Genomic DNA, 57,671 nt, shown 5'->3' on the forward strand with positions numbered 1-57,671 from the left:
GCGTTATGGTGTACGGAATCCCCGAATTCCGGCTCCCCAAAGACATTGTCGCTAAAGAAGTGGAAAATCTTAAAAAGATGGGCGTCAAATTTGAAACCAACTTTTTAGTCGGACGGACGGCAACGCTGGAACAGCTGCTTCAAGAAGACGGATTCGATGCAGCCTTTATCGGTACCGGCGCTGGGCTTCCTAAGTTTATGAACATTGAGGGAGAAAACCTCATCGGCGTATTCAGCGCAAACGAATACCTAACTCGCGCCAATTTGATGAAAGCCTATCAGGAAGATAAAGCGGATACGCCGCTGTATCCTGCAAAGGTTGTTGCGGTTATCGGCGGCGGGAACGTCGCGATGGATGCCGCCCGTATGGGATACCGGCTCGGCGCCGACAAAGTGTACTGTATTTATCGCCGCACCCGTGCCGAAATGCCCGCCCGTGCCGAAGAAATCGCCCATGCGGAAGAAGAAGGCGTTGAGTTCTGCTTTTTGCAAAACCCGACACGCTTTATCGGCGACAAAGACGGCAAGGTGTGCGCAGTCGAAGTACTAAACTACGAACTCGGCGAACCCGACGCTTCCGGCCGCCGCAGCCCCGTCGCCATTCCGGGCACCGAACACCAAATCCCGGTGGATACGGTTATCGTTGCGCTCGGCAATAGCTCTAACCCGCTGATGGCAAAGACGACGGAAGGATTGCAGGTAACCAAGACCGGCAACATCATCGTCGATGAAAACCAGAAAACCAGTATCCCGAAAGTGTGGTCGGGCGGAGACATCGTACTCGGTGCGGCAACTGTCATCCTCGCTATGGGCGAAGGGCGCAAAGCGGCGGCGAGCATTAACGAATATCTAGCGCAGTAAAAAAGGAGAAAACCGTATGAAAAAGTATGTGCCGGAACCGTTTAGAATCAAAATGGTAGAGCCCATCAAGATGACAACCCGCGAAGAGCGTATCAAAAAGCTTGAAGCGGCCAAGTACAATATGTTCAACCTGCGCGGGGAAGATGTGTACATCGACTTATTAACCGACAGCGGAACAAACGCAATGAGCGATAGACAGTGGGCGGGCGTCATGGTCGGGGATGAGGCGTATGCCGGCGGCAAAAGCTACTTTAAATTGCTCGAAGCGGGACAGGATATTTTCGGATACGAATTTATCCAGCCGGTACATCAAGGCCGTGCAGCGGAAAAAGTTATGTTCCCCTTATTGCTTAAAAAAGGGCAGTTCGCTATTTCCAATATGTTCTTTGATACGACACGAGCTCACGTAACATTATCCGGCGGAAAACCGGTAGACTGCGTGTGTGCGGAAGCAAAAAAACCGTCCGTCTATGCTCCGTTTAAGGGCAATATGGACGTTGAAAAACTTGAAAAGTATATCAACGAATGCGGAAAAGAAAATGTCGGCATGATTGTTATGACTATTACCAATAATTCAGCCGGCGGTCAGCCCGTGTCGATGCAAAACATCCGTGAGGTTTCTGCGGTCGCAAAAAAATACGGCATCTTGTTTAATATCGATGCCGCTCGTTTTGCGGAAAACGCCTATTTTATCAAAGAACGCGAAGCGGGATATGACAATAAATCCATTAAAGATATTGTCCGCGAGATGTTCAGCTATGCCGACACCTTTACGATGAGCGCAAAAAAGGATGCAATCGTCAACATGGGCGGTCTTATCGGTATTAAAAACAACAAAGATATTTACCAGCTGATTAAAGGCAACTGTATTTCGTTTGAAGGTTTTATTACCTACGGCGGTCTTTCCGGCCGCGATTTGGAAGCCTTGGCTATCGGTCTCTACGAAGGTATCGATGAAGAATATCTGAAATACCGCAATGCTTCTATGGAATATTTGGCATCTCAGCTGCTTGATGCCGGTGTTGCCATTCAGAATCCTGCAGGCGGGCATGGTGTCTATGTCGATGCAAACGCAATGTTCCCGCATATTCCCTACTATGAATTCCCCGGCCATACGCTCTGCGTAGAGCTGTACAAAGAAGCAGGTATCCGTACCTGCGATATCGGTTCATTCATGCTCGGCAATGATCCTGAAACGGGCAAGCAGATTAAGTCCGAGTTTGAGTTTGCGCGGCTTGCGATCCCGCGGCGTGTGTATACGCAGGCTCATTTGGATGTTATTGCCGAAGCGTTAATCACCATAAAGGATAGGGCTTCGCAGGTGAAAGGGTACCGTATTATTTGGGAACCGCCGATTTTGCGCCACTTCCAAGCTCATTTGGAACCTATTAAATAGCCAAGCGGGTATTCGGAGCGCAAAACGTACTAATCCACTAATCCACCTATTAAAAAGAAATGGCTATGATACATAAAGAAACACGACGCGATCAATTCGGATCACAGGTTGGGTTTATTCTTGCCTGTATCGGTTCCGCCGTTGGAATGGGAAATATCTGGCTGTTTCCGTTCCGTGTCGGACAGTTTGGAGGAGCGGCGTTTTTAATTCCTTATATTGTTTTTGTTATTGTTATCGGCTACACCGGCATTGTAGAAGAAATGTGCTTAGGGCGGGCGATGAGAACAGGCCCGCACGGCGCGTTTCTGAAAGCGACTCAAATGCACGGCAGTAATTCCGGCGCCGCTATCGGCTGGATTCCCGTTATCGGGTCGCTCGGTATTGCAATCGGATACACGGTTGTTGTCGGGTGGATTATCCGCTTTACGGTGGGGCCTTTTTCGGGTTCCATGCTTGCAGCAGAGAACAGCAGCGCATATTTCGGTGCCATTGCCGGACGGCTTTCAAGTATACCGTGGCACAGTATCGCAATTATCGGCTGCTTTATAATTATGGCAGCAGGTATTTCATCAGGTATCGAAAAAGTCAACAAGGTGATGATGCCTGCATTTTTCGGCTTGTTTATTATTCTTGCCATTCGTGTTGCGACATTACCGAAAGCAGCTGACGGATATACCTTTTTATTTAAAGCAGACTGGAGTAAATTAGCTGATGTAAAAACGTGGGTTTATGCACTTGGTCAAGCATTCTTTTCGTTATCCCTCGCCGGAAGCGGTACTGTGGTATACGGCAGCTATTTGAAGGATAATGAAGATGCTCCGACCAGTGCAAAATTCACGGCGATATTCGATACGCTCGCAGCGCTGCTTGCGGCATTAGTTATTATCCCCGCGGTCTTTGTGTATAACCTTGAACCGACAGCAGGGCCTCCGTTGATGTTTATCACCATGCCGATGATCTTTAAAGAAATGCCTGCCGGCACCCTGTTTTCGATTATATTCTTTGTTGCGGTATTGTTCGCCGGCATTACTTCTTTAATCAACCTATATGAGACACCGGTAGAAATGCTACAGCAAAAGTTTAAGCTCAGCCGGAAGTCCGCTCTTGCAATTGTGCTCGGTCTCGGATTTGCCGTAGGGCTGATTGTAGAAGACGGAAACATACTCGGAACATGGATGGATGTTATCAGTATCTACATTATCCCGCTTGGCGCCTTACTTGCCGGTGTTATGTTCTTCTGGGTATGCGGTAAAGATTTTGTGGTAAATGAAGTTTCAAAAGGCCGTTTAAAGCCGGTCGGCAGCGTCTATGCCGCACAGGGAAAGTATATCTATTGTGGCCTTACCCTTATCGTGTACATCCTTGGTATTTTCTACGGCGGTATCGGCTAACGCGATCGAAGCTGTTGCCAAGCATCAGCAGATCGACATATCAAAAATCCTAGACAAGAAGCGATAAATATTATACGGTATGTACCTGCCGATTAACAATTTTACCATTTTATTAATCGCTTTATTTATAATTAATATAGTAAAGAGGAGTGTAATATGACGTTAAAACAGAAAATCATCATACTCGGTTGTAGTATTGCCCTAATCGCAGGCGTACCTCTTTTTGCAAAACCAAAAACGGTTTCCGTTGCGGTCTTTGTGCCCGGTATTGTCAAAGGAAATCCGACGTATGAATTGCTCGTAGAGGGTGTGCAGGATGCGAAGGTGCAGCTGGACAAAAAGGGGAAACCGGTTACCGTCAAGGTTGTAGAAGGCGGTGTGAATCAGGGTGAATGGCAAAACGGATTGACGGCGCTTGCCTTAAGCAAAAAGTATGATCTCATTATCAGTTCCAATCCTTCGTTGCCGGCAATCGCGGAAAAGGTGCTGCAAGCCGCGCCCAAACAAAAATTCCTGCTGCTGGACGGCTACCTTGCCGGAAACGCACAAATAAAAACAGTCGGATTTAATCAGTACGAACAGGGTTACCTCAACGGTTACTACGCCGCGCTCGTAAGCAGCAGTTCGATGAAGAATGCAAACGCTGCGTATAAGATCGGCCTTCTCGCCGGACAGGAATTCCCGGTTATGAATGACAAAATACGGAAAGGCTACTTGGACGGAGCAAAAGCCGTCAATAAAAACTTTGAGCTCGATTTCCGTGTCCTCGGTAATTGGTATGACGCCGCAAAAGCCTCCGAACTGGCCGCTTCGATGATTAAAAACAATGTGGATGTCATCTTAACAATCTGCGGCGGCGGAAATGCAGGCGTTGTGGCAGCCGCCCGTGAACACGGTGCGTATGTGATGTGGTTTGACCGGCCGGGCTATTCCTACGGGAAGGACATTGTCGTCGGTTCAACGGAAGTCAGCCAAAAGACAGCCTGTACCGATTCCGTGATTGCCTTTGTGGAAGGACGCTTGGAGTTCGGCACATCGGCAGAACTCGGCATAAAAGACGGTGCGGTAAACTTTGCTTTTGAAGGAGTACCTTCCGCCGTACCGGCAGACATTACTCAAAAAGTAAAACAACTGATAGACGGCGTTAAAACCGGAGCATTGACCTTATCCGCTCACTAGGATTCCTTTGTGTTTTCGACGGAAAACTTACGCTTTACGTTTCCGGAAAACGGTATTACGGCTGTAGACGGGGTAAGCATTGAGTTTGAGGCAGGTAAGATACATGCGCTGTTAGGCGAAAACGGCGCCGGAAAATCAACGCTTGCCCGCCTCTGTACCGGTCATTTACAGCCGGACGGCGGCCGCATCCTTTACAACGGCGAAGCGCTGGACTTACGTTCCGCTGCGGACGGTATTGCACAGGGGCTCGTGCTGACGCCGCAGCATCCGCAGCTTTCGGCGGAGCTTACGGTATGGGAAAATCTTGCAATCGGATTACACACCGAAAAAGATATCGCCGCCAACGTTCTTTCGCCCCAAAAAACTCAAAACGCAATTGCGGCGGCGCTCGCCCGCTACGATATCGTACTGCCGCTCACCCAAAAAGCGGAAACGCTCGATACGGCGCAGCTGCACTGGGCGGCAATCGGAGAAGCGCTGCTTAAAAATCCTTCCGTATTCTTTTTAGACGAACCATCCGCCTCCTTTAGTCCGCAGGAAATTACCCAGCTGTACGGCATACTCCGCAGCTGCGCGGACAGGGGCGCATGTATTATCGTAGTAACACACCGCATTCAAGAAGTGTTGAGCTTTATGGACACGGTGCATATTCTGCGGAACGGTAAAACGGTCTGGAACGGTTCTATCGATTCTACCGTAAATGCAAACCTCCTGCTGCAAGAAATTTTCGGTTCCGAACAGGCGGAATGGACCGCCGCCGAAGTACAATCGGATACTCCGCCGATTCAAGCCGACTCCGGTACAGCCGCCGGTTTATCAAACACTAATATTTCATCGTATACAAATTCACCGCAACCCGACACGGTATCTCCGGAACATCCATCTGCGGCATCCCTATCCAAAGCAGCGCTAAAGGGCACGCTACAATCGAGTACGGTCTCTCCGACATCGCAGTTTCAGGCTTCTTCGTCAAAACCGGCGGCGGGACTGACTGTTTCGCATGTTGCTGCCGTCAGCAGCAGAGGCGTCCGCTTTTCGGATTTTTCAATCGATGCTCCGCACGGAAAGATAACCGGCGTCGTCGGCATAAAAAAACAGGGGCTGGAGCTTTTGGAATATCTATTGGTCAACACGCTCAAGCCGGACAGCGGTACTATCCGGTTTGACGGGCAGCCCCTAAGCCGCATACCGCGCGAAACTTACGCCTACATCCCCAGCAAGCGGATGAGGAACGGCATTGCCGGCAGACACAGCATTGCGGAAAACCTCTATGTCCGCGCACGTGCCTCGCTGTACCGCTTCGGTATTTATTCCCCCGCAGCGGTTGAAGAATGGAAACGCTGCTGTTCATTCGATATTCCCCGTTCGTGGAAAGATTCGGTGTTGAGCTTATCGGGCGGTATGATTCAAAAACTGATTTTCAGCCGCGAACTCGACAATCCGCCGCCGCAGTTGGTTATCTGTGCCGAACCCTATTGGGGGCTGGACAGGAAGGTGCAGCTCGCACTGCTGCAGCGGCTCCGCAATCTCGCTGAAAAAGGGGCGGCGGTTATCGTACTCACCTCTGACGTAGACGCCGCGCTTGAAACCTGCGACCGTATTCATGTATTATACCGCGGTGTCCTGACCCGCTTTATGGAACGTTCCGCATATAACCGCGCGGAAATCATTGCGGCGATGATGCAGGCGAGTAAAGATGAATAAAGATACGCAACAACACCGTCTCAAAAAAGCAGCCCCGCTTTTAAACAGTATTATTTCGGTAACCGCAAGCGCAGCAGCAGCGGCAATCTGTTTGGCGGCGCAGAGCGAAGAACCGCTCGAAACACTCATCGCGTTTTTTATTTCCCCTTTTACCAATACTTTTTATTTCGGCAATATGCTCGACCAAGCCTCCCTCATTTTGCTCTGTGCGATGGGTTTTATCCTTCCGGCAAAGGCAGGCTTTTTCAACCTCGGAGGAGAAGGGCAAGCGTATCTCGCTTCGTTTATCGCGGTAGAATTCGCATTGCTGATACCTCAATTCCCGCAGCCCTTCGGCCTTATCACCGGATGCATACTTGCGGCTCTTTGCTCCGGCCTTTTAGGTTTTATTTCCGCTTTTTTGAAGCAATTTCTTGGCATTACCGAACTGATCAGCACCTATTTATTATCGTGCGCACTACTCCCGCTCATCGACTACGGCGTGAATGACATATTCAGGGATTCCTCAAGCAATCTGATGGCAACCCCGTATACCAGCGAAGCGTGGTTCTTCACTTCTTTTTGGAATCCTTCGACATTGAACAGCAGCATCTTTTTTACGGTGATAATAACGGCGCTGCTTTTCTGGATGTTCAAGCGTACCCGCTACGGCTACGAACTCGGATTAACCGGCAATAACCGCGCCTTCGCACAATCCCAAGGAATTAAGGTCGGCTTGATTTCAGTCTTGGCGCTGACATTCGGCGCAGCAGCCCACGGACTTGCGGGCGCATTCAGCGTATACGGCTCGCGGCACTATGTCTATGCGGGCATTACATCGGGACTGGGCTGGAGCGGCATCTCCGCAGCGCTTATCGGGCGCAATCATCCGTTGGGGGCGGTATTCGGCGCGCTGTTTTTTGCATGGATGGAAGCAGGCGGCAAGGCTGCGATGCTCCAGACAAGCACGTCCTTTGACCTTTCGTCAATTGTACAGGGGATTGCGTTTATATTGATAACGGTTGATTTTTTCCGGCAAAAACGAAAAGGAAGTCCTGTATGATAACCGCATCGATTACACTGATTGCACAAGCCGCGCCGCTGCTGATTGCCGCCTGCGCTGCCCTCGTTTCGGAATACGCGGGGCTGTTGAACGTCGGAATAGAAGGACTGATGCTTTTAAGCGCCTTTACGGGAATCGGCGGAATTCTATTAACCGAAAACCTCGGCGGTCTTATTCCGGGGCTTGCCGTCTCGCTTACGTTGGGTGCAGGGTTGAGTATGTTTATTACCTATCTTGCTCTCTATCGTAAAGCCAATATCTACATACTCGGACTTGCAGTAAACTTAACCGCTGCAGGCTTTGTTTCTATACTGAGCACACGGTTTTTCGGTAACCGGAGTATTGTTGCGCTGCCGCCGGAGCTGCTGCTTCAGCCGCAGCTCCTCAAAACGGTGAGCGCAGCGCTCGCCGTTTTGACCGGCCTCGGACTTGCGCTCTTTTGCCGCTACACCAAAACAGGCTTACGGATAAAGATACTCGGAAAAGACTCTGCATTTTTGGATTCGATTGGGGTGCATACCGCACGGTTAAAGATAGCGGCAATGGGTATGTCCGGGGCGGCGGCGGCGTTGGCAGGCTGCTTATTATCCCTCCAGCTGGGAGCCTTTGTTCCAAACCAAAGCGCCGGCAAGGGGTGGATCGCCCTCGTGCTTGCGTATGCAGGCGGACGCTCCGTTATCGGAACAATCTGTGCCGCGCTGCTGTTCGTCTATCTTGAAAACACCATCGCGGCGGCGCAGATCGGTATGGAACATCCGGCGCTCTTGATCGGTCTGCCTTTCGTGCTCGGACTCTTCCTGATTATCGCCGAAAAGCTGATTATCCGCCTATGGAAGCGGTATAGAGGGAAATGACAAGGCAGCCGGGCGAATTCTAAGAAAGATTGGCTATTTCAAATGTTCGGGCAATAATTCTAAAATTGATATAATTTTATGGAGGTAAACAATGATGATTTATGATTATTCGGTGCAGGATGCACAAGGAAACGATGTTTCACTCAGCAAATATAAGGGCAAAGTTCTGCTGATTGTAAATACGGCAACAGCCTGCGGATTTACGCCGCAGTACAAAGAGCTGGAAGAAATCTACGAAAAATACCACGATAGCGGTTTTGAGATAATCGATGTGCCGTGCAATCAATTCGGTGAGCAGGCTCCCGGCACGGATGCGGAAATTCACACATTTTGTACACTGCATTACAACACGAAGTTTCCACAAATGAAAAAATCGGATGTAAACGGAGAACACGCGCTGCCGCTTTTTACCTATTTAAAATCACAAAAAAAATTTGAGGGGTTCGGCGCAGGAAAAATGGCGGAGACGTTGAGAGATTTTATTCAAAAGATCGACAGCGATTATAAAAATACCCCCGACATCAAATGGAATTTTACTAAATTCGTTATTGCCCGGGACGGCACTGTCGTTGCCCGCTTTGAACCGCCCGCCCCTATGTCCGATGTTGCAGCATGTGTTGCGGGGTGTGTGGAGAATTTAGAGGGGAAGTAGGGAAATTCAAAAAAAGGAGTGACTGGCATCTACCTCGATTTCGATACGCCGGACAGAAAGCGCAATATTAAAATGAAAAAAAATAACCGTTGTGCCCGTTTGTATAAATCTGTGAAGCAGCGGTGTAGGTGCGTCGGTTCCTTAATATACCGTAACGATATAATAATTGCCGTGAATGTCAATAGCTTGCTATTAAAGTTCTTCATAGTAATTTCGCCATAGATAAGCTGAGCTTTTTAAATTGTTGCAGAACTATACGGATATATTTATGATTTTACCAGTTTGTACAAACGTTTGGTAACGGCAATTAAATTGATGGATATACGTTGATGCCCCCTGAATTCCCGATTATACGACTTTTTGGAGGTATCATCGATAATCCGCTAGAAGGTGCGATGCAGCCGCTCTCTTTTATACGGTAACTATCGGTGAGGGGAAGATAACCTACCTCATGCTGTCCCGTTATACCCTGTGCGCACCGTCTCCTGCCTCGCAGGCAAAAAAGGAAGCTGTCAGCCCTGTCTTTTCGGTATAGGCGTTGCCGACACGGGCGGTAAATTCCGCAATGGCATCTTTTTGCACTAAGGCAATAGCACAACCGCCGAATCCCGCACCGGTCATCCGCGCGCCTAAGCAACATGGTTCGGCATTAGCGGCATCGGCAAGCGTATCAAGTTCAAGACCGGTTACTTCATAGTCGCGCCGCAGCGAGTCGTGGGACGCCTTGAGCAGTTCACCGAGTTTCGGCAAGTTACCGGCCTTTAGCGCCGCGACCGCTGCAAGGACCCGCTCATTTTCCGTAATGCAATGCCGCACCCGTTTAAAGATACGCTCATCGGCTATAGCTTCGGCAACCATACCTAAATCGGCGGAAGTCAAGTCGCAGAGATTATAAATAGGCTTAATCTTCTGTAAAAAGAGCAAGTCCTTCCATACATTCGGCGCAGCGTTCATTGTACTTTGAGTCTACCAGCGCACGCTGCTTATTGGTATTCATTACGACAATGCGGTAATCACCGAGTACGAGTGGTACATATTCATACTCAAGCGTCGCCGTGTCGAGCAGCATCGCGCATTCTTTTTTACCCATTGCAATACTGAACTGATCCATAATTCCGCACTGCATATTCATAAAGACATGCTCGGACTCCTGCCCCATCTTGGCAAGTTCTACCGGATCAACCTTAAAGCCGAACAATTCGTCGACCGCTCGTCCGAAGCCTACTTCAAGCGCAGCCGATGAAGAAATACCGCCGCCTGCAGGCAGTTTACTGAAAAACAGTACCTCAAAACCGCTTGTCAGTTTGTATCCGCCTTTTTGCAGCATCGCGAGCATACCATTCAGATAGTTCGCATATTGATTTTCTCTCCGGTAGCAGAAAGTTTCCGTAGAAGAAAATTCAAGTGCACCCGGAAACCGTATATCATCATAGATAATCTTTGTGTCAGGGCGCTTGCGCAAAAGCACATAGAGATACCGGTTAATCGCCGCAGGGAACACCTTCCCGCCATTATAGTCGATATGCTCCCCGATAATATTGATACGGGCAGGGGAGGCAATCATCATGATTTCTTCCGTACCTGCTCCATACCGCTCGATAAAGGCCTTGGTCAATTCTGCCTTCATCTTATCTTCCGGCAAATCGGTTAAAAACTGTATAAATTCATGCTGTGTCATAGTGCCCCTCCCTTTAGGATTATCACAGCAGACTATTTTTTAACAACCCCGCAGAATAATGAGGTTGCTTAACCAGAATTGAACCTGCGGTTCAAATGGTTGCTCAACCTCATTATTCTGCGATTCTGATTTATCTGTCTGCTGTGATAATCCTTCTGCTAAATAAAATAAACTGTGTGAAATTTTTGACAAAATTTCACACAAAAGGTAAGCAACCGTTTGAAATATTTTTGGTACGGTTGCCTTATTCTGTTGTCCAACGGTTACTCTTATTTTCGGCATTAGTGGGCTGGTGTTTTATAACCAGTACTTACAGTACCGATGAAAGATCGGCGACGACGGTGTCGATCCGTCTGTTGCTGATATGGGTAACGGTAAAGGTTATCCGGTTGCAAGTGAGCCTCTCATTAGTATGCGGCAGATAGCCCCATTTTTCAAGTAGAAAACCGCCGAGCGTGTCATAATAATCGGAGTGAAAATCGGTGTGCAGCAATTCGTTGCAATCTTCCAGTCGCAGAGCGCCGGGAAGGATAAGCTGCGACGTATTGATAAAGCGGACCGAACGCATCGGGTCGTTCCGCGCCTTGCCATACTCATCCTGCACCGTACTGAACACTGCGGCAATGATATCATCCATCGTAATGAGTCCCGCCACACCGCCGTGTTCATCGATGACGATTGCAATATTTTGCATATTGGTATTCATCGCTCTGATAATCGAAAGGATGGAAGCGCTTTCGGGTACAAAAATTGCAGGGCGCTGCAAAGCCGCAATTCCGGGCTTCCTCCGCTCCTGCACGGCAAACAGCAGTGTCTTATAATGGATAATACCGGTAACGGTCTTTGTTTTGGAATCGTAGACAGGCAGGCGAGAAAAACGGCTGCGACGGAACTGTTCGATAATCTGCGAGAAAGTCGCGGCGGAATTAACGTAAGTAATCGCCGTACGCGGCGTCATAATATTGCGGAGTTTTACGTCCTGCAGCAAAACGGCTTTGCGCAGCAATGCTTCTTCTCCGGCAGCAAGGGCGCCGTCTTCTTGCCCGATATGCACGAGCAGTTGGAGATCTTTTTCTTTAAGCGTATCCGGCGTTGTTTTTGAGCGGGCATTACACAGCCTGAGTACCGCTTTTGTCAGCAGCGAGAATACCGCCACAATGGGACGGAGTACGGTGTAGCAGACATACAACGGCAGCGAGGCTTTTTTACCGATTGATTCCGCCCGTTCGGCTGCCAGCGCTTTAGGGAAAATTTCGGCAAGGATGATGATCAGCACGGTAATAACCGCAGTTGCTGCAGGGACGGCCTGCGCACCGAACACATTGAGGGTAAAAGCAGTGATGAGTCCCGAATTGAGCGTATTGACAAAATTGGTACCGATAAGCGCGGTTGTAACAATTTTGTCCTTCATCTCCACCAGCCGAGCCAACCGTTGAGCATTCCTGCGGGAACTTTTTTTAAGACTGCGATATTCCGGACGCGTAATAGCCGTTACCGCGGTTTCGGTGCCGGAAAAAAAGGCTGCACAGGCGAGCAGGATAATTATTTCAACACTGATAATAATGAGATTCATTCTTCCACCTGCATCCGCACTTCAACTTGCTCAATGCGGTTTGCTTCAACCTTTGTTACGGTAAAAAGATACGGTTCAATACTGATCGAATAACCGGCTGCCGGAATTTCTCCGGCCTTCTCCATAATGTAGCCGCCGATGGTGTCGCTGTACTGCGATTCAAGGTTGAGGTTCAGCTTTTCGTTTAAGTCGGCAAGCCGGGTAATACCTGCGATGGTGAAGGCTTCCTGTTCTTCAGCTCCATTACGAGCGGTTCCTGTATTATCGCTGCCTATACCATCAGCTCCTGTCCGTACCGGTGCGCTTGGTGATGCACTTGTCGGCATGGAGTTTGATGCGATCTCCGCAGGTGTTATACCGAATTCATTTGCTGCCGATGTTGCGTCGGCTTCGGTTGCTGCTATAGCCGCTGCCTGCCCTGATTTACTTACCGTCGATAGAGCTGGTGATGTGTTATTGGGTACGGCCTGTGTCGTTTCTGCCGTATCAACGTGTATGTTTGCATCCGCCATAGCGGTGTGAGTGTCCACGTCTGCCTGTACATCATACTCATCAAAAATATTGCCGAATATTTCTTCGCTGACATCCTCAACGGTTATCAGCCCTGCAGTGCCGCCGTACTCGTCAAGTACAATCGCCATTGTCTGCTGCTCGGTATGGAATTTTTTTTCCACTTGAGCGAGCTTCGTTGTTTCAAACACAAAGAGCGGTTTACGCAGATAGGTGCTTACCTGAAAGGTGTCGCTTTCGTCCAAGTATTCAGGAGAAAAAAGGAAGTCTTTAATATAGAAGAAACCTTGTATATCATCGATATTCGTGCTGTATACAGGGAAGCGTGAAAATCGAGATTTTTTTGATAGCTCAATGATTTCTGCTGCGGCTGCTCCAATATGAATTGCTGCAATGTCACGCCGCGGCGTCATTACGCTGCGGACGGAAAAATCGCCGTAGCGGAGAATATTCGTCAGCACGGTGCGTTCATCGCTGCCGATAAAGCCGCCCTCCTCCCGTGCCTGAAAAAACTCGCGTAAATCTGCCTCGGTAACGGCTGCTGTGTTTTGTGCTTCACGGATACCGCAAAGCCGCAGCAGAACACCGGTAACTGCGGAAAAAAGCGTAACAATCGGCGAAAGAATTGCCATCAATAATAGGATGAAGTGGGCAAAGGCAAGACTCAAAGCATCGGGGTACACCAACGCAATTGACTTAGGTAAAATTTCGCCGAAGATCAATAGCAGTACCGTACCGGCAGTGACCGCAATACCCAGTCCGGAATCTCCGAATATCCGCAGCGCAGCAGCAGTCAGCACTACGGAAATAGCGATGTTGACAATACTGTTTCCTATTAAAATCGTCGATAAAAATTTTTGTTTGTTTTGCAGAATTTTTTCCGCCCGTGCCGCTGCACGGTTATTCCGTTCGCGCAAAAAACGCAGCTTGAGCTTATTCAAAGACAAGAACGCCGTCTCCGCCGATGAAAAAAACATCGACAGCAAAAACAGCGCCAATAAACTGACGAGAAGTAATAGCGTATGCGGGGGTTCTCCAGTATCCATATTCGATAGACTATATTAGAAGGAATTTTTAAAAATGTCAATTTTCTTATTAAGAGTGCTTCCTGCTTGACAAAATATGATACGGCATATACCTTTTTATTAGGAATATCATTCTTAAAGGAGGAAGATATGAGAAAAGAATTCCGCATTACGGCGTTGATAGTAGGTATCCTTTCTATTATTGCGGGTATCTATATGTTCGTCAGCCCGATTACCAGCTTGGCGTCGCTTTCATTTTTTTTAGCAGTGGTCATGTTTATAAACGGTGTGTATGAAATTATCCATTATTTTGCAGACAGAGAAGATCATATCTTGATTGTTTTGCTGAACGGTATCCTCACCATTCTGCTTTCAATTCTCGTATTCTCCAGTCCTTTGTTCACAGCTGCAACCTTTATTCCGTATCTATTTGCTTTTTGGATATTGTTCAGCGGCATTACGCGGCTTGCCACCAGTTTTAAAATTCGCTACATAACCAGAAGAGGCGGCTTTTACTTACTGTTAGTCGGCATATTGGGCATTATCTGTGGCATCGTCATGCTAATGCATCCGCTCTTTACCAGCCTGTTCGTCGCGTACATGATCGGCTTCGACTTTATTTATCACGGTATTATCAGTATCGTTTTATTCTTTAGAGGACGGTAAACGATTAGAAGATACTCATCAACTGATGCATGATACTGTGCATTAGTTGATGATAAGTTTTTTTATCATGCGATAGCCCGATTCTGTGGAGATTTTCAAAAAAGCCTAATATCTTTGCCATCACCTGTTTGCGAGCTTGTCATTTATTGGGTATTTCTTGTATATTCCGTATATATTTCATATATGGTATAATTCCACCGCGAGTGAGGTAAACTATGAGTCGTCATTTAAAAAGAACAGTCTCCATTTTTTTCTGCATCGTAGTAATACTCCCTTATCTCATCATTTTTACCGCTTGCCGCGATACACGGGAAGCAATCCTTTACCTCTATAATTGGACATACTACACCCCCGATTCCGTTATCCAAGCTTTTGAAAAAAAATACAATGTCAAAGTTGTCTACGATGATTTCGCTTCAAACGAAGATATGTTTGCCAAACTCATGGCCGGTTCAAAAGGTTACGATCTGGTAGTTCCATCGGCAGACTATGTTTCAATCATGATCAAACTTAACATGCTTGAACCTATCGATGTATCAAAAATCCCGAATATTCGCTATCTGCGTCCGGAGATCCTCACTCGAATCGACTACGATCCAAAAATGGAATTTTCAGTGCCGTATTATATGGGAGCCGCTGGTATTGCAGTAAACACCAAAGAAGTGCCCGATTATGAGCGCAGCTGGAATATCTTTGAGCGGAGTGATTTAAAAAACAGAATGACAATGATGGATGATATGCGGGAAGTGCTCGGTGCTGCACTAGGTTTTTTAGGTTACCAGCCGAACAGTACGGATCCCAGTGAACTGGAGCAGGCATATCGGTTGATCCAAAATGATTGGAAACCGAATCTCGTAAAGTTTGATGCGGACGGTTTTGCAAAGTCTTTCGCATCGGGAGACTTTTTGGCAGTGCAAGGATACGCGGAATCGATTTTTGCGGAGTTGCAAGAAGATCAAACACAGGATGTCGATTTTTTTATTCCGCAAGGCGTTCATTCAGCCCTGTATATCGACAGCTTCTGTATTCCCGAAGGGGCTCCTCATCCGGAACTTGCACATGCCTTTATCAACTTTGTGCTTGAACCTACCGTTTATGCCGAGTTCTTAGATACATTCGGCTTTCCAGCTTCTATCCATACGGAGGCAGGGTACTACCAAAAGAAACGACCTCACTACGCACTCGACGATCTTAAAGATTGCATTCTCAAACAAGACCTCGGTGCAAACTTAGAACTGTATAACAGCTTTTGGCAGCGGATCCGTTTTACGCCATAGGATAAGCCGCCGTTCTCCAAAAAATTTTATTGCCGTTTTTCCATTTTGTGCGTAAATTTATTATATGAATATAGACAAATACACAGTGAAAGCACGTGAGGCGTTGCAGGATGCAGCCTCACTTGCCGAACAGGACAATCACAGTCAGATTGAGCCGGTTCACCTCTTATACAAACTCTTGGATCAAGAGGAGGGGATTGTACCGCCGCTCATTGAGAAGATCGGTGCATCAACGGATCAAATCCTCGATGCGCTCGATTCTATTTTGGATAAAAAACCGCGGGTAACCGGAGACTCTGCGCAGGTATATATGTCGCCGGTTTTAACAAAGCTCTGCGCTCAGGCGGAAAAGATCGCCGCTTCGCTCAAGGACGAGTATGTTTCCACGGAGCATCTTCTTCTTGCGCTTACTAAAAGCGATGACGAGGTAGGTGAACTGCTCCGCTCGCACGGTATTACCTACGATGCGGCGTTGAGAGCCTTAAAGGATGTGCGGGGAAATCAGCGGGTTACCAGCGAAGACCCCGAAGCGACGTTTAACAGTCTGGAAAAATACTGCCGCGATTTAACCGAACTTGCCCGGGAAGAAAAAATCGACCCCGTTATCGGACGTGATGAAGAAATCCGGCGGGTGATGCAGGTACTTTCGCGCCGCACTAAAAACAACCCCGTATTGATCGGTGAGCCGGGTGTCGGTAAAACCGCTATTGTCGAGGGGCTTGCCCGCCGGATTGTGTCTGGAGACGTGCCGGACAGCCTGCGCGGGAAAAAGCTCTTGTCGCTTGACCTCGGTGCCTTGGTTGCCGGAGCGAAGTTCCGCGGCGAATTTGAGGAGCGCCTCAAAGCGGTTATCTCCGAGGTGCAAAAAGCCGAGGGCAGCATCATCCTCTTTATTGATGAGCTGCATACCCTTGTCGGCGCCGGTGCGAGCGAAGGGGCGATGGATGCTTCCAACTTGTTAAAGCCTGCCTTGGCGCGCGGTGAGCTGCGGGCGATCGGCGCTACCACCTTGGATGAGTACCGCAAGTATATCGAAAAGGACAGCGCCTTGGAGCGCCGCTTCCAGCAGGTATACTGCCCCGAACCGAATGTAGAGGACACCATTGCCATTCTGCGCGGCTTGCAGGAAAAGTACGAAATACACCACGGTGTGCGCATTAAGGATGAAGCGCTCATCGCAGCGGCGGTGCTTTCCAACCGCTATATCACCAACCGCTTTTTGCCGGATAAGGCAATCGACTTAGTGGACGAGGCCGCCAGTAGGCTCAAAATGGAAATTGAAAGCCAGCCGGTTGAGCTTGATCAGGTGGAACGCAAAATCCTCCAGATGAACATCGAGAAGGTGTCTCTTTCAAAAGAAACGGACGCTGCTTCAAAAGAGCGGTTGGAAAAGCTGGAGCAGGAGCTATCCGACTTAACCGAAAAACGGAATGTGATGCAGGCGCAGTGGCAAAACGAAAAGACCCGCATCAACGAGTCGCGGAAATATAAGGAAGAGCTTGAGCAGCTGCGCCGCGAAGAAACGCAGTTTACGCGCGACGGCAATTTGAATAAGGCTGCCGAGCTAAAATACGGACGCATACCGGAACTGGAAAAAAAGATTGCTGCCGTTACCGCAGAGCTTGCAAAAAAAGCAGGCAGCAGCGGACAGCTTCTCCGCGAGGAGGTTTCCGAAGAGGATATTGCTAAGATTGTTTCGATGTGGACAGGGATTCCTGTTGCAAAGATGCTGGCGAGCGAGCAGCAGAAGTACCTCGATCTGGAATCAGTATTGCAGAAGCGGGTTGTCGGACAAGATCAGGCAGTACAGGCGGTTGCCGATGCCATCAGACGGAACAGGGCAGGACTTTCCGACCCCAACCGACCGCTCGGCAGCTTCCTCTGTATCGGGCCTACCGGTGTGGGTAAAACCGAACTGGCGCGCACCCTTGCAGACTTCCTCTTTAACGATGACCGGGCGCTTACCCGTATCGACATGAGCGAATACATGGAAAAACATTCGGTGAGCCGCTTAATCGGAGCGCCGCCCGGCTATGTGGGCTATGACGAAGGCGGACAGCTGACTGAAGCAGTCCGCCGCCGTCCGTACAGCGTGGTGCTCTTTGATGAAATCGAAAAAGCGCATCCCGATGTGTTCAACGTTTTCTTGCAGATACTGGATGACGGGCGGCTGACGGATGGGCAAGGCAGGGTAATAGACTTCCGCAACACGATTATCATTATGACGAGTAACCTCGGCTCGGAGCTGATTCTATCGGCAGATACTCCGGAAGCAATGGCTGCGCAGATTAAAGACCTGCTCAAACAGTATTTCCGCCCTGAGTTTTTAAACCGTATCGACGAGCTTTTAACCTTTAGACGGCTCGGCAAGGAGCAAATCCGCAAGATCGTCGACATCCAGCTGCAGGCTGTTTCCGCACGGCTTGAAGCACGCCGCCTGCATTTGACTGTAACGGATGCTGCAAAGGACTTCCTCGCCGATATCGGCTACGATCCCTTGTACGGTGCGCGTCCTTTAAAGCGGGCTATCCAAACCGAACTTGAAAACAAGCTGGCAAAAGAGTTGCTTTCAGGTGCTTTCGTCGGCAAGACCGACATTACGGTGGATGCCGGAAAGGGCGGCTTGACGTTCAAGGTGTAAAATCGTTAATAGGTAAAACCTAACAGCTCCCTTAGATTTAGATACGATGTTTAAAATTAAGCCATTATTGTAAAGACTTAATTTTAAACTCGCGGGGATGTCCCGAAAGTAACCGATTTTCGAGACATCCCCATTGCCCTGTCTTTTCTTCTCCACATATTGCCTTTTTCCGATAGAGATTTAGAAAGGTTCTCTCCGCTTACTTCAACTTCCCTTACCGATTCACTCATTCTACTTTCTGCATATCACTTTAATGTTGCACGGTGTTTCATCAAGCATCCGTTTGCATTCAAACATATCTTCAACCTGATGTGCTTTTAATTCGGCAAAGAATGATGCCAATAGTCGGTAATCGGTGCTGTTGAGTACAAAAAGCGGTTTCTCGTCGGGATCGGTCTTTTCATCAAGGTAGACTTCCAACTCCGTTAATGAAGCGTTGAGCGTAATAGCAAGCTGAATATGCACGGCATCTATACCGGTAGACAGTACCAGTTGCTATTGGCTCTGTAAGTTTATCGTAAGATATACAAGATATGTAGCGATTGAACTATAATAAAAATCCTTAAAAGTAGAATCAATACAATATAAATTCTCAAAAAACCATTTTATTTCTCGTAGATATTGCACTCCTAATGTAGCAGCATAGTCCAATGAGCCTAAAAACTTACTTTTTATTGTTCCATTAATATTTTTATCGTTTGTGTAAATGATATCCCAGATATCTCCTATTGCTTTAAGAGGATTTTCTAACAAATTACATTTTTCAGCATACATATATAGGTGCCGTGTTAAAAAATCCAATTGATATTCTAATATCAATAGTTCAGTCTGACTATTTTTCTTTTCTTCTTTTAAGCTCAAAATAAAATCTTTTGCATCTATAAATGCCTCAAGCAAGTTTGCAGGATATGTGTCATCAAGAATATTTGAAAGAGAATACATATCAACATAGTGGCGAGCGGTATTTCTTTCTGCAGCATAAAGTGTATGGCAAAAAAAGTTGTTTTTATTTGTTTCTCTATAATTTTCATAATACTGTATAGTATATGTTTTCTTCCTTCTTTCCTTTTTTTCATAACGATATTTTTTATCCGTATCGCTAAAAAACCTGCAGGTAAATTTTCTTAAAAACATGCATGATCTATCTCTCACTGATACACAAGGTACTGGTATTTGTATATAATTATCAACTTCAAATCCGCAGTCAATTTCCTTAAGTGTTTTTTGATTGTTTTTTAGTGTCATAATTTCTGCTTCAGCAGCATCATCAGAAGTGAACATCATGTTTTTTTTAGGTTGGCAATAAAGATTTTTGCGTTCTTTAAGTTCACCTGCAAAATCCATTACGTTTAGTAATTTATCAATTTGTTTTTCTTCAATTTGTGAAAAATTAGATAATAATACTTTTAAAAGCTCGGTTTTTAATTCAATATTTTCAAAATTAAAAATGTTAATGGGTTGATTGGTAACAGTATTATTTATCTTATAATCTTTTAATAGAAGATTAAACAATTCCACCCATTTTTGGGGATCTGTCCATGTCGTATTCATCCTCCTATTCTTTTTTCTTTCATCAGAATTCTCTCCATATTCTCTATTCCACGACTCATCTATAAACGGCTCGTAAAATTTCTCCATTAATTCTCCGTGTTGGAAAAAATAGTGTGTTAATGCTTCTTCTGTTACGTAAGGAGATACTGGTAATTGCTTGCCTAAGTCCCAAAGAAAAAAATAAAACATCATACAAAAAATTGAATATCTTTCGCCTTCAATTTCCTTTTGTATTTTTTCTGAATTTACCCTATCTTCCTCAGATTGGTTTTTAAAATGTTCGTAACGTGCATCTGTAATTTTTTGATTTCCATAATTATTTGCCATTTCAGTAAATGAGAAATGAGCTGCTTTTTGCTTTTTTAAGTTTTGAAAAAATAAAAATTCATCCTGTAATGCATTATGTCTTACTGTAATAACGATATTTTTAAAACTATCTCTACTTAGATATTTTATTGCCCTATATAGACAATAAACAATTGCAGGTTTTGCTTCAAAATAACCTAATTCTGTTTTTGGCGTTTCGCCTAAAAACACCCAAAATAAGTCATTAAAAATATCAGTTACAAATAATTCTATTTCCTTTTTCTTCTTATTTTTTGCATAATCAGTAAATATTAGTTGCATTAGATTATGTATTGCACGCCTTGAAGAACGAGGTTTATCAGTAAAATACATTCTTGGATAAGATTGCTTATTTATTTCCGGCTTAATAATAAAATCAAGAAGACACCAATCGTAAACTTCTTGAATTGTTAGTTCTGAAAAAAGTGGAAGTGTCTCTATGATAATACCAACAAATTTATCACTTTGGGGAAGATAAAATTCTGCATAAAGTTTATTTTTATCATTGAATTCGTATTTTGGACCTTGTGTATAATCAGGATCGAAAGGAATCGGAGCTTCTCCTGTAGTTATAAAACATGTTGAAGGAAAATCCCATGTTTCATCTTTGTTAGTATTCAAGCTATCTAAATAGACTTTTTTAAGAATAGCAGTGTTTATTTGTTTCCAGTAAGCATTTCCATTCAAAATACAATCTTTTGATGCAAACAGGCAATAAGAAATAAAAGAGAAAACCTTTTCATCAAGAATATTAAAAGCTGTTTGTTTAATAAACTTGAGTAAGGCTACATCTTCTTTTATTTTGGTAATATCTATATTATTTTTCTTAGCCTCTTTCACAATAAAAGAGGCTAACTCTTCTTGCTCTGCTATCTTTTCTTGACCCATATTATGAATACTAAAAGCTTCATACATGCTCCAATTAAGCATATATTCTAATATTGTTACCTCTCTTTCACTTTTTTTTATCTTTTCAAAATATATATTAGCAGGTATTTTCATATATTCTGTATAATCACTTCCATTAGGCCGACCATAATTATATATGTTTCTCATAACAGTTGCTGACATTTCTTTTAATAAATCATTCATTTTACTTCTCCTCATATTTAATATTTTTACGCAATATATCGTGCTTGATATTTTGCAGTATCTACTTCAATGTATGACAAAGCTTGTTCCACCGTCATACCCTCATCCGCAAGCGAAGGACTCTTTTTACCGGTTTTGTTGTCGATAAACCGGCACTCGCTGTCCAGAATGTAGTAGGCATTCGTCATTGCTTCATTATCCTCTGCAACGATATTCTCACCGAAAGAGCCGGCGGTTTTGTGCCGCAGTACAAAGGAATTAAAATCGGCTTTAGTAATCAGCAGATCTTCATAATCATTTTTAAGCTGTGTATTCGGCTTCAACACTTGGAAGAGCTTTATTCTGTCAGGCTGTACGGCTTCGTAAAAGTGGGTAAAATCCTCATGCACATTCAACTTACTGACCACCGTATTTATCTTTAACCGAATACCGTGTGATTTGATTGCAGCGCACAGCTGTTCGTATTCGCTTCTTGTAATAACATGCCCCTTACAGCATCTGCCGATTGCTGCATTCGTTCTTTTGTCTAAAGAATCGACACTGATACCGATGCACGATAATAGCGGATAGATAGCTTCAAATTGCTGCGCATTATGGATGAGATTAAAACCGTTTGTTACGATTGAGCAGTCGAACCCTGCGTGATAAGCATCACGGACAAGCGGGATGAGTAATGGAGATACGGTCGGCTCTCCGCCGACAAAGTTAATCCTTTGAAAGGAGCCTGTAAGCTTTTTAAGCACAACCATATAATCTTTCCGCGTTAACGAAAGACTATTGTGCATAAAACAATACCGGCACTTAAAATTGCACGCTGCAGTAAAGTGCCAATTAACAGTGAGACAATGAGTCGTTTGCATTTTTGACCTCCAAAAACATTGCATAACACTACTAACATTGTCTTTGAAATCAAAAATGTATTTTTACTATAGTGATACCGGATGTTTTTGTCAAGAATACAATTTTAAGGCTTACATTTCTTTATGATATAGTTTAAAAATGTATGTATGTACATTGATGCCCATCTCCATCCTGCAGATTATTTTGATATGTGCGCCTCTGTAGGCGGTGCCGGAAATGTAGACGAACCGTTTGCGTATCCGGCATCGCTTTGCTGTTCGGCGCATGATCATACCGAATATGAACGGCACCGTCGCCTCTTTGAACGCAATGTATGCGGCGATGCCAATTCTCCTACTACGGGAACAGTCCTATACCAAAGCGAAACTCATTTACAGCCGTCTGCACAACAGCATGTACTCTTTTCCTTCGGCATCCATCCCCAAAATCCCGTAACCGATGAAGCGGAGTTTTTATACCGCCTTTTGGAAACACGGCAAATCCACGCAATTGGAGAATGCGGATTCGATCTTTTTAATGATGAGTATAAACAACTCTTGCCGATGCAGCAAACAGTATGGGATATGCAGTTACGGTGGGCGCAGGAGTTTCAGTTGCCGGTGGTGATTCATTGCCGGAAAGCGCTGCCGCTCATATTTGATTCGGTACCTCGGCTAAAAAAAAACTGCCGGCGGTTATCTTTCACGGCTGGGGCGGCAGTCCTCAAGAGGCGTCGGCATTTCTTAAAAAAGGTGTCAACGCCTATTTTTCGCTCGGTAAGGCAGTGCTCCGCGGGCAGAAATCCGTATGTGCAATGGCTGCCTCATTCGATAGTACCCGCCTCTTAACGGAAACCGACGCCCCGTATATGAGGCTCAAGGCAGAACCCTACTCCCATCCCTACGATATTATTGCCGTTACAAAGCAGTGTGCAAACCTGCGGTACAACAGAACCGATTCGGTAAAACAAACCGGCTCCGATGCGGTAAAACGGGCATGCGTTATCAAACAGTATGAATCGTGCGCGACGGCGCTCGAAGAACTCAGCATCGATGAAGCTGCTGTAAAAGAATTCAGCGATATAATTGTACGGAATTTTAATTGTGCATTGGGATTATCTGATTGAACGAATAGAGGGAAGAAAAAGGCGCCGATCAGAATCGAACTGATGAATGAAGGTTTTGCAGACCTCTCCCTTACCACTTGGGCACGGCGCCGATGATGGTGCTACTATAGCAGAAACCGATATCTTATGCAAGAGGTTCGTCAGGGCAAACACATCAGTCTGTGTTTAAATAACCCCGCAGAAAAAATAAGGTTGCTCAACTAGAGTTGAATTACTTCGCGGTTCGAATGGTTTCACAGCTTCATTTTTTCTGCGATTTTTTATCTTCTCTGCCTGATGCATTTGCCCTGTTGCCGAAAAAATGTGCGAAATTTCCTTAGGGACATATTGTTTCGTATCGTGAAATTCGATTTTTGATATACAGAACCAGCTCTTTTTATTTTCATTGACAGGTGAAAATTCTGCTCCTATCATAAAATTATAAGGTTTTATAAAAACTTTTTAATCTTTAATAGGAGGCGTTTATGTTAAAAGTACAAACTGCGAGCAGCAATACTCCAGATGCAGCTCTGGCAGGCAAGGAATGCGCACAAAAAATAAAGCATGCGCTACACGATCCGAAGCTTGTGTTTGTATACAGCGGTGTGTCGTATAACCAGCAGGCTTTGTTAAAAGCGATTGGTGAAGAACTTCCGGGTGTACCGTTAATCGGAAATACATCATTTTCCGGTGTCGTTACGCAGGACGGTTTTGTAACCGGCGAAAAAGGCTATGTCGGAATGATGGCGCTGTCCGGTACCGATTTGACGGTCGGAACGGCAGGGATGGCAAAAAGCGGAACTGCCCGCGAAACGGGGCGAAACCTTGCAAAACAGGCTCTCGCTGCCGCCGGTAAACAGGAAGCGCCTGCATATATGTACATGGTCGCTCCTCCGGGCGAAGAAGAATACTATCTAAAAGGTGTTTCCGATGTCGTAGGCAGAGTACCTCTTTTTGGCGGCAGTGCGGCCGATAACACGCTTGCAGGTGAATGGAAACTTTTTACAGACAAAACGATAACCGGTGAAGGTGCGGCTGTTGCCTTTTTCTATACAAAAGCCGGTTTCGCAAACAAATATACCGGCGGCTACAAAGAGACCGGTAAATACGGTGTCATCACCAAAGTAGCAAAAGAACGGACACTTGTGGAAATCAACGGAAAGCCGGCCATTGAGCAGTACCGCGAGTGGACGGGAGCAAGCGCAAAAGACACGGAGGGAGGTAATCTGCTGGTGCGTTCAATCACAAACCCCCTTGGTGTAAAAGATCCCTTAGGTGATTTGATTGCGGTACGCCATCCGATGAACGGCAATGATGACGGTTCAATCGCGGTAGGAAACAATTTGGCAATCGGAACAGCGATCGCGCTCCTCGAAAGCGATACCGATGGTTTAATAAAAGCCGTAAGTACAGCTCTTGCCGACTTAAAGGCAAAGATGAAAGTACCGGTAGCCGGTTTCCACTTGGTTCACTGCGGCGGCAGACGGATCGGTATCGGCGACCGAATAAACGAATTGACAGCGGCAATTAAAAAAGAAGTGGGGGCAATTCCGTTTATCGTTGAATTTACATTCGGCGAATACGGCTACGAAGACGACGGACGCAATACGTGTGGCGGTCTTATGCTGTCCTTTACGGCGTTCGGCGAAAAGTAAGCTAACAAGAGGTATACTATTATGAAGATGATTATCAACGGAAAAAAGACGGACAGCACGAGCGGCCAAACTTTTGACGTAATCGCGCCTGCAACCGGTAAAGTAATTGACAGCGTGCCGCGTGCCAACGAAAAAGATTTGGATTTGGCAATTACGGCCGCAGTGCGTGGGCAAAAAGAATGGGCAAAAGTGCCTGTGTTTAAACGCGCCGAAGTGCTGTATAAATTCCTGAGTTTGGTACAAAATGCGCATGAAGATTTGGCTCGACTTTTATCGAGCGAGAACGGAAAGCCCATAACCGAAGCGCGCGCCGAAATCGGAAATGTTACGATCGGCTTTAGCGGATTTATTGAACGGGCAAAGCATTTTTACGGTACGATTATTCCGCAGGGAACGGAAGCTGGGCAGCAGACAACAATGCAGATGGTGCTCAGAGAACCGATTGGTGTTGTCGTATGTATCATCCCCTTCAATTTCCCGTGTGATCTATTCGATCAAAAAGTCGCTCCCGCATTGATGATGGGCAACTCTGCGCTTGTACTACCTTCATCAGATAACCCGTTGACACTGATGCGCCTGACCGAGCTGCTTGTTCAAGCAGGTGTACCTGACGGCGCCATCCAATGCGTTACGGCTCCCGGATCCGTCAAAAGCTATGCCATTTCCGACAAGCGGGTCGGCTTGGTTACGCTGACGGGAAGCACGGAAGTCGGTATCGATTCTGCAATAAAGGCTGCAGCAAATCTTACGCATACGGCCTTGGAGCTTGGTGGGAACGATGCATTTATTGTGCTGGATGATGGCGATGTCGATTTAGCAGTCGAAGAACTCGTATGGGGACGCATGTACAATACCGGGCAGGTATGCTGTGCAAGCAAGCGTTTTATCATTCACAACTCGCTGAAAGAAGAGTTTGCGAAAAAGGCCGTTGCCAGAATAAAGCAGCTGAAATTCGGTGACCCTGCCGAAGAAGATACGAAAATTGCCTGTCTTATCAGCGAAAAAGCAGCAATACAGGTTGAAAAACAAGTGCAAAAAACAGTCGAACAGGGCGGAAAAATTATACTGGGCGGAAAGCGCAATGGTGCTTTTTACGAACCAACCGTCATTGTAGATGTCCCCAAAACTGCTGAGGTTGCAAAAGATATGGAAATATTCGGGACTGTTGTACCGATTATCGGATTCGACACCGACGACGAAGCAATTAAAATTGCCAACAATTCCATATTCGGCTTGTCGAGCTGCGTATTTTCGCGCAGCCAAAAACGCGCATTTAAAGTTGCGAATGCGATGGAAGCAGGCGAAGCGGTTATCAACGGCGCAAGTTTTTATCGCTCGTTTGAAATGCCCTTTGGCGGTTGGAAACACAGCGGTATCGGCACGGAAGGCGTTATGTCTACGTTCAATGAAATGACGAAGGTAAAAACAGTTGTATTAAAAAATATTATTGAAGCATAAAAAGCTTTAAAAGGCGCTTTCGAGAAAAAATACTCGGGAGCGCTTTTTTTATGCCCGCAAGCAAAATGAAGCGTTTCTACAGCACATAGCCCATATTTTGAGAAATCTCTGCAGCAGTCTGCTTTAAATATTCCGCTATTTCCGGAATGCGTGCATCGGTGAGTATGCTCGTGTTACCGCTCGCGCTTATTGCCGCAATTATATCACCCCGATAATCATAGACCGGTGCTCCAATACAGCGGTGTCCGGTTTCGAATTCTTCGTTATCGATTGCCCACCCTTGTTGCCTAACCGTATCGATTTCTTTTTGTAACGCTTCAATCGTCGTGATCGTATTGTGGGTAAAGCGGGTAAATTCGGTTTGCCCCATAATAGAGCGGAGCTGTGTATTTGAAAAATTCGCTAAAAGGCACTTGCCGAGCGAAGAACAGTATGCAGGCATCCGTAGCCCTATTTGTGAATACAATTTGATATTTGAAAATATATCCATTTTTTCGATATAAACTACTTTATCACCTTCCAAAACTCCCAAATGAGATGTAAGCCCAAACTTTGCCGTAATCTGCGCAATATACGGGCGCACTTCAGTTTGTAATTGTAAACTGTCGATATAATAGCTTGCCGCTTCGATAAGTTTTAATCCGATTTTATAGGTACCGTCTTCGTTCTTTTTTAAATACCCTCGTTTAAGTAGTGTCGAAATAATGCGATATGCCGTACTTTTATGCAGGCCGGTTTTTTCGGCAATTTCCGTCAAGACGGCAGAATTTTTACTTGTCGCTACCGCTTCGATGATATCAAATGCCCGTTCAATAGACTGAACACCGCGCTCATCTGCCATGGCATACCTCCGTTAAATTTTTCAACAACTGTAACACTCTCCTATAACTTTTGAAGCTGATGCACCGTACTCTTAAAATCCTTCGCGTATTCAGCAGTAAAGGAGAAAGGCTCGCTCGTCCGCGGATGCCTTCCTTCAAGCTGATAGGCATGAAGTGCAAGCCGCCGGATAAGTGGCTGTTCCGTATACACATCACCGCGCCATCGCTGTTTGAGTTCGGAAAGGAGTACCGGCTTACCGCTGCCGTATAGCGAATCGCAGACAATCGGGTAACCGGCGGCTGCAAGGTGCGCCCTAATCTGATGAGTTCTGCCGGTAACGGGGCGAGCCTCAAGCAGAGAGAATTGCCGGAACGTTTCCAGTACCGTAAAATGCGTTATCGCTTCCTTGCCGCGCCGTTTATCGACAACGGTACGGTGCAGCGCATCTCCGTCGACGCGCAGCGGCAGGTCAACAGTAAATTGTTCTTCCGGTACCCGCCCGTGAATCAGCAGCCGGTATGTTTTTTTTATCTCCCTCTCTTGAAATGCGGTATTCAAGGTACGGTGCGCCTCCGCATTGAGGGCATAGAGCAAAATACCGGAGGTGTCTTTATCAATCCGGTGTACCGCATAGAGTTTTTGACACAACGGCGCAATCTGCGGCAGCTCTTTTTGAATGAGCAGGTCGAGCCGCGGAGCTTCAATATCCCAACGGTCGGCAGCAACTAAAAGACCGGCGGCTTTATTCACCGCAATCATATCCTCATCGGCATAAATCAGCGTAAAGGGAGTTTTTTTCATCAAGCATTCCTCAATTTTAAAAATCGGATTAATTCCGCGTAGCTTTCGCAATCGGGTAAAATGGAAGGCGTGCCGTATTCGGGAGAGATTAATACGTGGGCATCAAGCGCCTGCAAAAAAAACGCAGGGTATTCGGCTTCGGGGATATGAGGGAAGAGGTACCAACCTTTTTGTGTCCACACGCTGGGAATGAGGCGTTCCGCTTCGGCTTTCCGGTTGAGCGCCGCCTGACGTTTCTTTACTATTGTATGGCTTACCCTTGCGCAGCGTCCTGCTGCCTCAGAATGATGTCCGTCTTCGATTTTAATTTCTTTGAGTTGAAGTTCTTCCATCTTATGTTTCAAATCGAAAAAAGCTCGCGCAAGGCTGTACGCAAGCGGCGGGAACAGCACATCGGAAGGCGGCAAGCGTTCTTCAAACCGGCTGCCGGCAGCGATAATGCCGCACGGTACCGGATAGGCGGGCGTTACCAACATGATACTATCGGCTATCGGCTCTTGAGAAGCGGAAGCGGGATCGATATCTAAAAACGGCCGCCATACCGGCAGCGGCTGTCTCGTACCGTTTTGACCGGCCGGCATCGCAGAAGCGGCTATCCGTTCCGCCTTACCCTGCGTTTCATACCAGCGGATAACGGGATAATCCGGTAGCAGGGCTTCCAACGCACGCCGTAGTTGAACATCGGCCTTGGTCGGCAAAAAGCCGGTGAGTCCCTTATCCAGAAATTGCTTACAAACCAGATTTGCCTGTCCCGTTCTTCTGCCTAAAATTGCTTTTCCGCCGTCAAGCCACAGGTCAAGCAGCCGGACATTCTTTTCCGTGTATAAATAGTAACCGCGGGCGCGCCGAACATTTCCGTACCGCTTGCGGATTTCAGTATAGATATCGATCATTGGAAAGCTATCATCGCATAACGGCAAAAAAACTACAAGGTATATGCCTACAAAATAGGGATATGTCAGGGGTACCATTCATTATCTCAGGATAAACGCATTAGGCCGCTTTTTTTAATACTCCCGCAGAAAAATTGAAACCATTCGACCAGAGTTGAACCTCTTCGCGGTTCAAATGGTCTCACAGTCTCAATTTTTCCGCGGTTTTTATCTACTCTACCTGATGCGTTTACCCTGTCATTATCTAATCGTTTCCAAATAAGCAAGCGTTTCTTCGGCTGTTTTTTTCCAACTGTATTGCTCTACCCATTTTATTCCGGCATCGATTAATTTCTGACGCCGTTCTTTATTTGCGCCGGTAGTATCGTTGATAAGATCGCCGATGAGTGTAGCTATCTCTTCCGGTTTATCGGGTTCAAAATAGCACGTACAGTCGCCTGCGATTTCGGGCAATGCACCTGCACGGACACAGGCTGTCGGAATACCGCAAGCCATTGCTTCAATTACCGGCAAACCAACCCCTTCGACGGGAGAAGGAAATACACATAGGTCGGCAGCAGAATAAAGCAGCGGGAGATTTTCATGTGGGAAATATCCGGTGAGCAGAATATCCGATGCAAAGGGTGACCGAAGGACAGCCTGATGCACCTGTTCTGCCTGTTCGCCATCCGCACCGGCAATTACCAGCCGATGTGGAGCCTTCGTTTTTTGCTTAAAGATAGAAAAAGCATTAATCAGCTCAATATGTCGTTTTTCCGGATGAATAATCCGCGATGCGTAAATGATATACGGGCGCCGAATCGCAAAGGGCTTAATCATCAGTGCCTCTTGTGCCTGCAGGTTATGCGGATGAAACAGATCGGTATCAATTCCATTGTGAATAACCTGTATTTTATCTTCTGAAACACCGTTTTTAAGCAGATTATTCTTGATATAGTTACTCGGGCTGATGATTCCTTTGGCAGACTTAAGCGTTAATTTGGAAACAAATGACGATATGTTTTTTAAGTATCCTTGAGCATTATCCGTAAGGATATTTTGCATAACGAGGACTGCGGGAACTTCAAAACGCATGGGCAATAGTTTTGTTCCCGATGGAAATAAAACAATGTCATATTGCTGCTTACGGGCAAAGGTATTAAAAGAAAGGCGATGCCATGTTTGTTCCGCGAAGGCGGAATCCCCTACGGAAACACAGGTGTACCTGACACCTTCAACGCCCGATGTATAGGTATATTTATCCAACTCGTGTCCGAAAAGCTGAATGCTGTGTTCGGTTTTTGGCAAGTTATGTACTAATGAAAGAATGTAAGCTCCGATTCCCGACCTGCCGTGATCGCATCCGAACGTATCAATCCCTATTTTCAAAATAAGCCTCTTTGCTTGTACGATTTAAGTATTTTGATGATTGTAGCATTTACCGTAACAATATGCTATCCTTGCAACATGACTGAGTTTTCAGATTTGCCATTGTACCAACCTTTTGTTAAAACGCTTGTTGCCGGTGGGATTACAGAACCAACCCCTGTTCAAGAAAAAGTGATGCCGCTTGCCTTGGAAGGAAAAAGCGTTTTTTTTGAATCCGAAACCGGTACGGGTAAAACTTTTGCTTTTTTATTACCGCTCTTAACAAGACTGATGCAGGATGAGCAAAAGTCAACTGCTCCGCGTATTCTTATTTTAAGCCCTACGGTAGAGCTTGCCTCTCAAATTAAAGAAGCGGCGGCTCAACTGCAAGGAACTGATACGAAATGTTTTAAGACACTGCTCTGTGTCGGCGGCAGTTCGTTAAAACGGCAAATAGACGGCTTAAAAGAAAAGCCTGCCGTAATTATCGGAACACCGGCGCGCATTTCCGATTTAATCGGGCTAAAGAAACTCAAGCTGCAAGAAATAAAGGCTGTAGTAATTGATGAAGCCGATCGCCAGCTTGCACGGGAAAGTAGAGACGCGCTGCAAGTCGTTCTTAGTGCGCTGCCGCAGGATGTGCAGGCGCTTGCTTGTTCGGCAACATTTAATGGAAAAAATATTGAGCTGCTTAACAGCTTTTTGCGGCGTTCAAAAACTGCTACAGCGCCGGAATATGTTTCGATTGCTCATACGGGAGTGCTTCAAAAGTCCATCGAACATTGGGCGCTTTTTAGCGATCGCCGGAGCAAAGCCGATACCTTGCGCGCACTGATCCATGCCTTGGGCAGTACAACATTGGACGACAGAAAAAAAATCCTTATTTTTACTGCGCCTGCACAGGAAGTTGAAACCCTCGCGCAAAAGCTGCAATATAAAAAGATCGCTGCCGTGCCGTTATATGGTAAACTCGAAGGTTCCGAACGAAAACAAATTATCGCACGGTTTAGGTCGGGTAAAACGAGGATATTAATTACCAGCGATCTGTCCGCCCGCGGACTCGATATTGCCGATATTGACTACATCGTGCAGATGCAGCTTTCCAAAGATACCGATGTTTTTGTGCACCGTGCGGGGCGTACTGGAAGGGCAGGGAAGAAAGGCATCAATATCGTTATTGGGGATGAATACGAACTGCGCATTTTGCGAGGTATCGAAAAAAAGTTAGGCATAACGGTATATCCCAAAATCCTCACTAACGGAAAGATCGAGTCTGCTGCAGAAAATGCATAGATATGGAATTGGCTATTCCAGTATATTGCCTTCCGTAAGCCTTTTGAAAATAGCCTGTTGCACAGTTGTACGTCCGTGCACAACTGTACAACGACGAGATTTGTGCATAGCCAAAATCTCGCTACTGGTTATCACACCGGACATCCATGGACGTATTGATACGTTGAGGATTTTCAGTAGCGGCACGGATGCCGCTCGTATTAACCAGCAGCGATGTTTCGCTTGTGCGAAACTCGCCATTAAAAGTGTACACGGATGTACACTTTTAATGATAGATGTACCGTTTATTTGTAAAAGGAAGGTTGACAGCGCGGAATTAACAAATATACTAAACTATTATAAACTGCATGGGAATATCTAATGCAACCGGCGTTAGAGACATTTGCAAGTTTTTTCTTTATTTATTATTGGAGAGCAATTATGGCTATTGTTATTCGAGGATTGGGTAAAGCCCTCCCCTTAAAAGAGATGAAAAATACGGATTTTCCACCGGAGCTCGGCACATCGGATGAATGGATCCGAAGCCACACCGGTATCGGTTCACGCCGGATCGCAGGCTCGGAGGACACAAGTGCATCGCTGGCGTACCAGGCTTGCCGGGATGCGCTTAAAAACAGTAAGATTTCCGAGCCTGTAGCGGCGGACAAAATCGACCTTATTATTTGCGGTACTGCAACACCCGATTTCCCGGGTTCCCCGTCAAATGCCTGCCTTATTCAAAATAAATTGCGAGCAGTGCATTCGGTTTGCTTTGACCTAACGGCGGGGTGTTCCGGCTTTATCTACGCGCTGGACACGGCAGCAAGTATGATGGAAAGGCACCATTGGCGGTTTGCACTTGTGTGCGGGGCGGAGGTTCTCAGCCGGATTATGGACTGGACAGACCGTTCTACGTGTGTCTTATTCGGTGACGGTGCAGGCGCAGCATTGCTTGAAAACACGTTTGAACCTTCCGGTCTGGGTATCGGCGCTACCATACTCGGTGCCGACGGTACCGGAGCTGATAAGCTCTATATTGCACCCGACCGCCGTGTACACATGAACGGCAGGGCTGTATACGATTTTGCTGTCAGCCATATTACCGAAACGGTAAAAACGCTCCTTGCAAAGGAGCACTTGAAAGCTGACGACCTTGATTTAATCGTATGCCATCAAGCAAACGAGCGGATATTGGAGGCTGCTGCAAAGCGGCTTAAAATCGACTTTGGAAAATTCGTCTGCAATCTTGAAAATTACGGGAACACTTCGGCAGCTTCCATCCCTATCACCCTTAACGAGCTTACGGAACAGGGAAAATTGCATGAAGGTACGACCATACTGATTACCGGCTTCGGCGCAGGCTTGACATGGGGCGGTGCCATCATCCGATTCTAATGTAAGAGTATCTCTAAAAAACTGAGGTTTTTAGAAGATATCCCCTTATAGATCTAATATTTATTTATGGAAGAAAAGTAATGAAGTACGTTTTTTTGTTTTCGGGACAAGGTTCCCAATTCAAGGGCATGGCAGAAGATATCTGTAAGAAATACCCGTCAGCCCGTACCGTCATCGATGAGATGAGCAAGGCTTCGGGAGAAGATATCGCTGCTTTCTTATGGAATATGGAACCGGTGGAACTTGCACGGAGTGACCGAAGTCAACTTGCCATCACTGCAATGCAGGTCGCAATTACCGCAGTTTTACGTGAACACGGTATTACGCCGGTTGCCGCCGCAGGGTTCAGCCTAGGTGAATTTTCAGCGTTGTATGCTGCAAATGTCTTAGACCTTGTAACGATGACAAAACTGGTAACTTTGCGCGGAAAAATCATGCAGAAATACTGTGAAAAACTCGATGAGCAGAGTAAAGCGTCCGGCAGCGGATGCGGTATGGCGGCGGTACTCAAACTTGATCCTGAGCGGATTGTCGAAATTTTGAAACCGTATTCCGATCCTGCGACGGGGATTGTTTTTGCAGCAAATTTGAATAGTCCGATGCAAACCGTTGTATCGGGAACAGCCGAAGGGCTTGATGCCGCGGAAAAACTCTGCAAGGAAGCGGGAGCAAAACGCTTTATCCGGCTTGCGGTTGCAGGGACGTTCCATTCGCCGCTGATGCGCGGTGCAGCCGAAGAATTTTCCGCAGTGCTGCAGGATGTTCCGTTCAATGATCCCGTTATTCCGATTTTTTCAAATGTTACGGGAAAGCGGCTTTTAACCGGCGAAGAAGCGAAAAAAAACGCCGTACTGCACCTAACGCATCCTGTGCGCTGGCTTGAGGAAGAGCGGGAACTCGCTGCGCTGGCAAATGCGGCTACACTGTTGGAAATAGGTCCGGGCATGACGCTCTGCAATCTGTGGCGGGACAGCGGCTGCGCAGGAAACTGCCACCCCACCGGTACCGCTGAACAATTATCGGCTGTGATAGACGGCAGCCGTTCATAAGAGGTTTATATGTTATTACAAGGGAAAAAAGCATTAGTAACCGGTTCTTCACGCGGAATCGGAAAAGAGATAGTCCGCAGGTTTCTGGAAGAAGGTGCTGAGGTATGGGGGCTCTGTACAAAGCCCTCACAAGGAAAGGCGGAAATGGAAGCCTTCGCCGCACAGCACAATAGCGTATTCCACGAGATATACGCCGACTGCGGAAATGCCGAAGAACTGACCGCTACGGTAAAAGAGGCACTCAAGCAATCCGGTGGATTTCAGATTTTGGTCAACAACGCGGGAATTACTCGGGACGGGCTGTCGTTCCGTATGCCGCAGGATGATTGGGACGCTGTACTGCGCGTCAATTTGACCGGCGCTTTTTTAACATCGCAAATTGTCTCTTCCGATATGTTGCGGAAGCGGGAAGGTTCTATTATCAATATGGCCAGTATCGTCGGCCTGCACGGACAAGGCGGGCAGGTTAACTATGCGGCAAGTAAAGCGGGCTTAATCGGTATGACCAAAAGCCTTGCAAAAGAGATCGGCAGCAGAGGGGTACGGGTCAATGCGATTGCACCCGGCTATATCGAAACGGATATGACCTCGTCATTACCGGAAGATATGCGGAAAAATTGGATAGAAACAGCTATTCCTCTAAAACGCGGAGGAACGCCGCTTGATGTTGCAAATGCGGCTGTCTTTTTAGCATCCGATTTATCCGTGTATATTACCGCACAGGTACTCGGCGTAGACGGCGGTATGGGCGCCTAATTGAAGGAGAAAAAAATGAGAAGAGTTGTAATTACCGGTCTTGGTGCCGTTTCCGCTTTGGGAAATACGGTTGCGGAAACATGGGAAGGAATAAAAGCAGGTCGCTGCGGAATCGAGAAGATTACCGTCAACTATGACCCCGGAGATGATAGGGTAAGAATTGCGGCTGAATGTAAAGAGTTTGATCCTACCGCATTTATGGATAAAAAGGATGCCCGTAAAATGGCGCGCTTTTCGCAGTTTGCAGTGGCGGCAGCGGTACAGGCAGTAGCGGATGCAGGACTCTCAAACGAAACGATAGAGGGCGACCGTACCGGCGTGATGATTGGAAACGGCATCGGCGGTTTTGAAATCCATGAAAGCTCGTTCAAAAAATACTTTGAAGCGGGGCACTCGCGGATACCGCCTCTCGCTATTCCGCTACTCATTCCGAACGAGGCAGCAGGCAACGTCAGTATGCATTTCGGACTGCACGGCGTTTCGTGGACAATTACGACCGCCTGCGCTTCCAGTACCGACGCTTTGGGCAATGCGCTCGATTTAATCCGCTCGGGTAGAATGGATATGTGTCTTGCAGGAGGGACTGAGGCCGCAATTACAGGGTTCGGTATCAATGCATTCAGCGTACTGCAAACGCTGGCGTCGGACTATAACGATGAACCGCACAAAGCCTGCTGCCCCTTTGATAAAAAGCGCTCGGGTTTTGTGATGGGGGAAGGCGCAGGTATTCTCATTCTTGAAGAATACGAACATGCAAAAAAGCGCGGTGCAAAGATATACGCAGAACTTGCAGGCTATGGCGGCTCCTCCGACGCATATCACCTGACCAGCCCCGACCCTTCCGGTATCAGTGGTGCTTTGGCGATGACGAAGGCCTTGGAAGACGCGGGGGTAAAACCGGAAGATGTGCAGTACTACAATGCGCACGGAACATCAACCCCGATTAATGACCCCTCCGAAACCGCGATGATTAAAAAAGCGTTCGGGCAACATGCATATAACCTGAAAATCTCTTCAACAAAGTCGATGATTGGTCACTGCTTAGGAGCTGCCGGCGCGTTGGAAGCAATTATCTGCGTAAAAGCAATTGAAGAAGGTTTTTGTCCCCCCACCGTGAACTTAACGGAACCTGATTTAGAGGCAGGATGCGATCTGAATTACCTGCCGCAAAAAGGCATCTCCTGCACGGTCGATTGCGCCGCATCCGGTTCGCTCGGTTTCGGCGGCCACAACGGCGTGTTAGTGTTCAAAAAAGTAAAGTAGGAAAAATTGGGAAACCGCATTAGGAATATTTCAAGCGGGTGCTTTCCTTTTGAGATGCGCGAAATTTTAGATAAAATTTCGCGCTATTTATTTAGACGAAGGGTAAACGCATCAGACAAATGGGTAAGAATCGCAGAATAATGGAGATTGTTCTGCGGGATATCCATAAGAATGTCTGATGCGTTTACCCCCTAAAGGAGAAAACGATGACAAAAGATATTGAAGCCTTGCTTCCGCACCGGAAGCCGTTTTTGTTTGTCGATGAAATTATCCGTGCCGATGATGAAGGCAGCGAAAGCCGGTATACCTTTAAGCCGGAGGAGTTCTTTTTTTTAAAGGACATTTCCCCGAATATCCGGTAGTGCCCGGTGTCGTATTGGTTGAAACAATGGCTCAAGCGGGCGGCGCAGCACTGAGTTCTATGGGCAAGTTTGAAACAGGTGCGCTGTTCTTTTTGGCGACTATCGATAAGGTAAAACTTCGTGCACAGGTACGCCCGGGAGATACGGTACGCATCGAGGTAAAAAACTTGCGCGTTTCTTCCCAGATGATTAAGCAATCCGGTAAGCTCTACAACGGTGATGCTGTCGCTGCGGAAGCGGAGTGGATGTGTTTGGTGGGAAAGGCCTAGTTTCCTTTTGAAAATATACGGCACACCTACTCTGACAGGATGTCCGCGGGTATAAGCAGTAGCAGGGACTGTCCAAAAGCTGAAAGGCTATCGATTTTTTCTGTAAAGAAATGATTGGGAACCTCTAAAAACTGCAAGCCTATCGGCTTGTTCTGTAAGGAATAATCATCGTATCCGCTAACGCGGACTGCGAATCAGTTTTTGGCGGTTCCCTCGTTGCTGAACAGCGTATATTCTTATATGCTGTTCAGCAAGCTGTTTTCAAAAGGCTCACGGAAGTGAGTAAAATACATTATCAGTTATCTATTCAAAAAGTCGATGATACGCTGCGCTACCAGTTCACGCTCGACATCGTCGGTAACAATATGACTGCTTTCTTCCAAGATGACATACTCATTCGGCGCCTTGAGCAGCCGGTCGATAAGTTCTTTTTCCTTAAACGGTACCGACTGATCCGATTTTGATAAAACCGTTATCACCTTTGATCGGATATTCGGAAGCTGCTGAATAGCCATCTTCTGCAGTTTGTACAAGTCCGCGGCCTTTCCGACGTAATCATAGTTGCAATAGTCTTTGACGCAATCATAATATTCGGGTTCTTTATAAAATGTTTTCCCTTCCGTCGGAATGGTCTGTATAAAATATTTTAAGTACGGTGTCAGTTTGATCCGTGAATCGGCGGCCATAAATGCGGGCGCACAAAGGAAGATTTTTTCAGGCTGAAATTTTGCCGCAAGGAGCGCAGTCAGCACGCCTCCCATCGAAAGACCGCCGACATATACCGTCTGATATGCTTCGGATAAATCGAGGTATTCATCATACACGCGCCGCAGCCAATCCTTCCACGAAGTTGCGATAAAGTCCTCTTTGTTTGTCCCATGCCCCGGCAGGCGCGGGATCGATACGGTGTATCCCGCCTTATGCAGCTGCGTGCCGAGCCACAGCATTTCCCGCGGAGAACCCGTATACCCGTGTATCAACAAAATGGCTTTATCTTCACCCTGAAAAAAATGAGGTTTGGTGAACCGATTTATTTTTGCCGGATTATTATCATAAAACATCTGAAGCTCCTATCATTTTGCATATAAACAATACCCCCTTATCTGCCTTTTGTAAATATACAGTACATCCTTGGAAATAGGAGATGCCGAGTGAAATTCGTATTTTTATACCCACTCTTAAAATCTTGAAGAAACGCACAAATACTGCTGAATCAATCTTGAAGAAACGCGTCATCCGCCATCGGTAAAAGAAATAATACAAAATCAAAAGAGCTGCTCTATGAGCTCCTTCCTGGTTTCAATAAATGGAAAAAACTCGAGTATAGCATTTTTATTCAAACTTTACCGGCAGAAAAATTTGCTTGATCTCTTATCGTATTCTTACTTATCTTTCTCAGCCGTTTTAACTCTTTTTTTATTTCTTTCGCATAAGGATGGTTGTTGTCTCTAATATTTAAAATTCTCAAATATTCTTGTAATAACGTCTTTTCAATACCGGTCAATTCATTTTTTGCATTAGCAGATTTTATCGGCTGCTCATTAAAAAAATATTCGACTTCCAATTTATCAATAAAATCATCTGTCGTTTTCTTGTCATACTGATTATGTGCAACTATACTGGCTATGCTTTGTCTAAGGGTAGATAATGTTCCATATTTTACGCGGGTCTCCGTATGTGTATCGTTAATATGCCAATTCAATCGGTCTCTAATAGATTCTTTTACGGCAATACCGATATAGATACAAAACTTATCCGACTGCGTTTCAATTGAGGATTTTATATCATCAAACTTAACGTTCAATTCATTTAAAATCACATCTAACTCAGCTCGATTTGCCCACCATTTATAATATCCCGGTGCTTTTTTTATCTTTTGTAAATTTTCTTTATCTCTTAATTCTATCGCTTTTACTATCATAGACCTCCCCGTTTCGATATTCGGTCGGTTTATTTAAGTCAATACAATTACTGTTTTTATAGGCAAAAACGATGCAATGTAAATGAGGTATTAAATGCTCATAGTATGATTTGCCGCCAAAAATATAAAATATATCATTTTTTAAATCATACTTTGACTTTAATGTATTCAATACATTTTCCGCCCATTTCTTTTTATATTCGGCCGATTGTTTTCCTAAATACAAGTTATAATACGAAATACGTTCGTTTTTATCTAATAATCCGTACTTTCCCGATAGAATGTACCATTCTTCGCACTTATATTTTTTTAGTCCTTCTTCTTTTGACTTTATAAAAGTATTACCTTTGTATATATCTTTAGCCCAATATTTCTCAGCAGGATTATTTTGTCCTAGTTTACGGCTGCTGCAAGCAATTAACCCTATTATTTTACTCATAATTCAATTTCCTCCTGACATCAAAAATCATCTCTAAATAGTATTTCGTATACTTTTTGAGATTCCCATCTTTGTCATAGTCATACTATTTACTCATTGTATCCACTCCAATGGAACAACTTTATTATATTCTTTTACTGTAGGGTATATATCTTTATACCACGCATTACGTGCATAATAATTATTTGTATTTTGAGGTTCTATATATAACCACCCGTCATCGGTATGAACTCTAATAAACACGTGTCCATTATCCCCTATATGCTTGTTGTAAACAATTTGGGCAGTTGAATAATAATCACAAAATAACAAGCAATAATCTTGACAGTTTATCTCACCATCTCTATTAACATCTCGTATATTATCGTGAATCTTATAAAGCACACGTTGCACCTCACGTTCCACATTCTTTAACGACGTATTTGATTTACCTTTTTTAACAGGTTGAGCCTGCTTATTATAGGTACTCGCCGGTGCACTATAAGGATATCGAGTAGTATCAATGTTGTTCTTAACTGCTAAAATAATGATAAGTAAACCGGCACACAGTGCAAGAAATTTTAAAAAAGCTTCACCTCTAGAAGGTTCACTATGTCCCCCAGCAGAGGGCTTACTATGGTATCCAATACGCTCTTGATTTTTAATATAAAAGGCTGTGCGGAGCATCTTTGCTCTATTAAATTCAACAAATTGAGCTGGATTGAATTGACAGTTTGTACAATAAGAACGCCCAAAATCTCTTGCACAGCTTGCACATCGTCTAGCAATTGTTTTGATGTATTCGTCATCGATATGGTCTTCGCCTTCATAAAAATACGCTTGTCGGATCATACTTCACTCTCCAATAAATGAGCTTTCCGAATAATATTCGATCATCATAAATTGTAAATATCTTGTATTACGGCTTTCGCACATTTGCATCCGTTTTTAAAGCCGAAAAGCTTAAATGTTTTCCACACAAATATTGCACCATAGTATATGAGTTTAAGACGGTTCCACACTCTTCTGCAAATGTATGATAATGCGAATATTGCAGTATGGTATATACGTCTAAGGCGTTTCCGCACTCTTCGACAAACGTATGATAGTCTCGGGGCGACAAATGGATAGAAAAGGGCGAGGCATAGTATGAACCCTAGTTTTTTCATCAAATACTCCTGTATGTATTCATAGCATTTTTTGCTCTTTATACTCTTCCTGTTTTTAGGCCGGTCAGTCTACCCCGTTTGAAATGTACAATAAAATTATCAAACAGATTCATTGATTTTTTTATCGCTTCTTGTATACTTCCCATATATAAGAATTGCCATTTGTTTTTTTATATGCGTAATATTCTTCTTTCTCTTTTTCAGGTGCCGTAAATTTATACCATTTATTACCTTCCGCATGTGCTCTATCTGCATATCTGTATATTGCAGAGGCTTCTTTAGAAAGGTTGCTTAATTTTTCCAGTTGATTTAATGAAGGGACTTTATCTACTGCCGTCATCTCCCAATTTACCGACGTGTCTTCTTTGCCAAAAAAGAGACCGTTAAAATCTGTTACACACCCCGAAAATAAAAATACTGTTCCTATAGAAACCAGTATTACACCAATCATTGAAAATAATTCCTTCCGTTTCATTACGATACCCGTCCTTTTGCAATGCTTTTTCACTGCCATTTATAGTTTTTGCGGACTGAAAAGTTATACGGAGCAATATCATAATTATCTATTTTGATAACGAGGCGCTCCAGCATTTTTCCCATCCACACCTAAAGCCGTCTCCCTTAAAATTTGAAGAGAGTTTATTACACTGGCTTTCTTCCATAATACCTCAAAAGTCAAGAGCGTTTTGTCAAAGGTCCAACTTGACAGATACTAACCACCAATGATAGCATTTCCCTATGATAGTTGATTGGCTGGATAAAATAGTTTGGAAGCTTTAAAACATGACAGAAAAGGTCAGTACAGTATTAGAATAAACAGTCAGTGGCGTATTTGCTTTGAATGGAACAATGGACGAGTTGTTATAGTAGATATCGTTGATTATCATTAGGAGGCATATTGATGGATGTTATACTAAAACCGGTACATGTAGGCGATATACTGTATGACGAGTTTATGCAGCCGCATCATATAACAGCATATAGACTTGCGCAAATGACAGGGCTTTCGCAAACACAAATAGGACGGATCATAAAAGGAAAAAGAGGTATTACAGTCGATACCGCATTGCGCTTCGCGCAGGTTTTTAGCACAAGTCCTGAATTTTGGCTGAATATTCAAAATAGGTATGAAATTGATAGCATGAAAGCAGAAACAAAAGAAACTATTAAACGAATACAACCGATTAACCATGTGTTTGCTTAACAAATATCGAAGGAGTTTTTTATGAAAGTGAATATACACCGGCTTTTGAAGGAAGCGAAGGACGCTGTTCCGCAGGCCGAGTGGATCGGGTTACGGCGGGTTACCAACTATCTGACTGGGTTTTCCGCTATCGATGGTAAATTTGACGAGGCGGCCGGCGGCTCCGACGAGGGAGTTATGCTGGAGGTGCTGTACAAGGGAACGTTTAGCTATGCGGCGACAGCCGATTTGAGCAGCGGCGGTATCAAGCGTGCTGCGGAGCGGGCTTTTGCGGCGGCACAGGCAGCGCAGCCCTACGGTATCCACCGTTTTGACCAAACGATGCGACCCGCCGCGCAGGTACGCTATGCCACAAAGCGTGAAAAATTAAGCGGGATTCCCGCTGCCGAAACGGTGGAGCTTTTGTGCAGTATCTGCGATGCCGCAAAGGTCTCTTCAAAGATTATTCAGACCGCTGCTTCCTGCGAAACGGGCATCTGCGAAACCGAAATGGTTTCTACCAACGGAGCCGATATCCGGCAAACCGTTCGGTTCGGCGGCATCAGCATGAACGCCGTTGCACGCGAAGGAGATATTATCCAGCAGCGAAGTGCGCACGGACGCTCTGCGCTCACTTATCAGGGCGGACGGGAACTGTTCAATCCTGTGGCGCTGCTTGAAAAGGCACGGAAGGCAGGCACGGAAGCCGTCGAGTTGTTGACTGCCGAGCCGTGCCCCAACGGTAAGCGGACACTTGTGCTGATGCCCGACCAGATGATGCTGCAAATCCATGAAAGCGTCGGGCACGCGCTGGAAATAGACCGCATCCTCGGCGACGAGCGCAACTTTGCAGGTGGCAGCTTTATCACACTGGAAGATATCGGCAGCTTCCGCTATGGTTCCCCGCTGATGAACGTCGCATTTGACCCGACCATCGCGCAGGAGCTGGCAAGCTACGGGGCGGACGATATCGGCAACGCTGCGGTAAAAGAATACCTCATTAAAGACGGTATTTTGATACGGGCGCTCGGTAGTTTGGAAAGTCAAAAACGGTCGGGACTCCGGGGCGTTGCAAACCAGCGCGCCTGTTCATGGAACCGTCCGCCCATCGACCGGATGGCAAACCTCAACCTCGAAGCGGGAACGAGCAGCTTCGACTCCATCATCGCCTCAATCGAAAACGGCATTCTGATGTTCTCCAACCGTTCATGGTCGATCGACGATTACCGCAATAAATTTCAATTCGGCTGCGAGTACGCCAAGCTAATCGAAAACGGCAAACTGACAAAAACCGTCCGCGACCCGAACTACCGCGGCATTTCACGATACTTTTGGAACAGCCTCTGCGCAGTCGGCGACGAAAGCACCTTCGAGGTGTTCGGCACCCCGAATTGCGGCAAGGGCGAACCGAATCAGGTAATACGGGTAGGGCACGCAAGTCCCGTATGCGCATTCAGCGATGTTGAAGTATTTGGAGGCGGAAAATGAGTTGTGATCAAGAAATGATGTGTGAAATGGATTCCGATTTTAAATGGCATTTTGAGTCTCTTGCAGACTTTTTCTTCGATGAGCTGTTACCCACGGAACAAGCGTCTCTAAGCTATGATGCGGAGGATACTTACTTCCTGCGGATGAATCACGCCAAGGTGCGGCAAAACGGTTTTGTAAAGCAGGCGACAATTTCGGTTACCCTCTATAAAAACAAGAAGACCTATCGCTTTGCGCAAGGGTTGAGCGGTCAGCTTGAGCAGGATAAGGAAACACTTGCCGCAACGTTGGAGAATGCACGCAGTATTATCGCGCAGCTTCCCGAAGATCCCTATCAGTCTATTCCTATTGCAAGCGATGATTCCGAAACAATCTATGACGGCGCGCTGCTTCCGCAAGAGATAATAGAAAAGACGCTGCTTGAGCCTGTGTCGGATTTGGATTTTGCCGGGCTTTTTTCGCAAGGGATGATATGCCGCGGAGCTGCCAATACGGCCGGCGCACGGCACTGGTTCCAAACAAAGACCTTTACGCTCGACTATTCGATTTGGCTGAAAAACGGACGCGCGGTAAAAGGCTTGTATGCAGGGCGCGACTGGCAGCAGGCTGAATACGAAAAACGCATCGCCGATGCGCGGCAGAGTTTGCGGGTGCTTGCGCTTGAACCGAAAAAAATCGAGCCGGGCAAATACCGCGTTTTTATCGCTGCGGATGCGTTGGTGGATGTCGTAGAGTTTTTCTCGTGGAACGGCTTCGGAGAGCGGGGAATGCAGCAGGGCGAAAGCGCCTATCTTGCATTAAAAGAAGGGCGGGAGCATTTTGCCGATTCCTTCAATTTGACGCAGGATTTTTCCATCGGTGTAGAACCGTCGTTTAATAGCGAAGGAGAATCCGCTCCCGAAAAATTAACTGTTATCGAAAAAGGAAAGCTCATTCATACCATCGTGAGTTCCCGTTCTGAAAAACAGTACGGTACGAAGGCAAACGGCGCCGATTCAGATGAAGGATTCCGTTCCGCAGCTATTGGAGCAGGGACACTTGCCGAAGCGGATGCACTCAAAGAACTGGGAACCGGCATCTACATTTCGAACTTCCACTACCTTAACTGGAGCGATCCGGCAACTGCCCGCGTAACGGGTATGACCCGCTTCGCCTGTCTCTGGGTGGAAAACGGAAAAGTTACAGCTCCCATTGCGGATATGCGCTGGGATGAATCGCTGTACAATATGTTCGGCGCGAATCTCCTTGCGCTCACCAAAGAACGGAAGCTCTTTGTAGAAACAAGCACCTACGAAGAGCGCGCAGTAGGCGGCTGCCTCTTGCCCGGTATCTTGGTCAAGGATTTTAACTGCACGCTGTAGAAGTTGCCGTTTTGGTGAGCATTTTTTCGTGCATAAAGATCATCACAATTAAAATCACCGCCAAATAGAGCGGCATCAATGCGACACCGATATGATTTGCAACCAACCCGAAGATCGGCGGCATCAGACAGGTTCCGGCATACGCGGACGCCATCTGTACCCCGATCATCGCTTGAGACTTATCTTTCCCGAATTGTGCAGGTGTCGCATGGATAACAGCTCATGTGCCTGCTGGCATAATGCACTGCTACATAATTGTTGAGGGATGCATCAACACTTCCGGCACCGAGTCCGTATGGTATCGCCCACAGGCACAGTGCACTATAGGAATGGCTGACCGAAAAACCGAAGAGTGCCGCTGCTGTTATCAAAACACTGAATGCCGTTACTTTTCCGGCACCGAAAATCTTTGTCAACCGGTCGCTTTGGATGCTGGAAACAATAGTCCCGCCTGCAATAATCATAAAAATAGCACCGGAATAGGACACGGGGACTGAAAGTTCTCGATACATCGCCGGCCATGCGGAACCTAACAGAGCATCCGGCAGCCCAAGACTGATAAACGCTGCGTAAATAATTGCGAGCAATATATGTATCATAATTTTTTCAGTATACTTCTTTGATCACTTCCTCCGCAATATCAGTATCGAACACGGAGGCATTTGCAGCCCTTTTAACGCATCGGAATGATAGACGCGCCCATCCGTCAAGCTCTCATACTCACCTGCCGGGATGGTATGCAGCGAAACAAAGCTTTGAGCAAAATCCGCATTCACGATAATCAATATTTTTTCTTCATTATATTCGCGATATTCGCGCCAAAAGCCGAATTGCCGGTTTGCAACAAACTCCTGCCGGTACGAACCGCGCTGTAAGGCGGGATGCTGTCTGCGTATCTTTGCAAATGTTGTAATCGAGGTGCGGATAAATCCTGCATCAAAACCGGGAGCGGTAAAATCCGGAAGCTCACCGAACGGCGGGAGCGGCGGACGCAGTTCATAATCGCAATTATGGCTCCGAACCCCTCTGATGCCGTACTCACTGCCGTAATAAATAGACGGAATACCGGGAATGGTAAAAAGCAGTCCGTACAAAAGATGGATATGCTGCTCCGGCTTGTTGAGCGCACTAACCGCGCGGTTTACATCGTGGTTATCCACAAAATTATACAATGCACTGTCCCTGTACATTCCTCTTTCGCTATTGTATTCCTTGTCCAAATTATACGAAAGCTCATACATATTCTGATCATTCAAACACGACCAGAGCGCTTTGTAAATTTGATAATTTGTTACCGAATCAAGCCTGTTGTTCCGCGCCCATTCGGCATAGTCGCCATGCACCACCTCACCCATCAGCCAAAAATCAGGCTTAATACTTCGGCAAAAAGCCCCCAACGCATCAAGGAAGTTTTTGCTTAACACATCCGCCGCATCAAGCCTGAGTCCGTCTATCCCAAACTCTTCAATCCACATTTTTACTGCACCAAAGAGATGCTCCCGCACTGCGCCGCTATCGCCATTCAGCTTGACCAAATCCTTGCAGCCGGCCCAGCCTTCATACTCAAAGCAATCCCCCTGCGCACTCCGCCGGGAAAAATCAAGATTGACATACCAATCCTTATAGGCGCTGCCGTATCCATGCCGCTGAATATCCTTAAACGCAAAAAAATTCCGCCCCGTATGATTAAACACCGCATCCAGCACCACCGCAAAGCCCTTCTCATGGCACAGACGGCAAAACTCCTTAAACCGCTCATTATTCCCCAACCGGCGCTCCACATGATAATAATCCACCGTATCATACCCATGCGCCGTTGACTCAAACACCGGCCCAATCAGCAGCGCATTACACCCCAACGCCCGAACCTCATCCAACCGCCCCGCCAGTTTCTCAAAAATATCCCCCGCCGGACACGCAAAGTCATTCCGCTTAGGACAATTCCCCATCCCCAGCGCATAAATATGATAAAAAACCTTATCTGAAAAAACTTGAGCCATAGACACCTCCGTTATTTGTTTTATTTTTTTTAGTTTTGGGCGGCTTTTTGCGATACAATCGCAAAAACCAAGGTTTAACTGCGGCTGCTGAAATGGCGCAGCCTTGTTAAACGCCGAGTTTCGGCACCGCCGAAACATCGCCTATTTACGTGTACGCTATCGCGTACCAATTCAGTAGTCTCCAAAATGAATATTTTGTTCGACTGCTGAATTTATAAAAAGCTTTCGGGGTTCCGCCTCTCGGCTCCATTCCTCCAGAACGGCTTCGCCACCCCTACAATCCTTTCCGCAAGCCTTTTGAAAAGAGACGGTACAGATACGAGGCGCGAACACAAATCAACCGCAGGCGTATCTTTGATACGTTGAGGATTAATTTGTGTGCAGCAACGAAGTAGATGTGCCGTATATTTGCAAAAGGTTAAGCGACACCGTAGACAAAGCTATGTATAACGCGATAAATCGTTTGATCATCTTTAGGCAGTTTGTGCTGGACACACAGCAGTGCTACCGAAATGACATTATTGTGATACAGTATCGAATAGAGCTCTTCCTTCCCGCGCATATTGCCGAACTCGTTTGCGGATTTTATAAAAAATTCTGCAAATACCGAATCAAAACGCTTTTTTAGCGGCGCGTAGACAGCCTCGGTTTCCGCATTATCGGGTGCATTTAAGAGTACGCTGTGCAGATTAAAAAAGGCGGGATGCGCAAGTGCAAAATCGATTGCTGCAGTCAAAATGCGTGTTAGACTTTTAAGAAAATCGTGCTCGTACACTGCAGCATCACTCAAACGTTGCAATAGCTCCGCGCCCTTGGAATCCGCTATTGCCTGCAAGAGTCCCTGCTTGCTTTTGAAAAAGTAGTACAACGTCGGTTTTGTGATACCGGCGTTATCGCAAATCTCCTGCACCCCTACTCCCTCATATCCTTTTTGAGAAAAAAGACGTATTGCCGTGTTGAGAATTTCGTTTTTGCTGTTATCGTTTGTTGTTGTATCATCCATAACGTATACCAATCGGTATATTATATACCGATTGGTATACTGTGTGTCAAGTGTTTTATGTTATTGAGGCTCACATACGCTCTTTTTTATGAATGGACAGGGGGTAATCGGTACGCTATAATAAAAAAATGATTGTAAGCAAAATCCCCGGCATTGAAGCTATTGCATTCGATATAGACGGCACGCTCTATCCTGCATGGAAGCTGACGCTGCGTGCTATTCCATTTTTTACCCGCCATATCCGTTTTATGAAAGCCTTTGGAAAAGTTCGTCATATTTTACACGGATACAGTTCATCTGATCCGGATAAAGTGCTGCCGGATTTTTTTAATGTGCAAAACGAATTGTTGGCAACTCATCTTAATATCTCCCCGCAAGAAGTAAGCGATTTTTTAGACAGAGAAATATATAGGGGATGGAAAAAGAAATTTGTGCGTATCCGTCCGTATCCTTTTGCAAAAGAAGCGATCATACGATTAAAAGAGGCGGGGTTTAAAATCGGTATTCTATCGGATTTTCCGCCCGAACAGAAAGGTTCCGTATGGGGCATTCTTCCACTCTGCGATGTTGCATTGGACTCCGAAGCGCTCGGCGCTCTTAAACCTTCCCGAATCCCGTTTCTTAAACTTGCCGAAGCCTTGAACACGCCGTGCGAACGGATACTGTATGTTGGGAATAGTAAAGCCTATGATGTCGCAGGCGCTTCTTCAGTCGGTATGAAGACCGCTTATATCCAAAATCCGCTTGTTTCATTTTTTAGAAAAAAACCGCCGTATGCGGATATTTCCTTTTCAAACTATCGTCAATTCTTAAACTATGTGTTATAATATAATAGGTAGGATAATTTTGAAAACCGCTGTTTTTAGATGTGTCCGATCTATTCATTAAAACAGAATTTATTTTAAGTAAGGGTGGAACTTAGAATGTCAATGCAACTTTTGGCCTCCGCGATAACGCTTATGCTTTCTCTGATGCTGATTCTTTTTTTTCGGCAAATGGATAAAAACAGCCGTTCGATAGAAAAAGCAAAAAAATACGGCGACCGTGTTAAAGATGAAATAGAAGGGTTTGTTAAGGAGCGGACGCAGAATTTGCGTGATGCGGCAATCGAGCTTGATGCAAAACTTTCGCAAGCCATTGCGGCTGTTAATCGGCTCGATTCCATATACAACGATTTTATGAAAAAGTCCGATGTGTTGACTGCCCGTTCATCATCCATCGATGCAATAGAAAAAAATGTTGCGGGGGCGGAGGAGACTATTAAGACCGTTATGGATATGGCTGCCCTTGCGGAAAAAAATCTTGCGCGGGTCAGTCAGGAATCCGACTTTGTCGATTCGCTTGCAAAAAAAATTACGGATGCACGGAGTGAATTGAATCATATTTCAAAACTGATGCCCGAAATGCAGGATAGCTTTTATAAGCAGAATCGTGAACATCTCCAGATGCTTGAAGAACAGCTTACTGCGGGTTTCAATAATACCATTAGCGCTTTTGAAAACAGGGTTACCGGCGCAGAGAAAAAAAGTGCGGAATTGCTCGAGGTAACCTCAATCCAATTGAACGACCTTTATAAAAAGGCGTTTACGGAGGCGAGCAAAAAAGCGCAAAACCTTGGCGATGAATCTTTTGCTAAATTGCAGAACCAAATGGAAATGCAGATGCAGCATTATAAGTCGGTGCTTGATGACCGTTCCGCAGCGCTTGAGGCGGAGATTACCGCCGGTATGACCGAAAATAAAGCGCTTGCCCAAAAGTTTAAACAGGATTGGCAAGAGGAAGCGGATAAGTTGGAAAGTTCACTGCATTCAAAATTCAGCGCTGCGGAGATTGCCTTTACACAGCGCATCACCAACCTTGAAAAAGGCTTGGAGAAAACCGAGGCGGATATGCAGAATACGAACCGGCAGCTTGATTCGCGGCTGACGGAATTTGAAACGGGATTAAATACCCGCCTCGAAAAAACGGCGGCAAAGGCAGCGCAAAGCCTGACCGCGCTGTCTCAATCGGCAGATACAAAGTTTGCCGAATATAAAAAACAAGCGGCCTACTATTACGAAAAATTTGATAAGTCCATTGCCGGTATCGATAAGCTTTCTGCCGAGATGGAAAAAGCGCAAGAATCGGTAAAAGATCGGCTTTTGCAAGACTTTGGAAAACATACCTATACCATGCAGGAAAAATACAACGGATTCGAAAAACATTTTTCCGAACGAGCGAATGCGCTTGCCGGTCGCTTGCAGGAGATAACCGAACAGCTGAACGTTCTGCGTGAAGAATCGCAAGCCGCGCTCTCCGAAAAGCTGCATACTTTTGAAACCGATTTTTCAAGCGAGTTGACCCGCCGCAGCGATGCGCTCAGCGGAGACATTCAAAAACTGCGGAACGATGTTACCGAACGGCTTGCGCTGATGGGGTCGGAAAGCGAGTCGGCACGTAAGGATTTGGAAGATGCGTATAAACAGGATCTAAAAGCGCGGCTTGCGCAAACGGCGGAGGAGTACAAGGGGCACTTTGCAAAATTCAAAGAAGATATTGCTGCAATCGAAGAGGGGATTGCCAAACGTATTACGGCAAGCGACGAGGCGCTCTTAGCCTACAACACTCAGTTTAAGAATATGATGGATCAGACAAAGGAAAAAGCTCAAACATATATGCGCAATGAGCTTTCCGGTCTCAAGCTTGAACTGCAGGAATCGATGCGGCAGCAGAGTGTTGAAGTTGAAAATGTTACAAAAGAGGTGAAAAACTGGCTTGATACGGTTAAACAAGAATCAGGCGGGCAGCTCGATGCAGCTAAAGCCGATTTTGAAACATGGAAGGCGCGTATCGATCAACAACTGGCAGAGATGCGGACTACGGTAGACGAAAAGGTTGCTAATTTTACTGCATCGACGGAACGAGCTATCGAAGGCATCGGTTCAAAATACACCTCGTACTATAAAGATTTCAGCGTGAAAAGCGACGAGGCGCTTAAACTGATGCAGCAGAGAATCAATGATCTGAATGCAAAGGTGCAGAGCGCCGAAGAAGAATTTTCTGCACAGGTGCGCAGCGTTACCGAAACCTTTACGCGCGATGCGGAACAGGCTACCAACGAGCTGGATAAACGGATTAACAACGCGACGGGGGAAGCAAATCATTCGCTTGACAACATCAGGGAGCTGGTACACGGCCTGCGCAGTGAAGTGGAAGAAACGCAGCATGATTTATTCGAAAAGATACGACGCGATTCCGAGCAGCTGACCGAAACCGTAGAAGAAATCGATAAGCGGCAAAACGCCTTTATTACGCAGACGCGCGTATTTGACCGTGCAGACGAATTGAAGGCTGATTTGGAACAAAACATCGAAAAGTTGAAGGCGGAGGTTACCCGCTTTGAAATCTACCGCAATACAATGGATGATCTGAATCTGAAATACGAAAAGGTAACTCATCTTGAAGAGGAAGCAACACAGAAAATCGCGCGATTTATGGGTGAGCGTAAAAATATTGAAATTTTGGAAAACGATTTTGCAAAACTGAGTGTGCTGTCCGAGTCGATGGATAAAAAGCTTGTTGAGCTTGCTTCGGCTGATGATGAATTACAGCGCTATCAGGTACAGATTCGGCGTATTGAAGAAAGCATTGCCGATGTAAATACCCGCTATGACCGCTTGGAGAAAAAAGGTACCGTGCTCGATCAAACGGTACAGAGCATCGATGCTGCCTTTGAAGATTTAAAGACGGTTGAAAAAGATATTAAGTCGGTACAGAGTAAGCTCTACACCATTCCGCCCGAACTGCAGGATATTCAAGAAAAGATGGAGTATCTTATTTCCAATCAGGAAAAAGCGGAGAAGGCGCGGGAGCAGCTTGATACCATCGATGAATTGCTTGGAGAGCTTGAGGGGCGCATTGAAAAACTGCACAATGCCCGTGAATGGCTTGCCGGTACTGAAACGCGCTTACAAGATATATCGAAGAATTCCGAAAATCAGTTGAAACTGTTGGCGGATTTGGTTAAGACCGAAAAACCGGTCAACAAAACGGAGGGAGCAACGACAGTCGGTACCCGTGAGAATGTGTTAAAGCTCTTTAGAAGCGGATGGACGCAGGACGCTATTGCCAATGCCCTCAATCTATCGCAAGGAGAAGTGCAGCTCATCCTAGAGCTTGCCGAAAAATAAGCTGACGCCTAAACGTGATGGTGCGAGAGCGGTGTTTACCGCGAAAGAAGACAGGTGCACCACACGGCGGCGGCCGTACCGCTGCCGATAATGCCGACCCCTTCGCCGGTTTTTGCTTTGACAAAAATTTGATCGATTTCTACCGATAGAATTTCCGCAATAGACCGGCGGATTGCCTCGCGGTACGGCAGAATTTTCGGCTTTTGGATCGCAATAACGCAATCGGCGTTTTCAAGCTGCCAGCCTGCTGTCAGGATCCGTTCCCACACCGTTTTTAGGAGCATCCGGGAGTCGGCATTCTTCCACTGCGGATCATTCGGCGGGAAAAGCTCGCCGATGTCGCCAAGACAAGCAGCTCCGAGCAAGGAATCCGCAAGCGCATGGAGTAGTACATCCCCGTCCGAATGCCCCGCTTCCCCTTTTCCAAAAGGAATATGAACCCCGCCTAAGATTAACGGTCTGCCTTCAACAAGGGTGTGGAGGTCATAACCTAAGCCAATTCGTATCATAGTGTTTTCCTTAAAGGTCTTCGCGATAAGTGATTTTCTTGTTTTCCCGTGATCCGGGGCAGATGTAAACAGTTCCGCAGTATCGTGCGTAGATCTCGCTGTCGTCGGTGTAGGTTTTGCCGTCATTGCAGGCTTGGCGGTGGGCGTAGAGCAACGATTCAAAGCGGAACCCTTGCGGCGTTTGTACGGCGGCGAGCCGGTCTCTTCTAAGATGCCGGATAATCTTTCCCGTTTCGTCCACTTCTTTTTGTGTATCCGTTACGGGTATGGCAGGGACTGCCGCTCCGTATTGTTCGGTTGCCATCAATACTGAAGTAATCACTTCGCCGGAAACCCATGGCCGCGCTCCGTCGTGTACCAGTATACAGGTTATGTTTTTATCCGCAAGCGTTAACAGCCCCTTGTACACCGACTCCTGCCGGCTTGCTCCCCCTTCAACAATATCGAGACTACCTTGATGTGTATCGAAAAAGGAGGAGAGCCGTATATCTGTAGCAAGCAGTGAATAGGCAGTTTCAACTTTACCCTGCGGCACAGTTATGACATAACGGCTAAAAAATCCTGCCGATGTAAAAGCATAGAGACAGGCAGACAGTACCGATGTATGCGTATCGGAATGTAAGGAAAGAAATTCTTTTTTTTCTCCGAACCGTTGGGAACTTCCGGCAGCTGTAATCAGAACGGCATTATTCGTCGTCATCGAAGTCGTCTTCGTCGTTCATATCGTTCATACCGTCGTCAAATATATCTTCATCGATTGAATCTTGTTTCCCGGCAGGAGCGTTTTTACTTAAAACCTCCAGATATGAATGGATCATCGCTTCGATTTCCTGTTTCGGTTTTTGTAGTGCATAAGAAAGCTCGTCGTAAAAGATGCGATATGCAGAATCGTATAATTTACGTTCTTGAATAGGAAGTTCTTTGATTTTACTGCGATGGTAGAGCGAGCGGACGATGGAGGCATTGTCTAAAATGCTCCCCGTTTTGAATAAATCGAGGTTCATTTGGTACCGCATCTTCCAATCGCTTGGGATGGGATCAAACTTTTCGGATAAAAAGGCGAGCGCAGCTTGCGCTTCATCGGCGGAAACGATTGTTCTAATACCTAGTTCAGCCGCCTTAAGAGCAGGTACAAGAACCGTCATGTCGGATTCATCAAAGTAAATGACGTAATACGTCAGCATTTCGTCTTTGAATTTTCTTTCACTTATTTCGACGATTTCTCCGACACCTTGACCGGGATAGACAACCCGTTCTTTCACTGTAAATGAACATTCAGTCATATGTTGGTGTTATAGCATAAAGAGTGGCTTTGGTCAAAGGATACCGGTCGCTATTTCTGTGGCAGCGGGAGGCCGTCTGGGCGGATGTCGGCGTAACGGCCGGAATTATTCCAGTAGGCATAGCCTTCATCAATGGAATCCTTAATGCCGATAACCTGTCGCTGCACATAATCTTCATTATAATACTTTCTGTCGTACGATACGGGAATGTAAAATGCTTGCGTCCACGGCCGGATAACTACCTTATTGTGTGCAATAATTTTATTCCGGTAGGAGCCTTGCTGATAAATGCGGTACGGGCGTTCCTCTGGCGGCTTTTGCGCCAGAAAACTTTGCCGGAAATGGCTGGGATAAAACATCGGGCATATCACATCCACATAGTCGGCAAGCACTTCAACTTCTTGCCCCGTGCGCGCTCCGGTACGGTACCATCCGTTCGCCCCGTAAATATCGATTGAAATCGGTGCGTGGATTTTTTCCCGAGCATAGGCGAGAAAAGACATGATGGCGCTTTCCTTATCCATGCCCTGCTCTTGTGCAGGGTACCGTGCCGCATAGAGATTTTCCCCATCGGTGGGAAAACGGATATAGTCGAACTGAACTTCATCAAAACCTCTCCGAATCAGTTCTTGAGCAATTGCCGTATTGTACTTCCATACATTTTCGTTGTAGGGGTCTACCCAATATTCTTCAATCGGCTCTAGAATTCCGTCAACGGTTTTATAGCCCTGCCACGGATTGCCGCTTTTATCTTTTATCGCATATAAATTTTTTCGGTATCGATACAGCTGCTTATCCTTGAAGACAACAATGCGGGCAACGAGGTACACCTTACGTTCTTTCGCTTTTGCGGTAAAGTCTTCAAGCTGGATAAAGGGACGCACCGCCCCCACCGCCTGTATTTCTTCATCCTGTGAGTCGTAGCGGACGAAGCCGAAATCATCTTTCATATCGATAACGAGTGTATCGAGTTTATTTTGTTCAAGCAGATCGAAATAGCGCTTCAAACCGGTGGCTGTCCGTGCCTGATGCGCCGGTAGATAGACTCCTTTCCGTCCCGCAGCGCGGCGGAGATAGTCCGTTTTCCGTGTCTTTTCTCCCTCATCGAACAGCCACAATTCCGAAAGGCTCACCGCTTTACCGAGTCGCGTCATCCGCTGCGGTATCCACGCCGAGAGCGGCTTTGAGGCAATACGTTTAAGTGTAAGTTCTATTCCCTTCAGCCGGTTGGGAGCGGGCGCCGGCAGTACGAGCGGTATTTCAAACAAACCGCCATTTTTCGTGCCAACGATGGACATTGCAGCGGGGCTCAGTCCGTCGATACAGCGCGCATCGGCGATGCTGTCCGTCCAGTCAGAAACGGCATTAAAGCGCTTTGCCGACCAATCGAGTTGGTACAGTTTACCGGTAAATGTTTGCGTAGCATACACTTCCTGTTTTTGCTGATGGGTATATACGACAATATCGGAAATTTCTTCATCGCTTTCCGGCCCGGGTACAAGCCCCTCACTTAAAGGCTGCCATTTGTCGGAGACGGACGGTTGCTTCCATGCCGCTCCGTAGATAGAGTGCGATGCAAGAACGGTAAGCTGCGGATTTCCCTGCGCATCCGGCAGGTCAAGCACGCATACGGCCTTTAACCCGTTGACCGGAGTATGGCAGCCGAGGTTGCGCCAATGCCTGCCACCATCTTCGCTTAAAAACACGGCGCTGTTTGTTGCGGTAATAAGAGTACCGGGACGGGACGGATGGGTTTCCAAATCTTTCAGCATCTGAGGTTTTTTTATGAAGGATTTTTCGCCGTCGGTTATCTTTTTTATCACCTTTATCGGAAGGCCGTCGTTGATATAATCAAATTTCGTTAAATTATCTGACCGCGTAATGCCGCTATCGGTGAGGAAAAACCATGTATTCCCACTTCTAATAATTTTCCGTACGGCCATCGTATCCCAAATTTTTTGGGTGGACACGGCGGTAAGTTTATATAATCCGTCTCGCGTACCCGCCAGAAGAAAATCCTGCGCATGAACCGACATCGCAGTAATAAATGCCAAAACAATCAACAGCCGTTTCATAAAGGGTAATTATAACCGATATAACAGCGGGGGTCTATGGAAACCTTGCCTATTTTACCTAAATTGACTACAGTGTTGCTTATGGGAAAGAAACTATATACATTAGCAATTTTACTGATGGCACTTGCAGTGTCATTGTTTTCATGTGCGACCGGCAATAATATTGCAGTGCCGGATACGTCGTTGAGCGATACAAGAGAGCTTGCGGAACAAATCGTCAGGGAGTTAAATTACGTAAGAACAAACCCTCGGCGGTATGCAACGGAGGTATTGGAGCCGCGCCTTAAATACTTTGATGGCAATATGTATGACGAGCCGGGAAAAGTCCGGCTATTGACCCAAGAAGGCATTACGCCGTTACAGGAATGTATACGCGTATTAAAAGACACTGCTGTCGCGGAACCGTTAACCTTGGAAACAGGATTATGCCGTTCGGCGCAATGGCTTGCGAATGATCAGGCATACACCGGAGGGATGGGGCATACAGGGAGTGACGGTTCCGATCTTGTTACCCGAATCAATCGATATGGAACATGGGGAATTCTCTGCGGTGAAAACTGTGCGTATGGTAGTATTACGGCGCGGGACATTGTCGTACAGCTTTTGATCGACGATGGAGTACCGAGTAGGGGACACAGGATTAATATCCTAAAACAGGAGTTTAAGAAGGTCGGTATTGGTTTTAACAAGACCGGAAATGCACCTTACGGTGCCGTTACTGTAATGGATTTTGCGGGCAGTTATACGGGGATCTCTAAAAACTCCAGTTTTTAGGGATTCTTAAAAGCTCGTTTTGTTACAATTCTGCTTCTTTTTTTATCGATACCTCTTTTATTTGTGACGTATTTACTGTATAATACTCTTTATTCGTGCGGTTTAATACCTTCCGTTCATCGGCAATGCTCTGCGTTATAACAAGCGGTATTAAAGCCGACTGCAACCACCTTATGAAAATAACATACCTAGACGCTCTGCGCCGTGGTATGTTGTTTCAATAGAGAGTAGTAAAAACAACAAAGCATTTTACCAGGAGCGGGTATGGAAACAGGTAAAAAGATATTTGGCAGCAAAAAAAAATATAGACCAACGGTAAATTTATGGAGTAGTGTCCGTATAAAATTTATCGTTATTATTGTTACTATTTTGCTTGTTGTTATTATCAGTGTTGCCACAGCTCTCGCAATTGCCATTATCCGCCCTTATAAAGATTTACTTTCAAACAGCCTCTTGTTGCAAACAAAAATATTACTTGATAATCTTGAATTACGGGTTCAAACTCATTTTTCTAACCCCACTCAGGAGGATTTTGATCTTTTATTATTGAATCGGGTTACTTTCCCCGAAGCAAAATATGTTGTTGTCACAGGTAGAAGCACTCTTCCGGGACAGACGGGGCTTCACTACGTCCTTGCAACTGATTATCAAGATATCACTAAACTGATTAATACCCATCGATATATTCCCGGGGAATCACAGTTTTATCCTGAAGGAATTGAAGAAATCCTTCAAAAGCTGATGTATATTAATGATGAAGCCTCAACAATCGTTCAGCAACATATCGACTCGATTCAACTGCTCACAAATGAGATGGAAGGGTTGGATATACATCGCGATTCGTACATGCTCAAGCGCCAAACTGAAATCCAAGCAAATATCAGACATCTGGAAGCAAAGCTGCAATCTAATCTTTCGGCACTGGCCGATCAAGGTTTTGGTTCCTACCCTGATTATTCCATGCAGAATCTTTCAAAAAAACGGACAGAATATTTATTCTATGAACCGATTATCTATTATAACCCTGAAAAACCGAAGGAGTGTGTTCAAGGAATTGTATTTGTTGATATTTCGGTAGAGGGGCTTTTGGAAAAAATAAATGAACAGCAAAACCGATTAATTCATATCATCGTCCAAATCTCATTGATAGTATTGATTGCGGGTATCTCTACTGCATGGTTCCTCAGTTCATTATTTGTACGGCCGCTCGGTTTGTTGGCGGCGCACGTCGCATTAATTCGCGATACCGAAGATAAAGAGAAGTTAGCTGGTAAGTCGGTTCAAGTTACCTCACGAGATGAATTTGGAATGTTGGGAACAACGATTAACGATATGACTGAAAGATTGGCTGCCGCTGCTGCTATTTCTAAAGATTTAAAGGTTGGAAAAGAGATACAAAAGATGTTTATCCCGCTGGATCTTAGTTCCTCCGGCAGGAAGCTGACAACTGGCAGTCATCGTGACATTTATTCTGAATTTTTCGGTTATTACGAAGGCGCCCACGGTGTTTCAGGTGATTATTTTGATTATAGAAAATTGGATGCCTTCCACTATGCCGTTATAAAGTGCGATGTTGCAGGGAAAGGGGTTCCTGC

At 46.0% G+C, this 57,671-nt stretch carries 50 protein-coding genes, 1 tRNA gene and 3 pseudogenes (2 of these 54 cut by a window edge); 29 read left to right on the top strand and 25 right to left on the bottom strand.

Translation table 11 applies throughout. The features are described 5' to 3' along the window. The 8 genes from gltA to GWP43_RS01890 form a co-directional block, all read left to right on the top strand. Positions 1-860, top strand: the 3' portion of a protein-coding gene (gene gltA / locus GWP43_RS01855; protein WP_162662255.1) for an NADPH-dependent glutamate synthase. 652 nt of this gene lie to the left of the window's left edge; the window shows 860 of its 1,512 coding nt (coding positions 653-1,512); the start codon falls outside the window, past its left edge; the stop codon is at positions 858-860. 16 nt (positions 861-876) lie between these two features. Then, positions 877-2,256: a tryptophanase gene (locus GWP43_RS01860; RefSeq protein WP_162662257.1), complete on the top strand. Its 1,380-nt coding sequence runs from the start codon at positions 877-879 to the stop codon at positions 2,254-2,256. Positions 2,257-2,321: 65 nt separating this feature from the next. Next, positions 2,322-3,647 (top strand): sodium-dependent transporter, encoded by a 1,326-nt coding sequence (locus tag GWP43_RS01865; protein ID WP_162662259.1) that lies wholly within the window; start codon positions 2,322-2,324, stop codon positions 3,645-3,647. Between the two features lie 156 nt (positions 3,648-3,803). Then, positions 3,804-4,826, top strand: coding sequence for a BMP family ABC transporter substrate-binding protein (locus GWP43_RS01870; RefSeq protein ID WP_162662261.1), 1,023 nt, complete (start codon positions 3,804-3,806; stop codon positions 4,824-4,826). 9 nt (positions 4,827-4,835) lie between these two features. Further along, the gene (locus GWP43_RS01875) at positions 4,836-6,530 is read left to right on the top strand and encodes an ATP-binding cassette domain-containing protein (RefSeq protein WP_162662263.1); all 1,695 of its coding nucleotides are present in this window, start codon (positions 4,836-4,838) and stop codon (positions 6,528-6,530) included. Beyond that, positions 6,523-7,572, top strand: a complete 1,050-nt coding sequence (locus tag GWP43_RS01880; protein WP_162662264.1) for an ABC transporter permease — start codon at positions 6,523-6,525, stop codon at positions 7,570-7,572. The genes GWP43_RS01875 and GWP43_RS01880 overlap by 8 nt, the downstream gene beginning before the upstream one ends. Beyond that, a complete protein-coding gene (locus GWP43_RS01885) occupies positions 7,569-8,426 on the top strand; it encodes an ABC transporter permease subunit (protein ID WP_162662265.1) in 858 nt (285 codons plus the stop codon). Before GWP43_RS01880 ends, GWP43_RS01885 begins: the two co-directional genes overlap by 4 nt. Positions 8,427-8,517: 91 nt before the next feature. Further along, complete coding sequence (locus GWP43_RS01890) at positions 8,518-9,078, top strand: glutathione peroxidase (RefSeq protein ID WP_162662266.1); 561 nt, start codon at positions 8,518-8,520, stop codon at positions 9,076-9,078. Positions 9,079-9,540: 462 nt separating this feature from the next. Here GWP43_RS01890 and GWP43_RS01895 read toward each other — a convergent pair. From GWP43_RS01895 to GWP43_RS01910, 4 genes and pseudogenes are all read right to left on the bottom strand, one after another. Next, positions 9,541-10,756: pseudogene (locus GWP43_RS01895) on the bottom strand (galactokinase). 39 nt (positions 10,757-10,795) lie between these two features. Then, positions 10,796-11,038, bottom strand: a complete 243-nt coding sequence (locus GWP43_RS01900; protein ID WP_162662267.1) for a hypothetical protein — start codon at positions 11,036-11,038, stop codon at positions 10,796-10,798. A gap of 28 nt (positions 11,039-11,066) precedes the next feature. Next, on the bottom strand, positions 11,067-12,329 hold the full coding sequence (locus GWP43_RS01905) for a hemolysin family protein (RefSeq protein ID WP_162662268.1): 1,263 nt from the start codon (positions 12,327-12,329) through the stop codon (positions 11,067-11,069). Then, on the bottom strand, positions 12,326-13,885 hold the full coding sequence (locus tag GWP43_RS01910; protein WP_162662269.1) for a hemolysin family protein: 1,560 nt from the start codon (positions 13,883-13,885) through the stop codon (positions 12,326-12,328). Before GWP43_RS01910 ends, GWP43_RS01905 begins: the two co-directional genes overlap by 4 nt. Positions 13,886-14,014: 129 nt before the next feature. On the opposite strand from GWP43_RS01910, the gene GWP43_RS01915 reads away from it, so the two are divergent. The 3 genes from GWP43_RS01915 to clpB all read left to right on the top strand — a co-directional run bounded on the left by GWP43_RS01915 (position 14,015) and on the right by clpB (position 18,448). Next, complete coding sequence (locus tag GWP43_RS01915; RefSeq protein ID WP_162662270.1) at positions 14,015-14,530, top strand: HdeD family acid-resistance protein; 516 nt, start codon at positions 14,015-14,017, stop codon at positions 14,528-14,530. Between the two features lie 215 nt (positions 14,531-14,745). Further along, the gene (locus GWP43_RS01920; protein WP_162662271.1) at positions 14,746-15,807 is read left to right on the top strand and encodes an extracellular solute-binding protein; all 1,062 of its coding nucleotides are present in this window, start codon (positions 14,746-14,748) and stop codon (positions 15,805-15,807) included. Between the two features lie 64 nt (positions 15,808-15,871). Then, positions 15,872-18,448 carry an ATP-dependent chaperone ClpB gene (clpB, locus tag GWP43_RS01925; protein WP_162662273.1) on the top strand — a complete coding sequence of 859 codons (2,577 nt, stop codon included), beginning with the start codon at positions 15,872-15,874 and terminating at the stop codon, positions 18,446-18,448. 231 nt (positions 18,449-18,679) lie between these two features. Here the strand turns inward: clpB and GWP43_RS01930 are convergent, their stop codons facing one another. Genes GWP43_RS01930 through GWP43_RS01940 form a run of 3 tightly spaced genes read right to left on the bottom strand, consistent with a single transcriptional unit; the run spans position 18,680 to position 22,296 of the window. After that, entirely contained in the window at positions 18,680-18,913 is a 234-nt protein-coding gene (locus GWP43_RS01930; protein ID WP_162662275.1) for a hypothetical protein, read from the bottom strand. A gap of 30 nt (positions 18,914-18,943) precedes the next feature. Next, positions 18,944-21,436, bottom strand: coding sequence for a hypothetical protein (locus GWP43_RS01935; protein WP_162662277.1), 2,493 nt, complete (start codon positions 21,434-21,436; stop codon positions 18,944-18,946). 26 nt (positions 21,437-21,462) lie between these two features. Further along, complete coding sequence (locus GWP43_RS01940) at positions 21,463-22,296, bottom strand: viperin family antiviral radical SAM protein (RefSeq protein WP_162662278.1); 834 nt, start codon at positions 22,294-22,296, stop codon at positions 21,463-21,465. 189 nt (positions 22,297-22,485) lie between these two features. Here GWP43_RS01940 and GWP43_RS15170 point away from each other — a divergent pair. Beyond that, positions 22,486-22,869: pseudogene (locus tag GWP43_RS15170) on the top strand (TatD family hydrolase); the annotation flags it as partial. Positions 22,870-22,973: 104 nt separating this feature from the next. Next, positions 22,974-23,402, top strand: a complete 429-nt coding sequence (locus tag GWP43_RS15175) for a TatD family hydrolase (protein ID WP_269138880.1) — start codon at positions 22,974-22,976, stop codon at positions 23,400-23,402. Positions 23,403-23,421: 19 nt separating this feature from the next. Here the strand turns inward: GWP43_RS15175 and GWP43_RS01950 are convergent. Continuing rightward, positions 23,422-23,493 (bottom strand) — tRNA-Cys (locus tag GWP43_RS01950). A 373-nt stretch (positions 23,494-23,866) separates the two neighbouring features. On the opposite strand from GWP43_RS01950, the gene GWP43_RS01955 reads away from it, so the two are divergent. Together GWP43_RS01955 and GWP43_RS01960 are read left to right on the top strand one after the other, a co-directional pair. Then, positions 23,867-25,036: an FIST signal transduction protein gene (locus GWP43_RS01955; RefSeq protein WP_162662280.1), complete on the top strand. Its 1,170-nt coding sequence runs from the start codon at positions 23,867-23,869 to the stop codon at positions 25,034-25,036. Between the two features lie 21 nt (positions 25,037-25,057). Further along, entirely contained in the window at positions 25,058-26,494 is a 1,437-nt protein-coding gene (locus GWP43_RS01960) for an aldehyde dehydrogenase family protein (protein WP_162662282.1), read from the top strand. Between the two features lie 76 nt (positions 26,495-26,570). On the opposite strand, the gene GWP43_RS01965 is transcribed toward GWP43_RS01960, so the two are convergent. The 4 genes from GWP43_RS01965 to GWP43_RS01980 all read right to left on the bottom strand — a co-directional run bounded on the left by GWP43_RS01965 (position 26,571) and on the right by GWP43_RS01980 (position 30,378). After that, positions 26,571-27,335: an IclR family transcriptional regulator gene (locus GWP43_RS01965; protein WP_162662284.1), complete on the bottom strand. Its 765-nt coding sequence runs from the start codon at positions 27,333-27,335 to the stop codon at positions 26,571-26,573. Positions 27,336-27,376: 41 nt separating this feature from the next. Beyond that, positions 27,377-28,117: an RluA family pseudouridine synthase gene (locus GWP43_RS01970; protein ID WP_162662286.1), complete on the bottom strand. Its 741-nt coding sequence runs from the start codon at positions 28,115-28,117 to the stop codon at positions 27,377-27,379. Next, positions 28,117-29,010, bottom strand: a complete 894-nt coding sequence (locus GWP43_RS01975; protein ID WP_162662288.1) for a hypothetical protein — start codon at positions 29,008-29,010, stop codon at positions 28,117-28,119. Before GWP43_RS01975 ends, GWP43_RS01970 begins: the two co-directional genes overlap by 1 nt. A 240-nt stretch (positions 29,011-29,250) precedes the next feature. Beyond that, complete coding sequence (locus tag GWP43_RS01980) at positions 29,251-30,378, bottom strand: glycosyltransferase family 4 protein (RefSeq protein WP_162662290.1); 1,128 nt, start codon at positions 30,376-30,378, stop codon at positions 29,251-29,253. 96 nt (positions 30,379-30,474) lie between these two features. On the opposite strand from GWP43_RS01980, the gene GWP43_RS01985 reads away from it, so the two are divergent. The 6 genes and pseudogenes from GWP43_RS01985 to fabZ all read left to right on the top strand — a co-directional run bounded on the left by GWP43_RS01985 (position 30,475) and on the right by fabZ (position 36,723). Continuing rightward, positions 30,475-31,650, top strand: a complete 1,176-nt coding sequence (locus GWP43_RS01985) for a DEAD/DEAH box helicase (protein WP_230977916.1) — start codon at positions 30,475-30,477, stop codon at positions 31,648-31,650. Between the two features lie 420 nt (positions 31,651-32,070). Next, on the top strand, positions 32,071-33,024 hold the full coding sequence (locus tag GWP43_RS01990) for a beta-ketoacyl-ACP synthase III (protein ID WP_162662294.1): 954 nt from the start codon (positions 32,071-32,073) through the stop codon (positions 33,022-33,024). An 80-nt stretch (positions 33,025-33,104) separates the two neighbouring features. Next, positions 33,105-34,073: an ACP S-malonyltransferase gene (locus tag GWP43_RS01995; RefSeq protein WP_162662296.1), complete on the top strand. Its 969-nt coding sequence runs from the start codon at positions 33,105-33,107 to the stop codon at positions 34,071-34,073. Positions 34,074-34,082: 9 nt separating this feature from the next. Beyond that, on the top strand, positions 34,083-34,829 hold the full coding sequence (fabG, locus tag GWP43_RS02000) for a 3-oxoacyl-ACP reductase FabG (RefSeq protein ID WP_162662298.1): 747 nt from the start codon (positions 34,083-34,085) through the stop codon (positions 34,827-34,829). Between the two features lie 15 nt (positions 34,830-34,844). Beyond that, positions 34,845-36,092, top strand: a complete 1,248-nt coding sequence (fabF, locus tag GWP43_RS02005; RefSeq protein ID WP_162662300.1) for a beta-ketoacyl-ACP synthase II — start codon at positions 34,845-34,847, stop codon at positions 36,090-36,092. Positions 36,093-36,298: 206 nt separating this feature from the next. Continuing rightward, positions 36,299-36,723 (top strand): annotated as a pseudogene (gene fabZ / locus GWP43_RS02010) (3-hydroxyacyl-ACP dehydratase FabZ). 299 nt (positions 36,724-37,022) lie between these two features. On the opposite strand, the gene GWP43_RS02015 reads toward fabZ, so the two are convergent. The 5 genes from GWP43_RS02015 to GWP43_RS02035 form a co-directional block, all read right to left on the bottom strand. Next, positions 37,023-37,784, bottom strand: a complete 762-nt coding sequence (locus GWP43_RS02015) for an alpha/beta hydrolase (protein ID WP_162662302.1) — start codon at positions 37,782-37,784, stop codon at positions 37,023-37,025. A gap of 275 nt (positions 37,785-38,059) precedes the next feature. After that, positions 38,060-38,644, bottom strand: a complete 585-nt coding sequence (locus GWP43_RS02020; protein ID WP_162662304.1) for a GIY-YIG nuclease family protein — start codon at positions 38,642-38,644, stop codon at positions 38,060-38,062. Then, positions 38,613-39,083 (bottom strand): DUF6884 domain-containing protein, encoded by a 471-nt coding sequence (locus GWP43_RS02025; protein ID WP_162662306.1) that lies wholly within the window; start codon positions 39,081-39,083, stop codon positions 38,613-38,615. The genes GWP43_RS02020 and GWP43_RS02025 overlap by 32 nt, the downstream gene beginning before the upstream one ends. 93 nt (positions 39,084-39,176) lie before the next feature. Next, positions 39,177-39,914, bottom strand: a complete 738-nt coding sequence (locus tag GWP43_RS02030) for a hypothetical protein (RefSeq protein WP_162662308.1) — start codon at positions 39,912-39,914, stop codon at positions 39,177-39,179. 438 nt (positions 39,915-40,352) lie between these two features. Continuing rightward, on the bottom strand, positions 40,353-40,745 hold the full coding sequence (locus GWP43_RS02035) for a glycosyltransferase (protein ID WP_230977918.1): 393 nt from the start codon (positions 40,743-40,745) through the stop codon (positions 40,353-40,355). A gap of 253 nt (positions 40,746-40,998) precedes the next feature. On the opposite strand from GWP43_RS02035, the gene GWP43_RS02040 reads away from it, so the two are divergent. From GWP43_RS02040 to GWP43_RS02055, 4 genes are read left to right on the top strand one after another with little or no spacing between them, the layout of a single operon-like run. After that, a complete protein-coding gene (locus tag GWP43_RS02040; protein WP_203232436.1) occupies positions 40,999-41,121 on the top strand; it encodes a type II toxin-antitoxin system RelE/ParE family toxin in 123 nt (40 codons plus the stop codon). Positions 41,122-41,132: 11 nt separating this feature from the next. Then, positions 41,133-41,435, top strand: coding sequence for a HigA family addiction module antitoxin (locus GWP43_RS02045; protein ID WP_162662310.1), 303 nt, complete (start codon positions 41,133-41,135; stop codon positions 41,433-41,435). Positions 41,436-41,456: 21 nt separating this feature from the next. Further along, positions 41,457-42,902: a TldD/PmbA family protein gene (locus tag GWP43_RS02050; RefSeq protein ID WP_162662312.1), complete on the top strand. Its 1,446-nt coding sequence runs from the start codon at positions 41,457-41,459 to the stop codon at positions 42,900-42,902. Next, on the top strand, positions 42,899-44,263 hold the full coding sequence (locus tag GWP43_RS02055; protein ID WP_162662314.1) for a TldD/PmbA family protein: 1,365 nt from the start codon (positions 42,899-42,901) through the stop codon (positions 44,261-44,263). The genes GWP43_RS02050 and GWP43_RS02055 overlap by 4 nt, the downstream gene beginning before the upstream one ends. Here GWP43_RS02055 and GWP43_RS14425 read toward each other — a convergent pair. The 4 genes from GWP43_RS14425 to GWP43_RS02070 all read right to left on the bottom strand — a co-directional run bounded on the left by GWP43_RS14425 (position 44,247) and on the right by GWP43_RS02070 (position 47,266). Next, the gene (locus GWP43_RS14425; RefSeq protein WP_230977920.1) at positions 44,247-44,432 is read right to left on the bottom strand and encodes a hypothetical protein; all 186 of its coding nucleotides are present in this window, start codon (positions 44,430-44,432) and stop codon (positions 44,247-44,249) included. The genes GWP43_RS02055 and GWP43_RS14425 overlap by 17 nt on opposite strands. A 10-nt stretch (positions 44,433-44,442) precedes the next feature. Continuing rightward, positions 44,443-44,862, bottom strand: a complete 420-nt coding sequence (locus GWP43_RS02060; protein ID WP_230977922.1) for an MFS transporter — start codon at positions 44,860-44,862, stop codon at positions 44,443-44,445. A 24-nt stretch (positions 44,863-44,886) separates the two neighbouring features. Continuing rightward, positions 44,887-46,263 (bottom strand): alpha-amylase family glycosyl hydrolase, encoded by a 1,377-nt coding sequence (locus GWP43_RS02065; protein WP_162662316.1) that lies wholly within the window; start codon positions 46,261-46,263, stop codon positions 44,887-44,889. Positions 46,264-46,681: 418 nt separating this feature from the next. Further along, a complete protein-coding gene (locus tag GWP43_RS02070; protein ID WP_162662318.1) occupies positions 46,682-47,266 on the bottom strand; it encodes a TetR/AcrR family transcriptional regulator in 585 nt (194 codons plus the stop codon). Positions 47,267-47,394: 128 nt separating this feature from the next. Here GWP43_RS02070 and GWP43_RS02075 point away from each other — a divergent pair, with 128 nt between their 5' ends. After that, positions 47,395-48,093 (top strand): HAD family hydrolase, encoded by a 699-nt coding sequence (locus tag GWP43_RS02075; protein ID WP_162662320.1) that lies wholly within the window; start codon positions 47,395-47,397, stop codon positions 48,091-48,093. A gap of 96 nt (positions 48,094-48,189) precedes the next feature. Then, positions 48,190-51,435: a SpiroCoCo family coiled-coil protein gene (locus GWP43_RS02080; RefSeq protein ID WP_162662322.1), complete on the top strand. Its 3,246-nt coding sequence runs from the start codon at positions 48,190-48,192 to the stop codon at positions 51,433-51,435. 35 nt (positions 51,436-51,470) lie between these two features. Here the strand turns inward: GWP43_RS02080 and ispF are convergent, their stop codons facing one another. The 4 genes from ispF to GWP43_RS02100 are packed head-to-tail and all read right to left on the bottom strand — an operon-like array spanning position 51,471 to position 55,302. Then, the gene (gene ispF, locus GWP43_RS02085; protein WP_162662324.1) at positions 51,471-51,944 is read right to left on the bottom strand and encodes a 2-C-methyl-D-erythritol 2,4-cyclodiphosphate synthase; all 474 of its coding nucleotides are present in this window, start codon (positions 51,942-51,944) and stop codon (positions 51,471-51,473) included. 10 nt (positions 51,945-51,954) lie between these two features. Next, positions 51,955-52,644 carry an IspD/TarI family cytidylyltransferase gene (locus GWP43_RS02090; RefSeq protein WP_162662326.1) on the bottom strand — a complete coding sequence of 230 codons (690 nt, stop codon included), beginning with the start codon at positions 52,642-52,644 and terminating at the stop codon, positions 51,955-51,957. Next, a complete protein-coding gene (locus GWP43_RS02095) occupies positions 52,631-53,227 on the bottom strand; it encodes a CarD family transcriptional regulator (RefSeq protein WP_162662327.1) in 597 nt (198 codons plus the stop codon). The genes GWP43_RS02090 and GWP43_RS02095 overlap by 14 nt, the downstream gene beginning before the upstream one ends. Before the next feature lie 50 nt (positions 53,228-53,277). Further along, positions 53,278-55,302, bottom strand: coding sequence for a putative glycoside hydrolase (locus GWP43_RS02100; protein WP_162662329.1), 2,025 nt, complete (start codon positions 55,300-55,302; stop codon positions 53,278-53,280). Between the two features lie 81 nt (positions 55,303-55,383). Here GWP43_RS02100 and GWP43_RS02105 point away from each other — a divergent pair, with 81 nt between their 5' ends. Both GWP43_RS02105 and GWP43_RS02110 read left to right on the top strand, forming a co-directional pair. After that, positions 55,384-56,076 carry a CAP domain-containing protein gene (locus GWP43_RS02105; RefSeq protein WP_162664713.1) on the top strand — a complete coding sequence of 231 codons (693 nt, stop codon included), beginning with the start codon at positions 55,384-55,386 and terminating at the stop codon, positions 56,074-56,076. A 264-nt stretch (positions 56,077-56,340) separates the two neighbouring features. Next, positions 56,341-57,671: the 5' portion of a SpoIIE family protein phosphatase gene (locus GWP43_RS02110; protein ID WP_162662331.1), read on the top strand. It continues 895 nt past the right edge of the window; only the first 1,331 of its 2,226 coding nucleotides appear in the window; its start codon is at positions 56,341-56,343; its stop codon lies beyond the right edge, outside the window.

The sequence above is a fragment of the Treponema vincentii genome, from assembly GCF_010365865.1.
Taxonomy (GTDB): domain Bacteria; phylum Spirochaetota; class Spirochaetia; order Treponematales; family Treponemataceae; genus Treponema.

Bases quoted from the DNA above. Each gene is read 5' to 3' on its own strand.
- GWP43_RS01860 (WP_162662257.1), top strand. From the start codon at position 877: ATGAAAAAGTATGTGCCGGAACCGTTTAGAATCAAAATGGTAGAGCCC.
- GWP43_RS01865 (WP_162662259.1), top strand. From the start codon at position 2,322: ATGATACATAAAGAAACACGACGCGATCAATTCGGATCACAGGTTGGG.
- GWP43_RS01870 (WP_162662261.1), top strand. From the start codon at position 3,804: ATGACGTTAAAACAGAAAATCATCATACTCGGTTGTAGTATTGCCCTA.
- GWP43_RS01880 (WP_162662264.1), top strand. From the start codon at position 6,523: ATGAATAAAGATACGCAACAACACCGTCTCAAAAAAGCAGCCCCGCTT.
- GWP43_RS01885 (WP_162662265.1), top strand. From the start codon at position 7,569: ATGATAACCGCATCGATTACACTGATTGCACAAGCCGCGCCGCTGCTG.
- GWP43_RS01890 (WP_162662266.1), top strand. From the start codon at position 8,518: ATGATGATTTATGATTATTCGGTGCAGGATGCACAAGGAAACGATGTT.
- GWP43_RS01900 (WP_162662267.1), bottom strand. From the start codon at position 11,038: ATGCCGAAAATAAGAGTAACCGTTGGACAACAGAATAAGGCAACCGTA.
- GWP43_RS01905 (WP_162662268.1), bottom strand. From the start codon at position 12,329: ATGAATCTCATTATTATCAGTGTTGAAATAATTATCCTGCTCGCCTGT.
- GWP43_RS01910 (WP_162662269.1), bottom strand. From the start codon at position 13,885: ATGGATACTGGAGAACCCCCGCATACGCTATTACTTCTCGTCAGTTTA.
- GWP43_RS01915 (WP_162662270.1), top strand. From the start codon at position 14,015: ATGAGAAAAGAATTCCGCATTACGGCGTTGATAGTAGGTATCCTTTCT.
- GWP43_RS01920 (WP_162662271.1), top strand. From the start codon at position 14,746: ATGAGTCGTCATTTAAAAAGAACAGTCTCCATTTTTTTCTGCATCGTA.
- clpB (WP_162662273.1), top strand. From the start codon at position 15,872: ATGAATATAGACAAATACACAGTGAAAGCACGTGAGGCGTTGCAGGAT.
- GWP43_RS01935 (WP_162662277.1), bottom strand. From the start codon at position 21,436: ATGAATGATTTATTAAAAGAAATGTCAGCAACTGTTATGAGAAACATA.
- GWP43_RS01940 (WP_162662278.1), bottom strand. From the start codon at position 22,296: ATGCAAACGACTCATTGTCTCACTGTTAATTGGCACTTTACTGCAGCG.
- GWP43_RS01955 (WP_162662280.1), top strand. From the start codon at position 23,867: ATGTTAAAAGTACAAACTGCGAGCAGCAATACTCCAGATGCAGCTCTG.
- GWP43_RS01960 (WP_162662282.1), top strand. From the start codon at position 25,058: ATGAAGATGATTATCAACGGAAAAAAGACGGACAGCACGAGCGGCCAA.
- GWP43_RS01965 (WP_162662284.1), bottom strand. From the start codon at position 27,335: ATGGCAGATGAGCGCGGTGTTCAGTCTATTGAACGGGCATTTGATATC.
- GWP43_RS01970 (WP_162662286.1), bottom strand. From the start codon at position 28,117: ATGAAAAAAACTCCCTTTACGCTGATTTATGCCGATGAGGATATGATT.
- GWP43_RS01975 (WP_162662288.1), bottom strand. From the start codon at position 29,010: ATGATCGATATCTATACTGAAATCCGCAAGCGGTACGGAAATGTTCGG.
- GWP43_RS01990 (WP_162662294.1), top strand. From the start codon at position 32,071: ATGGCTATTGTTATTCGAGGATTGGGTAAAGCCCTCCCCTTAAAAGAG.
- GWP43_RS01995 (WP_162662296.1), top strand. From the start codon at position 33,105: ATGAAGTACGTTTTTTTGTTTTCGGGACAAGGTTCCCAATTCAAGGGC.
- fabG (WP_162662298.1), top strand. From the start codon at position 34,083: ATGTTATTACAAGGGAAAAAAGCATTAGTAACCGGTTCTTCACGCGGA.
- fabF (WP_162662300.1), top strand. From the start codon at position 34,845: ATGAGAAGAGTTGTAATTACCGGTCTTGGTGCCGTTTCCGCTTTGGGA.
- GWP43_RS02015 (WP_162662302.1), bottom strand. From the start codon at position 37,784: ATGTTTTATGATAATAATCCGGCAAAAATAAATCGGTTCACCAAACCT.
- GWP43_RS02020 (WP_162662304.1), bottom strand. From the start codon at position 38,644: ATGATAGTAAAAGCGATAGAATTAAGAGATAAAGAAAATTTACAAAAG.
- GWP43_RS02025 (WP_162662306.1), bottom strand. From the start codon at position 39,083: ATGAGTAAAATAATAGGGTTAATTGCTTGCAGCAGCCGTAAACTAGGA.
- GWP43_RS02030 (WP_162662308.1), bottom strand. From the start codon at position 39,914: ATGATCCGACAAGCGTATTTTTATGAAGGCGAAGACCATATCGATGAC.
- GWP43_RS02035 (WP_230977918.1), bottom strand. From the start codon at position 40,745: ATGGCAGTGAAAAAGCATTGCAAAAGGACGGGTATCGTAATGAAACGG.
- GWP43_RS02045 (WP_162662310.1), top strand. From the start codon at position 41,133: ATGGATGTTATACTAAAACCGGTACATGTAGGCGATATACTGTATGAC.
- GWP43_RS02050 (WP_162662312.1), top strand. From the start codon at position 41,457: ATGAAAGTGAATATACACCGGCTTTTGAAGGAAGCGAAGGACGCTGTT.
- GWP43_RS02055 (WP_162662314.1), top strand. From the start codon at position 42,899: ATGAGTTGTGATCAAGAAATGATGTGTGAAATGGATTCCGATTTTAAA.
- GWP43_RS14425 (WP_230977920.1), bottom strand. From the start codon at position 44,432: ATGATCGGGGTACAGATGGCGTCCGCGTATGCCGGAACCTGTCTGATG.
- GWP43_RS02060 (WP_230977922.1), bottom strand. From the start codon at position 44,862: ATGATACATATATTGCTCGCAATTATTTACGCAGCGTTTATCAGTCTT.
- GWP43_RS02065 (WP_162662316.1), bottom strand. From the start codon at position 46,263: ATGGCTCAAGTTTTTTCAGATAAGGTTTTTTATCATATTTATGCGCTG.
- GWP43_RS02070 (WP_162662318.1), bottom strand. From the start codon at position 47,266: ATGGATGATACAACAACAAACGATAACAGCAAAAACGAAATTCTCAAC.
- GWP43_RS02075 (WP_162662320.1), top strand. From the start codon at position 47,395: ATGATTGTAAGCAAAATCCCCGGCATTGAAGCTATTGCATTCGATATA.
- GWP43_RS02080 (WP_162662322.1), top strand. From the start codon at position 48,190: ATGTCAATGCAACTTTTGGCCTCCGCGATAACGCTTATGCTTTCTCTG.
- ispF (WP_162662324.1), bottom strand. From the start codon at position 51,944: ATGATACGAATTGGCTTAGGTTATGACCTCCACACCCTTGTTGAAGGC.
- GWP43_RS02090 (WP_162662326.1), bottom strand. From the start codon at position 52,644: ATGACGACGAATAATGCCGTTCTGATTACAGCTGCCGGAAGTTCCCAA.
- GWP43_RS02095 (WP_162662327.1), bottom strand. From the start codon at position 53,227: ATGACTGAATGTTCATTTACAGTGAAAGAACGGGTTGTCTATCCCGGT.
- GWP43_RS02100 (WP_162662329.1), bottom strand. From the start codon at position 55,302: ATGAAACGGCTGTTGATTGTTTTGGCATTTATTACTGCGATGTCGGTT.
- GWP43_RS02105 (WP_162664713.1), top strand. From the start codon at position 55,384: ATGGGAAAGAAACTATATACATTAGCAATTTTACTGATGGCACTTGCA.